The organism is Prauserella oleivorans (genome assembly GCF_042685745.1).
Taxonomy (GTDB): Bacteria; Actinomycetota; Actinomycetes; order Mycobacteriales; family Pseudonocardiaceae; genus Prauserella_A; species Prauserella_A oleivorans.
In genome coordinates, this window is the sequence record NZ_JBHUNT010000001.1 from 1,180,182 (window position 1) to 1,235,834 (window position 55,653).

The window sequence follows — 55,653 nt, forward strand, 5'->3', positions numbered from 1 at the left end:
GACGACGACGCCGGGCTGTGGGAGGTTCGCACCGACAAGGGTGACGTGCTGCGCGCGCCCTACTTCGTCTCGGGCGCGGGCACGTTGTCCGTGCCGAAAAAGCCCGAGTTCCCGGGCGTGGACACCTTCGCCGGCGAGGTGTACATGACGGGCAACTGGCCGCACGAGGAACCGTCGTTCGAAGGCAAGCGCGTCGGCATCATCGGTGTCGGCTCCTCGGGCATCCAGGCCGTCAGCGAGCTGGCCAAGATGTCCGGCCACCTGACCGTGTTCCAGCGGACCCCCAACTACGCCACCCCGATCGGGAACGCGCCCACGGACCCCGAGGAAGAGGCCCGCGACAAGGCGAACTACCGGCAGATCCGGGAGGCGTCCCGCAACCACTTCCTCGGCGTGCCGTACTCCGACGTGCAGCCCTCGGCGCTGGCGGTGAGCGCGGAGGAGCGCCGCCGGGTGTTCGAGGACCGCTGGAACCGGGGCGGATTCCGGCTGTTCATCGACGCCTTCCAGGACATCCTGTTCGACCAGCGCGCCAACGACACGGTCGCCGAGTACATCCGCGAACGCATCCGGGAGCGCGTCAAGGACCCGCGGACGGCGGAGTTGCTCTGCCCCAAGGACTACCCGTACGGCACGAAGCGCCCGCCGCTGGAGACCGACTACTACGAGGCCTACAACCGCGACAACGTCGAGCTCGTCGACGTCAAGTCGAACCCGATCGCCGAGGTCACCCCGCGTGGCGTGCGGCTGGCGGACGGCACCGAGTACGAGCTGGACTGCCTGGTACTGGCCACGGGGTTCGACGCCTGCACCGGACCGCTGCTGGCGATGAACATCACCGGCCGCGGCGGGCGGAAGCTCGCCGAGCACTGGGCGGACGGCCCGCAGACCTATCTCGGCCTGATGTCCTCGGGCTTCCCGAACCTGTTCATGATCACCGGCCCGCAGAGCCCGTCCGTGCTCTACAACATGCCGCTGGCCATCGAGGATCACGTCGACTTCCTCGCCGACGCCATCAGCCACCTGCGGGAGAACGGCCTCGCCGTGATCGAACCGTCCGAGGACGCCGAACGCGAGTGGGTGCGTCACACCAACGAGCTCGCCGACGCCACCCTGCTGCCGAACTCGCCGACGTCCTGGTACATGGGCAACAACGTCCCGGGCAAGCCGAAGCGCGTGCTCGTCTACCTCGGCGGAGCGCCGGCCTACCGCGCCAAGTGCGACGAGGTCGTCCGCAACGGATACGAGGGATTCCACCTGACCGCTCGCGGCGCGCTGGTCGGCGCCTGACCAACGGACACGAGGAGAGAAGACAATGCCACTCGATCCCGCCGTGCAGGAATTGCTGAACGGCCTGGCACAGCAGGGTTTCCAGTCCTTCGAGAAGGTCGGGGTGGAAGCGACCCGGGAAGCCGTCGCGAGCTTCGTCGGGTTGCAGCGGCCCGGCCCCGACGTCGCCCGGGTCGTCGACGTCTCCTACGGCTCCGACCCGGACCAGCGCGCCAGGATCTACGTCCCCGAGGGTGACGGTCCGCTGCCCGTCGTGGTCTACGTGCACGGTGGCGGCTTCGTCGCGGGCAGCCTCGAGGTGGTGGACTCGCCTGCCCGCGCGCTGGCCAACGACACGGGCGCGATGGTGGTCGCGGTGACCTACCGACGTGCCCCGGAGGCGAAGTTCCCAGCCGCCCACGACGACGTCTTCCAAGCGTTGCAGTGGGTCGGCAAGGAGATCGGCGCCTACGGTGGTGATCCGGCGCGGCTGGCGGTCGCGGGCGACAGCGTGGGCGGCAACCTCGCGGTGTCGGCCGCGCTGCGGGCGCACGAGGCCGGTGCACCCGAGGTCCGGGCTCAGGTGATGGTGTACCCGCTCATCGATCCGGCCGCGGACACCGCGTCGCGGCGCGAGTTTGCCGAGGGGTACGTGATCCACCTGGCCGCGCTGGAGTGGTTCGGCGCGCAGTACGTCACCGGGCCCGAGGACCTGGCGGACCCGCGCCTCGACATCGCCGGGTCGCCCGCGCTCGGCTCGCTCGGTCCGACGCTCATCCTCACCAACGAGTACGACACGCTCCGGGACGAGGCCGAGGAGTTCGGCGAGCGGCTGAAGCAGGCGGGCGCCGACGCGACCGTGCGCCGGTTCGACGGGCTCGTGCACGGCGTGTTCTGGATGTCCGGCGCGGTGCCGCGCAGTGCCGAGCAGCATCAGGCGGTCGTGGACTTCTTGCGCCGCCAATTGTCCTGAAGCCGCGGTCGGCCCGGTCGCCGGCACCGACCACGGTGGCCGGGCCGGCCGTCTCCACGTCACGTCGTCAGAAGAAGCCCTCATGTGCGGTGTGGACGGTGGAGGTCGCCTTGCCGGAGGTGGCCTTGTAGCCGTAATCGGAGCTGATCGCCTCGGCCGTGCGTATCACCAGGGGCGCGATCTCGCCGCGCAGGCGGTCGAGGTCTGCCCTGGCGGTGGAGGTCGAGGTGGCGAGCGCCGCGACGACATTGCCCGCCGGGTCGCGGACGGGCGCGGAGAGGGAGACGAGGCCCTCCTCGAGTTCACCCGCGACGAGGGAGTAGCCCTGCCTGCGGACGGTGGCGAGGTTGCGCCGGAACTCGGCGGGGTCGGTGATGGTGCGTTCGGTGAACGCGCGCAGGCCGGTCTCGTCGATCACCTGCTGGACACGTTCGGCGGGTGCCCAGGCCAGCAGCACGCGGCCCAGCGAGGTGGCGTGTGCCGGGATCCGGGTGCCGATGGCGACGTTGATGCTCATGATGCGCCGGACGGGAACGCGTCCGATGTAGACGACCTCGGACCCGTCCAGCGCGGCGAGCGAGGCCGATTCGTTGGTCTGCTCGGCCAGCCGCAACAGGTGTGGCTGGGAAACCTCGACGACCGCGTGGGAGGCGGAGTAGTGGTGGCCGATGCTGAGCACGCGCGGCGTCAACGACCATCGTCCTGCCTCGCCCCGGACATAGCCGAGGTTTTCCAGCGTGATGAGAATCCGGCGCACGACCGGCCTGGCCAGCCCGGTGGCGGCGGCGAGTTCGGCCAGCGTCGGGTTCGTGCGTTGCTCGTCGAACGCCTGCAGGACCGCGAATCCACGTTCGAGGCTCTGGATGTGGTCTCGCGGATTTCTCTCGGTGTCCATGTCCGCTCATCTTTCCGTAGTACCGGGCTTGACTTCGCGTCCCCAGCCCCGGCATGCTATGCGCCATTGAACGCATAGCGGTCATATTGTACGCATAGCGTACGAAGGAGTCGATGATGACGCTCGATCAGCGGGTGCTCCGCGACGGGTTCGGCCGGTTCGCCACCGGTGTCACCGTGGTGAGCTGCACCAACCCCGACGGACAGCCGCACGGGGCCACGGTGAACGCCTTCACGGCGGTCTCGCTGGACCCGGCGCTGTGCCAGGTGACGCTGACCCGGAAGTCCAAGGCAGGCGGATACCTCGACGGCGCGCCGTTCGCCGTGAACGTGCTCGCCGCCGAGCAGCAGCACATCGCCTGGCACTTCGCGGGCCGACCGCAGGAGCCGGGTCCGAAGTGGACGGACGGGCCGACCGCGCCGGTGCTGATCGGCAACGCGGCGACCATCTCCTGCCGCCCGTGGCGTACCTACGACGGCGGCGACCACCTGATCGTGCTCGGCGAGGTCGTCGACATCGAGTTCACCGACGCCGAACCGCTGTTGTTCTTCGCGGGCAGGTTCCGGGAACTGGGCGAGGTGGACACCACGGCGCACTGGGCCGCCTCGGTCGACTGCCCGCACGCGAGCTGGTTCGGCCTGCCCTCGGGCGCGGATCTGTCCCGCGTCCCCGCCTGAGCGTCCCGGGCGCTCAAGACGAAACCGACCGTTCAACGAAGAAGGGAACATTGATGACTGTCGAGCAGCAGACGCCCGGCGCCAGCGCCGCGGACGCGGGACAACGGGCCACCCGCCCGTTCACGGGTGAGGAGTACATCGAGTCCATCCGGGACGGCCGCGAGGTGTTCATCTACGGCGACAAGGTCACCGACGTCACCACGCACCCCGCCTTCCGCAACTCCGTGCGGATGACCGCGCGGCTGTACGACGCGCTGCACGACCCGGACAAGCAGGACGTGCTGACGGTGCCGACGGACACAGGCAGCTCCGGCTTCACCCACCCGTTCTTCCGCACCCCGCGGTCCAGTGCCGACCTCTACGCCGACCGCAACGCCATCGCCGAGTGGGCGCGGATGACCTACGGCTGGATGGGCCGCAGCCCCGACTACAAGGCGTCCTTCCTCGGCACCCTCGGCGCCAACGGCAACTTCTACGAGCCGTTCGCGGACAACGCCCGCCGCTGGTACACCGAGTCGCAGGAGAAGGTCCTGTACTGGAACCACGCGATCATCAACCCGCCGGTGGACCGCGACCGCAACCCCGACGAGGTCAAGGACGTCTTCATCCACGTCGAGGAGGAGCGTGACGACGGCCTGATCGTCTCGGGCGCCAAGGTGGTGGCCACCGGCTCGGCGATCACGCACTACAACTTCATCGCGCACTACGGCCTGCCGATCAAGAAGCGCGAGTTCGCCCTCGTGTGCACGGTGCCGATGGGCGCGCCGGGCATGAAGCTGATCTGCCGGCACTCGTACTCGAACTCCTCCGACGTGATGTCGTCGCCGTTCGACTACCCGCTCTCGTCGCGGTTCGACGAGAACGACACGATCTTCGTGCTCGACCGCGTGAAGATCCCGTGGGAGAACGTGTTCATCTACGGCGACGCCGACAAGGCCTCGACGTTCTTCCCCGGCTCCGGCTTCCTGCACCGCTTCACCTTCCACGGCGTGACCCGCCTGGCCGTGAAGCTGGACTTCCTCGCCGGTCTGCTCATGAAGGGCGTGGAAGCCACCGGCACCAAGGACTTCCGTGGCATCCAGACCCGTGTCGGCGAGGTCATCGGCTGGCGCAACATGTTCTGGGCGCTCTCCGACGCGATGGCCGCCAAACCGGACGAGTGGGTCGACGGTGCCGTGCTGCCGCACCTTGACTACGGGCTCGCCTACCGCTGGTTCATGACGGTCGGCTACCCGCGGATCCGGGAGATCATCATGCAGGACCTCGGCTCCGGGCTGATCTACCTGCCGTCCCACGCCGCCGACTTCAAGTCGCCGGAGATCCGCCCGTACCTGGACAAGTACGTGCGCGGCTCCAACGGCATGGACGCCGTGGAGCGGGTGAAGCTCATGAAGCTGATCTGGGACTCCATCGGCAGCGAGTTCGGCGGCAGGCACGAGCTCTACGAGCGCAACTACTCCGGAAACCACGAGGGCGTGCGCGCCGAGATGCTGTTCAACGCGCAGCAGTCCGGCACCGCCGACGCCATGAAGGGCTTCGCCGAGCAGTGCATGGCCGAGTACGACCTGGACGGCTGGACCACGCCTGACCTCATCAACCCCACCGACGTGAGCCTGCGGAAGTAGAGCCATGACCACGACCGAACAATCACCGACCGCCCACGACTCCGGCACGTCGGCGACCCAGGCGTTCCGCGCGATCAGGCAACAGTCGCGGCCGGGCGAGGTGTCGCCGGAGCGGATCAGCGCGGTGGTGGGCCGCGTCCTGGCCGGAATCCACGACGCGATCCGCGAGGAGAAGGTCACCTACGACGAGTTCCAGGCCGCCAAGGCGTGGCTGATCGAGGTCGGCGAGGGTGGCGAGTGGCCGCTGTTCCTGGACGTGTTCGTCGAGCACGTCGTGGAGGAGGTCGCCGCCGAGAACCAGCAGGGCACCAAGGGCAGCATCCTCGGCCCGTACTACCTGCCGGACCAGCAGCGGCTGCCGTCCGTGGCCGCACTGCCCACGCGGCCCGACGAGCAGGGCACTCGGCTGGTGTTCGCGGGCCAGGTCCGCGACACCGACGGCAACCCCGTCGCCGGGGCCGAGCTCGACATCTGGCACGCCGACGCCGAGGGCTACTACTCGGGATTCGCGCCGCACCTGCCGGATGGTCTGCTGCGCGGCGTGGTCGTCGCCGACGAACAGGGGCGGTTCGAGATCAGCACGGTGCAGCCGGCTCCGTACCAGATCCCGACCGACGGCCCGACCGGCAAGCTCATCGAGTCGGCGGGCTGGCACCCGTGGCGCCCGGCGCACCTGCACCTCATCGTGCGGGCGCCCGGGTACCGCAGCATCACCACCCAGCTGTACTTCGAGGGCGGCGAGTGGCTCGACAGCGACGTCGCGCAGGCGACCAAGCCCGAGCTCGTCCTGTCCCCGCAGCCGCTGGGTGACGGGCGGGTGCGCTCCGAGTACGACTTCGTGCTCGAACGCACCCGGTAACCGAGAAGGGGACCCGACGGTGCACGACACCCTCATCGACCACGTCGAGACCCGCGGGCTCGACCGGCCTGCTCGCGCCGGGACGACGGTGCAGCCGATGCCGTTCATCCGCACGGCGGGTGGCATGACCGGCCTCGATGAGGGTGTCGTGCGGCCGGGCGTCGAGCTCGATGCCCGCGCGGCCTTCACCAGGAGCAGCCCATGACCGCACCGACGACGACGAGAACCCGGCAGCTCTGGCACGGCCTGGCGGACGTGCCCGCCGAGCTCGGGCCGCGCGTGGTGACCCTCGGCGTGTTCGACGGGGTGCACCGCGGGCACGCCCAGCTGATCGGACGTGCCCTGGACACCGGGCGTGAACTCGGGTTGCCTACCGTGCTGGTGACCTTCGATCCGCACCCCGCGCGTGTCGTGGGGCTGCCGCGGGACACCGCCGCGCTCAGCACCATCGAGCGCCGGGCCGAGCTGGCGTGGGACCACGGCGTGGACCAGGTGTGCGTGCTGCCGTTCACGAAGACGTTCGCGCGGCTCGAGCCCGCCGAGTTCGTCACCGAGGTCCTCGTGGAACGACTGCGGGCCGCCGCTGTGGTGGTCGGCGAGAACTTCACCTTCGGCCACCGGGGCGCCGGCACGGTCGACACCTTGCGGTGGCTCGGCGATCGGCACGGCTTCCGCGTCCTCGGGGTGGAGCTCGTGCGGGGAGCCGACGGTGCGTTCTCGTCCACCTACATCCGCGGCTGCCTCCGGCGGGGAGATCTCGAGGGTGCCCGGAGAGCGCTCGGCCGCCCGCATCACCTCGACGGTTACCTCACGGCGGGCGGCGAGCTCGTCGTCCCGGAGCACACAGCGCTGCCCGCACCCGGCCGGTACGCCGGGCGCCTGGCGAGCCGGTGCACCGAGCACACCGTGGACACCGTGGACACCGTGGACACCGTGGACGTCGAGGTCACCCCGGACGGTCGGCTCGTCCTGCACCTGTCCCGGCCCCAGCCGGGCCCGGCAGGGCTGGACCTGCTCGCCACTCGCTGAGCCGGGCGGTCAGCGCGCGGGCCACCCCGGCGCGCGGGGGATGCGCGGACCGATCACCGCACCGGCCACGGACAGCGCGGTGCCCGCCACCAGCAGCCACGGGCCCGCGTCGAGCTCGTCGAGGTGCTCACCGTTGTCGGTGAGGATGAAGAGGCTCACGACGTGATAGAGCAGGCAGAGGCCGGTGAGGACGGAGATCAGGATGCGCGTCGGCCCGGTCCGGCCCTCCTGCAGGCTCTTTCTCGTCACGCCGCCGCGTTTCCGGATGCTCTCGCGCGAGCGGATGGCGCCGAGCGACCATGTCGCCGGGGCGACCGCCGCCACTCCGAGTGCGATGAAGACGCCCTGGGTCACGTAGAGCTCGATCCACCGGTCGTTGCCGTCGAGACCGGTGGCGGAGGCGGCGGCCGCCCGGATCGAGTCGTTGAGCTCGCTGAAGCTCACGTCGGATACCCACGGCAGCGCGAACAGGCCGAGGACGGCCAGCACCACACCCAGCAGAGCGGGAATGGCGCCCCAGCCGGGCAGCGTCAGCGGTGGCTCCTGACCGGGCGGCTGGTGCTGCAGGTAGGGCCGCGACGGGTAGGGCTGCTGCGGATGGGCAGGGTGTGGCGCCGGCTGCTGGTGCGGGTACGCCTGCTGCGGGTGGCCGTGCGGCCATGGTGCCTGTTGCCGCTGGGGCCACTGCTGTCCCTGCTGTCCCTGCTGCCACTGCTTTCCTGGACCGGGCTGCTGCGGATAACCGGGACCGGGACCTCCATAGGTCATGACTGCGGAGCTTAGCCGCGGGCCACGTCGGCCGTGCCCGGTTACGGGCACCGCTGCCCGAACCGAGTGGCCGGCACGCCCCGAGCACCTCGTCTCGGTGGGTGTATCGCCTCAAACTCTCCCCCAAATGGGTGAGACTCACGGTGGCGCGTCACCGCTCGCGCGGCCTGCCCTCCTATCTTGTGCGCGCCCTGCTCCCCCCGGGGCGCCGCGGCGCCGGCCCCTGGACCCCCAGCGGGGGCCGGCGCCATCCCCTCCATCCCGTGGCCGGTTCGTGCCACGACCCGTGTTCGCGTGATCTCCCCACGTAGCGTCGGCCGGGTCAGCACAGGGAAAGGATGGGGTCGCGATGCGCATTCGCCCGGCCGCCATGTTCGCCGTCGGTCTGCTTCTCGTCGCGGGGTGTTCGACCGGGGGCCAGGCCGAACCCGCCCGGCCGGAGGCGCCGCCACCGACCAGGGCGCTCGTCACCTGGTCGGAGACCGTGTGCTCGAACCTGAGTACCGTCGACAGCCTTCGCGAGAAGCACGCATCCACGTACTACGCCATGCAGGTCGCATCCGATGTGGACACCGTCCTGGCGTCCTTGCGCGACCTCGAGCCCTCGCGAGTCAAGCCGGCCGACGACTACGTCACCACGCTGACGCGCCGGCTCGAGCGGCTCCGGGAGCAGCTGCCGCAGGACGGCACGGCACCGCCGCCGGATCCGCGCCGCGTCACCGAGCTGATCGAGGGCCTCGGCAAGCAGCAGCCCGAACTCGCCAGGCTCGCCGCGCGGACGCGCTCGCTGGCGCCGTCGTACCACCTCGCTCCGAGCTGCAACCCGCTGAAGCCGCGGCCCGAGCTGTCGACGGCCGCCACCCGCCCGCTGGTGCGCTGGGCCGACACCATGTGCGAGGTGCTCACCTCGGTCCGCACGGTGCCGGAACCGGGCGACGAGCTGCTGAAGCACCCGAGCTTCGCACGGTTCGAGAGCATGGAGTTGTCGTCCTATCTCACGTCCGTGCCGTCGCAGGTGCGGTCCCTCGGGCAACCGCTGACGGAGCTGCCCCGGACCGGGATCGCCGAGGCGGACGCCTACCGGTCGGCACTGCGCACGGCCATCGACGCGGCAGCGGCTCGGCTGCCCGAGGACTCCGCCACGATGGCCTTCGACCTCTACGACCTGCCGATCGAGCAGCTGCGGGCGCGAGCGCGCGAGATGGCCGGCGTCGTCACGGCGATCAGGCCGCCGGGGCCGGACCTGTCCGCACTTGCCCGGAAGCACCCGGCACTCGCCGCCTCCTACGACCTCGCGCCGACGTGCGAACCGGCCGATGTCACACCGTCCCGGGCCGAAACCCTGCCGCAGGCCCGCAACGGCACCGATGTCGCCGCGTGCCGGGGCGGCACCTGCCAGATCGAGGTGTCGGCGCCGGTGGACGTCACCGTGCGCGGCACCGTCTTCACGATCGCCGTGAGCGACGGGACCGTGTGGATTGCCGGCGGCAGCGGCCTGATCCGGCTCAGCGGTGCGGGTACCGCGCAGTTCGGTACGGGTGGGGTGAGGGTGACCTTCTCGGTGGCGGAGATGACCGACACCGCCGCGGTGCTGGACGTCTCGGCGAAGTGAGCGCACCCGGCAGGCGGGCCCGGCGGTTCACCGCGAGGCGACCGCACGGGCCCGCTTCCGGAACAGCGCCCGGCCCGCCGGAGCGAGCAGCGCCACCGCCACGACGCACCACAGCACGATCGTGATCGGACCGGACAGCAGAATCGACGGGTCTCCTTCGGACAGCGTCAGGGCGCGCCGAAGTTGCTGCTCGGCCAGCGGACCGAGGATCAGCCCGACGATCGCCGGCGCGACGGGTATCGCGGCCTCACGCATGAGCAGGCCGAGCAACCCGAGAGCGCACAGAACAACGAGGTCGACCGTCGTCCCGCCCGCCGCGTAGGTGCCCAGTGTCGCGAAGACCAGCACGCCCGCGTAAATGCCGTACGACGGGATGGTGAGCAGCTTCGCCCACATCCGGACCAGCGGCAGGTTCAGCACGAGCAGCATCACGTTGCCGACATAGAGGCTCGCGATGAGTGTCCACACGAGTGGTCCGGATTCGGTGAACAGCTGGGGCCCCGGTTGCAGGCCGTACGACTGGAACGCGGTCAGGATGACGGCGGCGGTGGCTGAGGTGGGCAGCCCGATGGTGAGCAGCGGTACCAGAACGCCCGCCGCGGCGGCGTTGTTGGCCGATTCCGGTCCGGCGACGCCTTCGATCGCACCCTTGCCGAACTCCTCCGGGTGCTTGGTGAGCTTCTTCTCCACGCTGTAGCTGAGGAAGGTCGGCACCTCGGCGCCGCCCGCGGGCAGACTCCCGATCGGGAAGCCCAGCGCAGTACCGCGCAGCCAGGCGGGCCACGACCGGCGAAAGTCCGATCTGGACAGAATCGCTCGTTCGCGCAGTGGCTGGACGGTGCTGTGCCCGGTACCGGCGAGCAGGTGCTGGAACGCCTCGCTCAGCGCGAAGAGCGCCACGACGACAATGACGACGTCGATGCCGTCGAGCAGTGAGTCGATGCCGAACACCATGCGCGGCTGGCCACTCTGCGAGTCGATGCCGACGAGCCCGAGGGTCAACCCCACCAACAGGCTCGCGGCGCCCTTGAGCAGGCTCCGGCCGAGCAGCGCGCTCACCGTCACGAACGCCAGCGCCATCAGCGCGACGTACTCCGGCGGGCCGAAGCCGGTCGCGAAGTCCGACAACACCGGCGCGAGGAACGTCAGAGCGACCGTGCCGATCGTGCCTGCCACGAAGCTGCCGAGGGCTGCCGTCGCGAGCGCCGCGGCCGCCCGGCCCGCCCGCGCCATCTTGTTGCCCTCCAGCGCGGAGATCATGGACGCGCTCTCGCCGGGGGTATTGAGCAGGATCGACGTCGTGGAGCCGCCGTACATGCCGCCGTAGTAGATGCCCGCGAACAGGATGAGCGCACTCGCGGGGTCGAGCCGGAACGTGATGGGCAACAGCAGCGCGACCGTGAGCGCCGGTCCGATGCCGGGCAGCACGCCGACGGCCGTGCCGATGGTGACGCCCACCAGAGCCCACAGCAGGTGGCCGGGTGTGAGCGCGGCGGCGAATCCGTCGAGCAGGAGTCCGATCTGGTCCATTCAGAACCCCCAGGGCCCGGTCGGCAACGTCAGGCCGATGAGCCGGTCGAAGACGAGGAAGACGATCCCGGCCAATGCCCAGCCGTAGGCGATCGCCTGTGTGACGCGCGGCGCGCCGAGCAGGACAGCCGTGACCGTGAACAAGGCCGCGGAGCAGAGCACGTAGCCGAGCACGGGCAGCAGCAGCGCGAACGCCACGAGCACACCCACCATGGCGCCGAGCCGCAGGGTTCCGTGCGGAGGCCGCTCCGCGCCCGGCCGGGTCTCGCGAAGCTCCGAGCGGGCCCGCACGAGCAGTCCGGCCCCGACGACACCCAGTAGGACACCGACCGGCAGCGGCACGGCGGCCGGCCCCACGACGCCGGACGTGTCGGGCAGCCGGACCGCGTCCACGATCACCAGCACGGCTCCCACCAGCATCAGCCCGCCGAAGAGAGCGGACGCGCGGGCCGTTCTGCGGTCGGTGCCGCTTTCCTCGGTGCCGGTGTCCGCCACCGGCTTGACGTCGGTCATGCTGATCACCCCAGTCCGATCTCGTCGAGCACCTGGGACACCCGTTGCTGTTCGGAGCGCACGAATCGCTCGAACTCCGGGCCGGCGAGTGTCGCGTCACCCCAACCCCGGCGCGCGAGCGCGTCCCGCCACGCCTGGGTCCGCGTCATGTCGAGCAGCAGGCGCTCCAAGGCACGTTCGTGCTCGTCGCTGATGCCGTGGGGGGCGACGACACCGCGCCAGTTCTGCAGTTCGACGTCGAGCCCGCCTTCCCGCAACGTGGGTACGCCGGGCAGAGCCGGCAGCCGTTCCGGGCTGGACACCGCGAGCGCGCGCACGGTGCCCGCCTCGATCTGCGGCTGGATCTCGGACACTCCCGAGATCCCGATCGTCGCGCGTCCGGACAGCAACGTGGTGAGCGCTTCTCCGCCGCCCGAGTGCGCGACGTAGCTGACGTCGGCGGGGTTCGCACCGACGGCCTTGGCGAGCAGCCCGGCGAGGATCTGCTCGACTCCGCCCGCGGACCCGCCCGCGATCGACACCGACGGCAGGTCCTCGCGCATCGCGGCGGCCAGGTCGCCCGTGTCGCGCAGCGGCGAGCTGGTGGGCACGACGATCGCCTGATAGTCGGTGGTGAGCCGCACCAGTGGCGTCGTGTCGGCGAGCGAGTATTCGGCGCCGTTGGCCTTGACGGCACCGACCATGATCAACCCGGTGGTGAGCAGCTGCGTCGGGTCGCCCTCGAACCGCACGAACTGGCTGAGTCCGATCGTGCCGCCGGCTCCCGCGACGTTGTAGACCTCGGTGCGCCCGACCAGTTCGCGGAGCGCGCCCTGCATCTCCCGGGACGTCTGGTCCCAGCCGCCGCCGGGCGCAGCGGGCGCCATGATCCGCAGCTGTTGGCCGCCCAGCACGTCCTGCACGGTCGCCCCGGCGTGGGATTCTCCGGCCGGCGCGGTCGCCACGACGGCTCCGGTGACCAGCATGGCCACCGCCCACGGGATCCAGCGCGTCATCCGCCGGGTGCGTGGTTGCCTGCCCTCGGGCCCTGGTGGAGAGCCTCGTTGCTCCATCGAACGTCCTTCGGTCGTTGACTCGACGCTTCTGGATACGTCTGTATACAGTGGTGTTCAACTGTTGACAAGCCTTGGAGGTTCGATGACGCAGGCCGTATCCGGGTCCGGACTCGGTACCGAGCACGTCGATGTGGTCGTCGTCGGCGGCGGCAACGCCGGCTTCAGCGCGGCGCACGCCGCGGCCGAGCGCGGACGGCGCGTTCTGCTGCTGGAGAAGGGAAGTCGGGGCCAGGAGGGTGGCAACAGCTACTACACCGCCGGCGCGGTGCGCGTGGCTCACGACGGCCTGGCCTCTGTCGCCGATCTGCTCGATCCTGACGAGCGGCACGCCATCAGCGACCTGCCCCCGTACCCGCCCGAGCAGTTCCGCGCCGACATGGCCAAGGTGACCTCGGGCCGCAATGATCCCGAGCTCACCGAGGTCCTCGTCTCCGAGAGTCAGGACACCCTGCGCTGGCTGCACTCCAAGGGCCTGCGTTACCGGCTGATGTACGAGCGCCAGGCCTACCCCGACTCGCGGGGACGCCAGGTGTTCTGGGGCGGACTCGCCATCGGCAGCACCGGCGGTGGCAAGGGCCTGATGGAGCAGCACACCGAGGCCGCGCGGCGGGAGGGCGTCGAGATTCGCTACGGCGTGCGGGCGCGCGATCTGCTGCGGGAGGGCGGTCGCATCGTCGGACTCACCTGGACCGCCGAGAACGGCGAGAGCGGGACCGTGCGTGCCGAGTCGGTGGTGCTCGCGGCCGGTGGCTTCGAGGCGAATCCCGAGCTGCGGGAGCGGCATCTCGGTGCCGGCTGGCAGCGCGCGAAGGTGCGCGGCACACCCCTCAACACCGGGGACATGCTCTCCGCCGCCATCGCCGCGGGCGCGGACACCTACGGCGACTGGTCCACCTGCCACAGTGTCGCCTGGGACGCGTGGGCGGCGGACAACGAGAGCAACCGCGAGCTGACCAACCAGCTCACCCGCGGCGGCTATCCGCTCGGCATCGTGGTGAACAAGCGCGGCGAGCGGTTCGTCGACGAGGGCGCCGACTTCCGCAACTACACCTACGCCCAGTACGGGGCGCGCATCCTGGCTCAGCCGGACGGACTCGCGTTCCAGCTCTTCGACGCGCAGACCCGGCCGATGCTGCGCACGGAGGAGTACGACATGCCCGGCGTGTCCGTCGTGACGGCCGACACGCTCGACGAGCTCGCGGCGGGCATCGGGGTCGATGCCGATGCGCTCGCGCGCACCGTTGCCGAGTTCAACAAGTCGATCGACACCGACGTGCCACTCGACATCGCCGTGAAGGACGGCAGGGCCGCGCATGTCGACCCGCCCAAGTCCAACTGGGCGATTCCGCTCGAGAAGGCGCCCTTCTACGCGTTCCCGGTGACGTGTGGCATCACGTTCACGTTCGGTGGCCTGCGTGCCGACCCGCACGGCCGGGTGCTGGACGGCTCCGGTGAGCCGATCCCGGGGCTCTACGTCTGTGGAGAGATGCTCGGCGGGTTGTTCAGCGGCAACTACCCCGGCGGCACCGGCCTCACCTCTGGCGCGGTGTTCGGACGCCGGGCTGGGACACTGGCGTAGCAGAACACCGACCGAGACCAGGAGCGGAACCCGGCGATGGCAGGCAGCGGCACAGGGCGAACCGACGCGCAAACCGTGTACGCACAGTTGCGCGCGGAGATCCTCTCCGGCGCCGTCTCGCCGGGTGACCCGCTACGGGAGATCGCGCTCGCGAACCGGTTCGGTGTCTCCCGCACACCGGTGCGGGAGGCGCTGCGGCGACTGGAACAGGACCGGCTCCTCGTCGCGGGTACCCGCGGCATGGAGGTGCGCAGCATCGATCCCGAGGAGGTCGTGCAGGTCTACGACATGCGCGTGCTCCTCGAGGCCGAGGCGGCCGGGCAAGCTGCCTCGGCCCGGCGCACCACCGACCTGCTGCGGCTGGAGGGCCTGCTCGCCCGCGACCGCGATTTGACCGACCCCGACGACGCCACGCGCATGCGCACCAACCTCGAGTTCCACGCCGCCCTCTGGCGGGCGACGCACAACCCGGTGCTCATCGACCTGCTCGAACGGCTCACCGGGCACCTTGTTCACGCGCCCCGCTCCACGCTCTCGGTCGGCGACCGGTGGCGGGAGGCGCTCGACGAGCACGAGGCCCTGCTGAGCGCGGTCCGGGACAAGGACGAGGCCCGCGCCAGGGCGATCGCGGCCGACCACATGAACACGGCCCGCGCGATCCGGCTGAAACTGTTGCGCGAGGCGGCAACCCAGTCCTGACGGGCGTGCCGTGCGTGCCGGCGAGGCGTGTTGCGCGTTCCGGTTGCCGTGTCTGCGGTTCGGGTAGCCGTGTCGCCCGTTCCCGTTGCCGTGTCGGCCGTTGCTCAGCTCCCGGCCGGCAACAACTCCGCCAGCAGGGCTCGGACGCGGCGGCCGATCTCGTCGCGGATCGGGCGCACGTCGTCGACGGATTTGCCGGCGGGGTCGTCGAGTTCCCAGTCGAGGTAGCGCTTGCCGGGGAAGACGGGGCAGGCGTCGCCGCAGCCCATGGTGATGACGACGTCGGCGGCCTGGACGGCTTCGGTGGTGAGCGGTTTCGGGAACTCCCGCGACAGGTCCAGCCCGATCTCGCGCATCACCTGCACCACCGCGGGGTTGACGGTGTCGGCGGGCGCCGAGCCTGCCGAGCGGACCATGACCCGACCCTCGGCGTAGTGGTCGAGCAGGGCGGCGGCCATCTGGGACCGCCCCGCGTTGTGCACGCAGACGAAGAGCACTTCCGGCTTTCCGGGCATCGAGACTCCTAACTGGTCGGTGCCGGGGTGAACCGTCGGCGCAGGGCGAGCGAGACGTAGACGAGGCCGACCAGCACGGGCACCTCGATGAGCGGGCCGACGACGCCGGCCAGTGCCTGGCCACTGGCCGCGCCGAAGGTGGCGATCGCGACCGCGATGGCCAGCTCGAAGTTGTTGCCCGCCGCGGTGAACGCCAGCGTGGTTGTTCGTTCGTAGCTCAGTCCGATCGCCTTGCCGAGGGCATACGAGCCCGCCCACATCAGCGCGAAGTAGGCGAGCAGCGGCAACGCGATCCGCACGACATCGAGTGGCCGACTGGTGATCTGGTTTCCCTGCAGCGCGAACAGGATGACGATGGTGAACAGCAGCCCGTAGAGCGCGACCGGGCCGACGCGGGGCAGGAAGCGTGATTCGTACCAGTCGCGGCCTTTCCGGCGTTCGCCGATCCGGCGGGACAAGTAGCCGGCAACCAGCGGGATGCCGAGGAAGATCAGCACGTTCTTGACGATCTGCCACGCGGAGACGTCGAGTGTCGTCGTGTCGAGGCCGAGCCGGCCGGGGAGCACGTCGAGGTAGAACCAGCCGAGCACGCCGAACATGACGACCTGGAACACCGAGTTGAGGGCGACCAGCACGGCGGCGGCGTCGCGGTCGCCGCAGGCGAGGTCGTTCCAGATGACGACCATGGCGATGCAGCGGGCCAGCCCGACGATGATGAGTCCGGTGCGGTACTCCGGGAGGTCGGGCAGCGTCAGCCAGGCGAGGGCGAACATGAGTGCCGGACCGATCAGCCAATTGAGCACCAGGGACGGCAGCAGCAGCCGCCGGTCGCGGGTGACGGTGTCGAGCCGGTCGTAGCGGACCTTCGCCAGCACCGGATACATCATCACCAGCAGGCCGAGCGCGATGGGCAACGAGATCCCGTCGACGGCCACGGCGTTGAGCGCGCCCTCGAGCCCGGGAATCCACCGGCCCGCGAGCAGGCCGATCACCATGGCGGCGCCGATCCACAGTGGCAGAAAACGATCCAGTGTGGACAGCCGGGCGCCCACGGGTGCGGAGGTCGTGGTCACACGCTCACCACCGGCGTCTCGGCGGGTTCGAGGACCGCGGACAGCCGTGCCAACGTGGCGGAGCGGACCCGGTAGTAGATCCAGGTGCCGCGCCGCTCGCCGGTGACCAGGCCGGATTCGCGCAGCACCTTGAGGTGGTGCGAGATCGTCGGCCCGGTCAGGTCGAACGCCCCGGTCAGATCACACACGCACGCCTCGCCGCCCTCGTGTGACGCGATCAGCGACAGCAGCCGCAGCCGCACGGGATCGCCGATGGCCTTGAACGCGCGCGCCAGCTCCGTGGCCTGCTCGGCGGGCAACGGCTCTCGCGCGAGCGGCGAGCAGCACCCCTCGGGCTCCAGAGGCAAGTTCGACATGGCTCTATTTAAACACAGCTCTATCTTGACGAGCATCGAAACAAGGAGCAGGCTCTTCCCCATCGACGAATCTCGATGAAGGGAGCTTCGATGTCCGACTCATCGGCTCGGCTGCGGGAGCAGGTCCGGGACCGCTACGCGAGCGCCGCCCTCGCCGTGACCGGTGGCGCCTCGGCGTCCTGCTGCGGCGACGACCTGACCGGCGGCCTCTACACCGGCACCGACCGCGCCGACCTGCCCGAGGAAGCCGTGCTGGCCAGCCTTGGTTGTGGAAACCCGCTCATGGTCGCCGATCTGCACCCGGGCGAGGTCGTGCTCGACCTCGGCTCGGGCGGCGGCATCGACGTGCTGCTGTCGGCCAAGCGGGTGGGTCCCACCGGCAAGGTGTACGGGCTCGACATGACCGAGGAGATGCTCGCGCTGGCCATCGCGAACGCGCGCCGGGCCGGTGCGGGCAACGTCGAGTTCCTCAAGGGTCACATCGAGGCGATCCCGCTGCCCGCGAACACCATCGACGTCATCATCTCCAACTGCGTGGTCAACCTGTCCACCGACAAACCCGCCGTGTTCGCCGAGGCGCACCGGGTGCTCACGCCGGGCGGCCGGCTCGGCATCAGCGACGTGGTGGCCGAGGACCGGCTCGGCCCGGCCGACCGCGCCGAGCGCGGCGACTACGTCGGCTGCATCGCCGGTGCCCTGTCCTTCACCGAGTACCGCGACCAGCTGACCGCGGCGGGTTTCACCGACGTGGTGATCACTGCCACCCATCAGGTCGCCGACGGTATGCACTCGGCGGTCGTCCGCGCGACGAAACCCCGGTAGCGGTGGGAAAAGACCCCAGCTGAAGGGCGGTTACCGGTGTGTGCCGCGCGGGCCGATGTGCTCGCCCCGCGCGGTGTTCACCGCGTCCCAGTGGCCGGGTTCGGGGCCGCAACCAGTACTCTTGGAGTCTGGTGAGCCGGGAAGTCTGGTCGGCAGGGACAGCAGCACGCCGACTTCCTGGAGTTATCGATGAAACGATCCTCGGCCACCGGCTTCACCTTGTTCGGACGCGGCTCGTGGCCGGAAGCCCGCCGGATCGGCGACATCCTCCGCAAGGAGACCATCGGTGGTGCGCTGCTAATCGTCGCCGCCGTGGTGGCGCTCGTATGGGCGAACTCTCCCTGGTCCGGGGCCTACGAGACGCTGAGCTCGTGGACGTTCGGGCCCGAGGCCCTGCACCTCGACCTCACGGTCGCCGAGTGGGCCGCCGACGGTCTGCTGGCCATCTTCTTCTTCGTCGCCGGGCTGGAGCTCAAACGCGAGTTCGTCGCGGGCGACCTGCGTGAGCCACGCCGGGCGATCGTGCCCGTGCTGGCCGCCGTCGGCGGCGTGGTGCTGCCCGCCCTGATCTACCTGGCCTTCAATATCGGCGGCCAGGCGCACGGCTGGGCCGTGCCGACCGCCACCGACATCGCGTTCGCTCTGGCCGTGCTCGCCGTGGCCGGGCGGTTCCTGCCCACCGCGCTGAGGACGTTCCTGCTGACGCTGGCGGTGGTCGACGACCTGATCGCCATCGTCATCATCGCGCTCTTCTACACCGACCATCTCGAGCTCGTGCCGCTCCTGCTGGCCCTGGTGCCGCTGGCGATCTACACCGTCCTGGTGCAACGCCGGGTGCGGTCGTGGTGGCTGCTGCTGCCCCTGGCGGTGGCGACCTGGGCGCTGGTGCACGCCTCGGGCGTTCACGCCACGATCGCCGGTGTGCTGCTCGGCCTGGCGGTGCCGGTGCTGCGGAGCGAGTCGGCGGGCGGCCCCGACGCCGGTCCCGGTCTGGCGGAGCACTTCGAGCACCGGTTCCGGCCGATCTCCGCGGGCGTGGCGGTGCCGATCTTCGCGCTCATGGCGGCAGGCGTGCCGATCGGCGGCGTGTCCGGCCTGTACACGGCGTGGAGCGAGCCGGTCGCCATCGGGGTCATCCTCGGGCTGGTCGTGGGCAAGCCGCTGGGCATCCTCGGCGCGGTCTGGGTCATGAGCAAGCTGACGGGCGGCCACCTGGCCAAGGGGCTGGCGTGGATCGACGCGTTCGGCGTCGCCCTACTCGGCGGCATCGGCTTCACGGTCAGCCTGCTCATCGGGGAGCTCGCGTTCGGCGGCGGGACCGAGGCCGCCGACCACGTGCGCATCGCGATCCTCTCCGGTTCGGTGCTCGCGGCCCTGCTCGGCACACTCGTGCTGCGCGCCCGCAACCGCGTCTACCGGCGGCTCTACGAGATCGAGCAGCTCGACGAGGACCGCTCCGGCGTGCCGGACGTCTACGAGCGCCCGGACGACGAGTGAGGCGAAACCGCGCGCCCGGTGGCCCTGCCACGAGGTCGATCTACCGCTCGCCTGCCGGCCGCGAGGTGATCGCCGACTGGTGCACCGGCAGGCTGGCCGCGTGGCCGGTGGAACATGAGCGGCGGACGGTCACCGTGCTCGACGCGGCCACGCATGTGGTGACGGCCGGCAGCGGTGACCGCCTCGTGGTGGTGGTACCCGGCACCAACTTCAGCGCGGCGACGTGCTTGCCGTTGGCCGGCGCGCTCGCCGAGCGGTTCCGCGTCGCGGTGGCCGACCTGCCCGGTCAGCCGGGCCTCAGCACCGGGGCGCGCCCCGGCACGCGCGACCACCTCGCCTGGTACGGCCGGTGGCTCACCGCGTTGATCGACACCATCGCGGACGGACCGGTGACGCTCCTCGGCCATTCGCTCGGCGCGGCCGTCGCGATGTCTTCGGACTCGCCGGCGGTCGACCGGCAGGTCCTGCTGTCGCCGGGCGGGCTGACCCGGCTGCGCCTGACGTCCGGGGTCGTGCTCGCGTCGACGGCCTGGGTGCTGGGACGGCGCCCGGCGGCCAGCGCCCGGATGCTCCGGACCATGCACGCCCCGGGCCGCGAGCCGCGCGCCGACCTCGTGGAGTGGATGACGCTGATCGCCCGGCATGTCCGGTCCAGCGCCGACCCGGGCGGTGCCGATGTCGCCGCGTCGCCGGTGGAGCGTGTCGTCGCGGTCGGCGAGCACGACGTGTTCCTGCCCGTGCGGCAGCTCGCCGCGCGGGTGCGGCGGCAACTCGGCACCGAGCTGCGAGTCGTGCCTTCGGCCGGCCACCTGCTGATCGAGGAGCACCCCCACGAGCTCGCCGCTATGGTGGCCGGGACGGGGTGAGCCACCACCGGAGGAGCGGCGATGACCGAGAGCCCGGCGCGGTGGAAGCGGTACTGGGACAAGCATTCCGGCGACTACGACCGGCAGATGGCCTTCTGGGACCGCAAGCTCTTCGGTGACTCGCGCGAGTGGGCGTGCTCGCGCGCGGTCGGTGACGTACTCGAGGTCGCCGTCGGCACCGGCCTCAACCTGCCGCTGTATCCGGAGACTGTGCGCGTCACCGGCATCGACCTGAGCGACGGCATGCTCGACGTCGCCCGCACGCGCGCCACGGAGCTCGGCCGCGACGTGACCCTCCGGCAGGCCGACGCCCACGCCCTGCCCTTCGCCGCCGCGTCGTTCGACACGGTGGTCTGCACCTTCGGGCTCTGCGCCATCCCGGACCTCGACGGCGCGGTCGGCGAGATGGTGCGCGTGCTTCGGCCGGGCGGCCGGGTGATCCTCGTCGACCATGTCGCCAGTTCGTCCCGCGCCGTCCGGCTGTTGCAACGGGTCGCCGAACTCGGCAGTGTCCCGCTCGCCGGGGAGCACTTCCTGCGCAGGCCGTTCGACCAGGTCACCGCACGCGGACTGGACGTGCGGGAGCGGGAGCGGTTCAAGCTCGGGCTCGTGGAGCGCCTCGTCGCGCGCAAACCCGCCTGAGTGCCGCCGGTGCCGGCCACGGGGCGCGGCCGACGGCGACCGGCCACCCGGCTCCCTCTCACATCGCGTCGAGCAGCGGTACGAGGTGTTCCTCCTCGTGGTCGAGGTGGCGTTCGAGCTCGGTGGTGAGCTGATCGACCCGGGCGCGGGTGGCGTCGGTCGTGCCCTCCCCGAGGACCTCCCGCAGCTGCGCCACGAGCTCGGCGATCCGCTCGTGCTCTTCCCGCAGCCGCGCCAGTGTCGGCGCGAGTTCGGGATACCGGTCGCCGAGTGCGACGAACAGGCCGATGTCCTCGCCGGTGTGATGGTTGTGCAGGCCCTGGCAGACGGTCAGGCAGTTGACGCGCAGCTGGGCGCCGAGCGCCGGACCGGTCCCCGCGATTTCCTTGCGGATGAGGGCGAGCTCGCGGCGGAACCCGTCGTGCACGCGCACGAGGATCTCGCCCCAGGTGCCGCCGCTCGGCGGCCCGTCGGTCACCGGGGTGAGCGCGACGACCGGGATCGTGCGCGTGGTCGCGGCCTGGTAGTCACCCCACCCCGGGTCGGCCTCGACGGCGCGGGCGAAGACCTCGTCGCGTTCGGGCCCGTCCAGCACCGTGGCATCGGCGTCGTAGGTGAAAGCGCCGTCCTCCACGGTCACGCGCGGGTTCGCGACGAGGTTGTGGAACCAGTCCGGGTGCTTCGGCGATCCGGCCGCCGAGGCGATGACGAGGATGCGCTGCCCGCCGTCGGGCAGGTAGGCCAGCGGTGTGGTGTGCCGGATGCCGGTGCGGGCACCGGTGGTGGTGAGCAGGATCAGCCGGGCGTCCGCGAACGGGCCGCCGACACGCCCGCCGTTGGCGCGGAATTCGTCGATGATGTGCTGATTGAAGTCGTTTGCCAAGTCACTGCTTTCCGGGTCGATGTGAAGTGGAGAAAGGAGGGAAAGAAAAGGAACGCACGCGCGAAAGGTCCGCGGAGATCGCGGACGCTGTGCGGAAAGCGGCGGGCCTCGCGCCCGCCAGGGGCTCACGCGGAGGCCGGGAACCTCACTCGTGAATGGCCCATGGCCGACCCGGCAGTCACGGTGGAGACGGTAGCCGGACATGGTGCCGGGGCGCAACGCCGAATCGGCGTCGCCGGTTTCGCGGGCGGGGGAAGTGGGTAGGCGAACCGCCGTGATCGGTCGAACCAGTCTGCGGGCACAGCTGTTCATCGCGCAGCTCACGCTGACGCGAGCGAAGAAGACCTACGCCGACGTCGACGAACTGCACAAGACCATCGAGCAGCGCGAAGGCCCCGAGTCGGCCGGGCCGCCGGCGAAACTGTGGCGCACGCTGTCGGTGACGTGCCGGGAGATCAGCGGACGCCCGTGCTACACGCTGCGGCCGAAGGCGCCCACGAGCAGCAAGCACGTGCTGTATCTCCACGGCGGCGCCTACGTGCACCAGATCCAGCGCGACCACTGGAGGTTCTTCGAGCGGCTCATCGAGCGCACCGGCTGCACGGTCAGCGTGCCGATCTACCCTCTGGCGCCCGACCACAAGTCCGACCAGACCGTGCGCATGGTCAAGGACGCCTACAACGAGCTGCTCGGCGAGGCCGACCCGGGCGACCGGATTCTCATGGGCGACTCGGCGGGCGGCGCGCTGGCGCTCGTGGTGTCGGAGGCGCTGGAGGAGGCGAGGGCGCCGCAGCCCAAGGAGCTGGTGCTGATCTGCCCGTGGCTGGACCTCACCATGACCCATCCGGATCAGCCCGCGCTCGACCGTGTGGACCCGTATCTCGCGGTGGCGGGGCTGCGCGAGGCCGGCCGGCTGTACTCGGGCGACCTCGACAGCCGTGACCCGCTGGTGAGCCCGCTGTTCGGGCCGCTGTCGAACCTGCACCGCGTGAGTGTGTTCGTCGGCACGCGGGACGTGCTGCTCGTCGACGCCCGCAGGCTGCGTGACCGGGCGGCCGACGAGGGCGTCGAGCTGGAGTACTACGAGTATCCCGGCATGTTCCACGCGTGGCTGCTCGCGGACCTGCCCGAGGCGCGCGACGCGCTCGAACGCATCGCCACCATCGTCAGCCGCGTGCGGTCCGGCCCGGCCCGCACGTGATCGGTGGGTGCTGGCGCGAGGCCGCGGGCCGAGATTAGGCTCGGTGGCGTGCTGACGGTGCTGCGGAACGACAAGTCCACTGTGGAATCCGGGTGGCCGGCATGACCGGACCCCGCGTGGCCCTCTTCGCCACCTGCCTCACCGACACGCTCCACCCGGACACCGGCAAAGCCATGGTGCGGCTGCTCGAGCGGCTCGGGTGTTCCGTCGACTTCCCCCTCGGCCAGACGTGCTGCGGCCAGATGCACTACAACACCGGCTACTACGAGCACGCGCGCCCGCTCGCGCGTTCCTATGCTTCGGTGTTCGACGGGTACGACTACGTGGTGGTGCCGTCCGGGTCGTGTGCCGGCATGGTGCGCGAGATCCATCCCGGGCTGTGCGGTGCGAGCCCGGCCGTCGAGCGCACGTACGAGCTGAGCGAGTTCATCGTCGACGTTCTCGGGGTCACCGACGTCGGTGCGTACTTCCCGCACCGCGTCACCTACCACCCGACATGCCACTCGCTGCGGATGCTGAAGGTCGGCGACAAGCCGCTGCGCCTGCTGCGGGCGGTGAAAGGGATCGAGCTCGTGGAGCTGCCGCAGGCCGAGCAGTGTTGCGGATTCGGCGGCACGTTCGCGTTGAAGAACGCCGAGACGTCCACGGCGATGCTGGCGGACAAGATGCGGTGCGTGCTGGATACCGGCGCGCAGGTGGTGACCGCCGGCGACAACTCGTGCCTGATGCACATCGGCGGCGGGCTGTCCCGGCTGCGCACCGGCGTGCGACCGGTACACCTGGCGGAGATCCTGGCGAGCACGGAAAAGGAGCCGGCATGACGGACAATGCTGTTCTCGCCTCGTCGTGTCGGCGACCGGGTGCGGGTGTCCCGCAAGACACTGAGGAGCCGGCATGACGGACAATGCTGTTCTCGCCTCGTCGTGCCGGCGACCGGGTGCGGGTGTCCCGCAAGACGCTGGGGAGCCGGCATGAGCGGCCGCAACCCGGTGACGTGGCTGGGCAGCCCCACCTTCCCCGACGCCGCGCACGACGCGCTGGCCGACACGCAGCTGCGGCGCAACCTGCGCAAGGCCACCACCACCATCCGCACCAAACGGGCCGGGGCGGTCGGCGAACTCGACGACTGGGAGCGACTGCGCCGCGCCGGGGAGGCCGTCAAGGACGACGTGCTGGCCAACCTCGACACCTACCTGCTGCGCCTCGAGGAGGCCGTGACCGCACGCGGTGGCGTGGTGCACTGGGCGCGGGATGCCGAGGAGGCCAACCGGATCGTGCTCGACCTGGTCCGCGCCGAGGGCGCCGACGAGGTGGTCAAGGTCAAGTCCATGGCCACGGCGGAGATCGGGCTCAACGAGGCGCTCGCGGCCGGCCGGGTGCGTGCCACGGAGACCGACCTCGCCGAAGTCATCATCCAATTGGGACACGACCGGCCCTCGCACATCCTGGTGCCCGCGATCCACCGCAACCGCGCGGAGATCAAGGACATCTTCCGGCGCGGGATGCCCGAACCGCCCGCGTCCGACGAGCCACGCGATCTGGCCGAGGCGGCGCGGAGGTACCTGCGGCGCAAGTTCCTCTCCGCCAGGGTCGCGATCTCCGGCGCCAACTTCGCCGTCGCCGAGACGGGATCGGTCGTGGTGGTCGAGTCCGAGGGCAACGGTCGCATGTGCCTGACGTTGCCGGACACGCTGATCACGGTGATGGGCATCGAGAAGGTGCTGCCGCGCTGGCAGGATCTGGAGGTGTTCCTGCAGCTGCTGCCGCGATCGTCCACGGCGGAACGGATGAACCCCTACACCTCGGTCTGGACCGGTGTCACGCCGGGGGACGGCCCGCGGAAGTTCCACCTCGTGCTGCTGGACAACGGCCGCACGGCAACCCTCGCCGACTCGGTGGGGCGGCAGGCACTGCGCTGCATCCGGTGTTCGGCGTGCCTCAACGTCTGCCCGGTGTACGAGCGCACGGGCGGCCAGGCGTACGGGTCGGTGTACCCGGGGCCGATCGGCGCGATCCTCGCCCCGCAACTGGTCGGTGACATGCACGACGAGCAGGCGGCGTCGCTGCCGTACGCGTCATCGCTGTGCGGCGCGTGCTACGAGGTGTGTCCGGTCCGGATCAACATTCCCGAGGTGCTCACTCACCTGCGGTCGAAAGCCGTGGAGGCCAAGGGAAAGCGGACACCCGAGGCCATCGCCATGGCCGCGGCCGCGTGGGTGTTCGCCGACCCGAAACGGTACGAGGCGGCGCAGAAAGCCGGCTCGCTGTCGCGGCTGTTCGCCCGCGACGGACGGCTCACCCGCCTGCCGTGGCCCGGTTCGAAGTGGACGGACTCCCGCGACGCGCCAGCCGTGCCGAAGGAGTCGTTCCGCGCCTGGTGGAGGCGAACCCGTGGCTAGCGCACGAGACGAGATCCTGGCGCGCATCCGTGGTGCGGGACGCCCGGCCGCGGTGGCCGTGCCCCGGGACTACGAACGCAGCCGCTCGGTCGCGGATCCTGCCGCGTTGTTCGCCGAGCGGGTCGCCGACTACCGGGCCGTGGTGCACCGGGTCGGGCCCGGCGAGCTGCCCGAGCGGATCGCCACCTGCCTGACCGCGCGAGGGCTGTCCACCATCGCGCTGCCGTCGGACGTGCCCGCGTCGTGGCGGGTGCCGGGTATCACGTGGCTGCCCGACGATCCGCCGCTGCCCCTGGCTGAGCTCGACGTGGCCGACGGCGTGCTCAGCGGGTGTGCGGTGGCGATCGCGGAGACGGGCACGATCGTGCTGGACGCCGGCGAGGCTCAGGGCCGGCGCATGCTGACGCTCGTGCCCGACTACCACCTGTGCGTCGTCCGGGCGGACCAGGTCGTGGTGAGCGTGCCGGAGGCCGTGGCCAGGCTGGAGCCGACGCGGCCGCTGACGTTCATCAGCGGGCCCTCCGCGACCAGCGACATCGAGCTCGACCGGGTCGAGGGTGTGCACGGGCCGCGGACGCTGGAGGTGCTGCTGGTCGGCCCGGCCTGACGCGGGCCATCAGGGCAGGTTGTCGAAAACCTCGGCCGCGCGCTGCGGCTTGCCGAAGTGGTAGCCCTGCGCCTCGTCGCAGCCCAGGTCGCGCAGGATCTCCACCTGGCGCGCGGTTTCGGTGCCCTCGGCGATCACGGTCAGCCCCATGCTGTGCCCCATGGTGACGATGCCGCGGATGATCGCCTCCGCGTCCGACTCGCCGGGCTCGCCCAGCGCGGCGACGAACGACTGGTCGATCTTCAACGTGTCCAGCGGCAGCTTCCACAGCTGGGCCAGCGACGAGTAGCCGGTGCCGAAGTCGTCGATGGCCAGCCGCACGCCGAGGCCACGCAACTCCCTGAGCACGCAGCCCGCCGTCTCCGGTTCCCGCATGAGCGCGCTCTCGGTGATCTCCAGGCACAGCGCGCGCGGCGGCAGGCCGGTGCGCCGCAACGCCTCCTCGACGGCGGGCACCAGCGAGGCGTCGTCGAGCTGGCGGGCCGAGAGGTTCACCGTGAGCCCGATGTCCCGGCGTCTCCGCTGCCTGGCCAGCTCCTCGGTGGTGGTGGTCAGCATGAAGTCGCCGAGCACGCCGATGAGGTCGCTTTCCTCCGCCAGCGGGATGAACTCGCCGGGTGAGATGTTGCCGTGCGCATGGTGCGTCCAGCGCATGAGGCCCTCGACGGCGACCGTCCGCATCGACCGCAGGTCGACCACGGGCTGGTAGGCCATCCACAGCTGTCGGCGCGGCACCGCGTCGCGCAGGTCCTGTTCGAGCCGCAGTTGCCGCTGCACGCGCTCACGCAGTTCGACGTCGAAGAACTCGTACCGCCCGCGGCCACGGGTCTTCGCCTCGTACATCGCGACATCGGCGTCCCGGATCAGGTCCTCCGCCGAGCGGGCGTCCCCCGGGGCGGCCGTGACGACGCCGACGCTGGCGTCCACGCGCAGTTGCCTGCCGTCGAGGTGGATCGGTTCGGTCAGCGCCGTGCGTAGGTGCGTGATGAGCGGGCGGATGCCGTCGGCGTCGGGCACGTCGAACGTGACGACGGCGAACTCGTCGCCGCCGAGCCTGCCCACGAGGTCCGAGGAACGCACACAGTGGCGCAGGCGCTGGCCCACGATCCGCAGCACCCGGTCGCCGCAGCTGTGCCCGAGCGAGTCGTTGATGACCTTGAACTTGTCGAGGTCGACGAACAGCACGCAGGCCAGCCCGGTCCGATCCGGCGAGCGCAACGCCTTGTCCAGGCGGGCCAGCACGAGCGTGCGGTTGGCGAGGCCGGTCAGCGGGTCGTGGGTGGCGTCGTGGGCGAGGCGGGCGCTGATCGCCCTTCGCTCGGTGATGTCGGTGAACGACGTCACCACCGCGGTGGGCGGCGGGGCGTCCGGGTCGAGCGGGCGGCAGCTCATCGACAGCCAGACGCGCGTGCCGTCCGGCCGCTGCGCCTGCACCACGCGGGCGTTGAGCGGCCTGCCGGTGGCCGCCACCTGCGCCGACGGGTACTCGGCCGCGGCCATGCGCTCGCCCGACTCGGTGTAGAGCCGGAACCGCGTCACGGGCGAACTCAGCATCACCCCGACGGGCAGCCCGAGGATGCGGCCGGCCGCGGGGTTGGCGGACTCGACCAGCCCGGTCGGGCCGACCACGACCACGCCCTCGTCGAGCGCGGCCACCACCGTGCTGTATCGGCGCTCGGCCTGGCGGCGTGGCGTCTCGTCGGCGCACACGAGCACGTAGCCGTCGTGCATCTCGGCGGCGGAGACGCGCACCGCCAGCCGGGATCCGTCGGCGCTGCGGTGGGTCGTCTCGGTGACCCCGCCCTCGGCGACGATCTCCTGCGGCACCAGCGGCGCGCCGACGAGCTTGCCGACGTCCTGGCCGATCGCGGTCCGCGCCGGGTGCCCGTACACCGCCTCGGCCGCGGGGTTCCAGGTGACGACCGTGCCGTCGGCGGTGGTGGCGATGATCGCGTCACTGACGTGGGAGACGAGGGCGGCCTGGTACTGCAGCGCCTCCTCGGCGGCCTTCTGCGCGGTGATGTCGCGCATGATGACCTGGCACGCCGGCCGGCCCTCCCACGTGGTGCGCACGGCCACCGACTCCACCAGCATCGTGTCGCCGTCGAACCGCTTGAGCACCACCTCGGCCGGCTCCGACGTCGTGCCGGGCTCGGTCAGGCTTCCGATGCGGTCGAGCATGTCCGGCACGGAACCCGGGTCGACGAAGTCGGTGATCGGCCGGTCCAACAGCTCGTCCGGCGAGTCCACGCCGGCGAACCGCAGGGCCGCCGGGTTGACGTACACGAGCCGGCCACTCTCGTGGACGCAGATGGCGTCGGGGCTCAGCTCGACCAGCAACCGGTATCGGTCGGCGAGGTCGGCGAGCTGCTGTTCGCTGCCGTGGCGTTCCGTCACGTCCGTGGCTATCCCCAGTAGACCGGTGCCGTCGGGCCGAGGGCGGGCGTGGAAGCTCACCCGCCTGCGGGCACCGTTGGGTGTGTGATGGTCCTGTTCGAGTCGGAAATTGTCCCACACAGGCTGCTGACGCGCGGCCACAGTCATCGGCTCGATCAGCGCACGAAGACGCGCTCGGATCTCGTCGTCCGTGCAACCGGGCAGACCGAGGATCGCGGGCAGCTCCGGCGACCAGGTCACGGCGCCGGAGTCGAGATCGACCGACCACATCGCGGCCGAGCTCGCGGTGAGAGCGAGATCGGCGACGATCCGGTGTGACTCCTCGTCACCGGTGGTCGGGTCGGTGTAGGCACGCGCCTCCATGTTCCGCCAATCCGCAGGGGCTCACCGGTTCCTGATTACAGCATGAACGTCGTTAGGCGAATAGGAGTAATCGGCCCGGAACTTCATCACTCGGGCATCCCGGGCACGTCGTCCCACCATCACATGAATAGGCGGCCCCACAGGGGAGGACCACGGGTGGCCGCCGAAGGGGAGTCGACGTGAGGAGAAGATCGTGGCGAGAGGAATCGGAATCTGCGGAATCGGGGCGGTCACCGGGTACGGCTGGGGCAAGGAGCGCCTGTGGGAGGGCCTGCTCTCGGCCAAGCCCGCGGCCACGCTGCACGGCGGCTATGGCAAGGACCGCGACCAGGCGCAATGGATCGCCACCGTGCCGGACGGCGGGGATCCCGCCGACGGCCGCGGCCGGTTCGCCAGGGCCATGCGGGCGTCGGCCCGCGAGGCCGTGCAGGACGCGCGGGCGCGCGGCTGGGTGCCCGGCGAGCGGGTCGGGCTGGTGCACGCCATCGTCGTCGCCGAGGTGTACCTGTGGAAGGACTTCTATCTCGTCGACAACGGGCGGCTGAAGCTGCGGGACTACCTCTCGCTCATGCCGTCGACCTCGATGTCCACGTTCATGCAGGAGTTCGGCTTCCACGGGCCGGCGATGAACGTGTCGGCGATGTGCGCGTCCGGCAACGCCGGGCTGCTCACCGCGAAGGCGTGGCTCGACGCCGGCATCGTGGACGACGTGGTGCTGGTGGCCACCGACGTGTCGCTGACGCCGGAGAACGTGCTGCACTTCACGCGCCTCGGGGTGGCCGTCGCCGACCGGGAGCCGCTCGACGCCTGCCGGCCGTTCCAGGAGGGCAGCCGCGGCTTCGTCATGGGCGAGGCGTCGGTGGGCATGGTGCTGTCCAACCGGTCGGACCAGCCGTACGCGTCGGTGCTGGGCGGGGCCATGTCGCACGACGCCCACCACGTGACGTCTATCGACCCGGCGTTTCCGCAGGTCCGCCGGTGTTTCACCGACGCGCTGGACAACGCGGGCGTGTCACCCGCGGACATCGGTTACGTCAACGCGCACGGTCCAGGCACCCGACAGTGCGACCGCACCGAGGCGGCGCTGCTCGACGAGCTGTTCCCGGCGGACACGGGCGCCTACTCGGTGAAGCCGCTGGCCGGGCACTGCCAGGGAGCGGCGGCGGCCGTGGAGATCGCGGTGGCCGCGCTGGGCTACGAGCGCGGGATGGTGCCGGCACCGCCGAAGGTGGCCGAGGCCCACCCGCGTCTGCTGCATGGCGAGTTCCCGGTCGGCGACGCCCTGACCCTCAAGTCGTCACTGGGCATGGGCGGCCACAACACCGCGGTGGTCCTGGGCCCGAACTGACCAGGTAGCCGTGTGCGCCGCCCAGGTAGCCGTGTGCGCGTTTCCGGTAGCCGTGTCGGCCGCCCGGGTAGCCGTCGTGGCAATCCCTTGGCCAGCGCCGGCCGGTGACCGGTCTCGCGCCGGTCACCGGCCCGGGGGTCAGCTGCCGAGCGAAGCGTCGAGGTTGATCGTCGTGCCCGCGAGCGCTTTGCTCACCGGGCAGGTGTCCTTGGCGGTCTTGGCGAGCTGGGCGAACCGGTCGGCGTCCACTCCGTCGACCTCGGCGCGCAGGGTGATGTCGATGGCGCTGATGTTCAGCCCACCGCCCGCGGGATCGACGGTGACCTCGGCGCTCACGTCGATCGTCGACGGCGAGAGGCCTTCCTTCTCCAGCACGCCGGCGAGGTTCATCGCCAGGCAGGACGACTGGGCGGCCGCGATGAGCTCCTCGGGGCTGATCGTGCCCTCGGGTTCCCCGATCCGCCGTGGGAACGTGACGTCGAACTGACCCGCGTTGGACGAGTCGAGCGTGACGGATCCCTTGCCGCTGTTGAGGCCGCCGGTCCAGCGGGTGGTGGAGTCGCGCTTGGCCATGGTCGGGCTCCCTTCGTTGGGTTACCGGGCTCGTCCTCGACCATAAGCCCGAACCGCTGCACCGAACCCGATGAAGAGCATCATCTGCTCGACCGCGTGACCGAAGAACTCGTCGGCCGGGTCGAGGGTGTTGGCGAACTGCCCGGTGAGCTCCAAGCCGACCATCCCGAACAGCTGCGTCCACGCGATCGCGGCCCGGGCGAGCACGTCGTCCGGTACGTCGATGCCGAGCGCGGCGTCGACCTTGCAGAGCTGCTCGCCCAGGTCGCCACGCAGCGCCGGGCCCGGACGGTCCTCGATGGCGCCCGCGTGCCACGCGTCGTGGACAGTCCGCAGGAACGCGCCGGGCACCCGGCTCGCCGGGCCGATCGTCGCCTCGGGCGCGCGGTAACCGGGCACGGGCGTGCCGTAGAGCAGCGAGTACTCGTGCGGGTGCGCGCGCGCCCAGGTGCGCAGGGCGTGCGCGGCGGCGCGCCAGCGCTCGGCCGGGGAATCGGCGGTGGAGCTCGCGGTCTCGAGCGCCTCGCCGAGGGAGTCGTACGCGTCGATGATGAGCGCGGTGAGCAGGTCGTCGCGGCTGGGGAAGTAGCGGTACAGCGCCGAGGACACCATGCCGAGCTCCCTGGCCACGGCGCGCAGGGAGAGGCCGTCGGCGCCGTGCTCGGCGAGCTGCCTGCGGGCCTCGTCCTTGATGGCGGCCGTGAGCTCGGCGCGGGCGCGCTCCCGCGCGGTCCGATGGGCTGGCATGAGGCCGAGTCTGCCATTTTCGAGATCAGTGCACAAATTCGAGAGCGCTGCTCTTGACCCGAGGTCTCCGACCGTGTTCACTGATCTAAACCGAGAGCACCGATCTCGCAACCTGAGGAGCCACCGCCATGACCGCCACCTTCGACGAAACCCGCTACCTCGTCCCGGCGAAGTCGACCGACGTCTTCAACCGCATCGTCCAGCGCCTGACCAAGCTCGGCATCAGCCTCTTCGGCAGCCGGGTGCTCTCCGTGCGCGGCCGTAAGACCGGGGAGTGGCGGTCGGTGCCCGTGAACCTGCTGACCGTCGACGGCGAGCGCTACCTGGTCGCGCCGCGTGGGCACACGCAGTGGGTCCGCAACCTCCGCGTCGCCGGCGAGGGGCGACTGCGCGTCGGCCGTCGCGTCGAGACGTTCCGGCCGGTCGAGCTCACCGACGACGAGAAGCCGCCGATCATTCACGCCTACCTGACGAAGTGGGCGTGGGAGACCGGCGCGTTCTTCGAGGGCATCGACGCCAAGACACCGCTGGATGAACTGCGTCGCGTCGCGCCCGGCTTCCCGGTGTTCCGGCTCTGACTCAGCCCAGCAGGCGCGTGGCGGCCAGCGCCACCGGGTCGAGGTCGTCCGGATGTTCGGATGCGAGCCGCAGGAGCCCGGCCCGCATCCGCGGATCCCAGAACATCCGGATGTGCTTGGCGACGGCCTCCGCGGCGGCGTCCGGCTTCAGGTGGTGAAACTGGACGGCGATGTCGTTGGCCAGCCTGATCTCGGGGGCGATCGTGGTGTCCATCAGTCCGCCAGCGCCGGCTCGGTGTCCATGGTGGCCTGTTCGTCGCGAGTCCCGGTCGAGACCGTCTTGAGTCCCACCTGCACCGCCGTCACCTTGTACTCCGGGCAGTTCGTCGCCCAGTCCGAGTTCTCCGTGGTGACCACGTTCGCGCCCGTCACCGGGTGGTGGAACGTCGTGTAGACGACGCCGACCGGCATCCGGTCGGCCACCTTGGCCCGCAGCGTCGTGGAGCCGACCCGGCTGGACAAGGTCACCAGATCGCCGTCGGAGATGCCGCGCTCCTCCGCGTCGTGCGGATGGATCTCCAGCACATCCTCGGGGTGCCAGGCCACGTTCGCCGTGCGCCGGGTCTGCGCGCCGACGTTGTACTGGGTGAGGATGCGCCCCGTCGTGAGGATCAGCGGGTACTTGCGCGTACTGCGCTCCCGCGTCGCGACGAACGGCGTCTGCACGAACTTGCCCTTGCCGCGCACGAACTTCTCGACGTGCATCACCGGCGTGCCCTCGGGCGCGTTCTCGTTGCACGGCCATTGCACGCTGCCGAGCTTGTCGAGCTTCTCGAACGAGACACCGGCGAACGTGGGCGTCACCGACGCGATCTCGGCCATGATGTCGCGGGGGTGGTCGTAGTGCATGTCGTAGCCCATCGCCTGCGCGATCTCGCACGCCACCCGCCACTCGTCCTTGCCGGTCTTGGGAGCCATCACCGGCCGGACGCGGTTGATCCGCCGCTCGGCGTTGGTGAACGTGCCGTCCTTTTCGAGGAACGACGTCCCGGGAAGGAACGCGTGTGCGAACTTGGCCGTCTCGTTGAGGAACAGGTCCTGCACCACCACGAGCTCCATCGCCGACAGCGCGGCCGTCACGTGCTGGGTGTTCGGATCGGACTGTGCGATGTCCTCGCCCTGCACGAAGAGCCCGTGGAAGCTGCCCTCGATGGCCGCGTCGAACATGTTCGGGATGCGCAGGCCCGGCTCGGGCAGGATCTGCCGCTGCCACAACTGCTCGAACACCTCACGCACTGCGTCGTCCGACACGTGCCGGTATCCGGACAGCTCGTGCGGGAACGAACCCATATCGCACGAGCCCTGCACGTTGTTCTGCCCGCGCAACGGGTTCACGCCCACGCCCTCGCGGCCGATGTTGCCCGTCGCCATCGCCAGGTTCGCCATACCCATCACCATCGTCGAGCCCTGGCTGTGCTCGGTGACGCCGAGTCCGTAGTAGATCGCGCCGTTGCCGGCTGTGGCGTAGAGCCTTGCCGCGGCGCGGACCTCCTCGGCCGGGACGCCGGTGATCGACTCGGTGGCCTCGGGGCTGTTCTCCGGCCGCGCGATGAACTCGGCCCACTCCGCGTAGTCCTCACACCGGGCGTCCACAAAGGCCTCGTCGGTGAGCCCCTCGGTGACCACGACGTGGGCCATGGCGTTGATGATCGCCACATTGGTGCCCGGTGCCAGCTGCAGGTGGTGGGTCGCCTCGACGTGCGGCGAGCGCACCAGGTCGATCCGGCGTGGGTCCACCACGATCAGCTTGGCGCCCTCGCGCAGCCTCCGCTTCATGCGCGAGGCGAACACGGGGTGGCCGTCGGTGGGGTTGGCGCCGATCACGACGATGACGTCGGCCTTGGCCACCGAGCGGAAGTCCTGGGTGCCGGCCGAGGTGCCGAAGGTCTGTTTCAGCCCGTACCCGGTCGGCGAGTGGCACACCCGCGCGCAGGTGTCCACGTTGTTGTTGCCGAACGCCGCGCGCACCATCTTCTGCACGACGTATACCTCTTCGTTGGTGCACCGCGACGACGTGATGCCGCCGATGGCGCCGACGCCGTGCCGGGCCTGGATGTCGCGGAACTTCTCGGCCACGTAGCCGATCGCGGTGTCCCAGTCGACCTCGCGCCACTCGTCGGTGATCTTCTCCCGGATCATCGGGCTCAGCCGGCGATCCGGATGGGTGGCATAGCCGAACGCGAACCGACCCTTGACACACGAGTGGCCCTCGTTGGCGCCGCCGTCCTTGTGCGGAACCATGCGCACCAGTTCGTCACCGCGCAGCTCCGCCTTGAACGAGCAGCCGACACCGCAGTACGCACACGTGGTGAGCACGGTACGGGTCGGCATGCCGAGATCCACAACGGACTTCTCCTGTAGCGTCGCCGTCGGGCACGCCTGCACACACGCTCCACACGAGACGCATTCGGAGTCCATGAACAGATCGCCCGCGCTCGGCGACACCTTGGAGTCGAAGCCTCGGCCCTCGATCGTCAGCGCGAACGTGCCCTGCACCTCACTGCACGCGCGCACACATCGCGAGCACACGATGCACTTGGACGCGTCGAAGTCGAAGTACGGATTGGACGTGTCCTTGGGCGCGTCGAGGTGGTTCTCGCCGTCGTAGCCGTAACGCACCTGCCGTAGTCCGACCACGCCGGACATGTCCTGCAACTCGCAGTCACCGTTGGCCGCGCAGGTGAGGCAGTCGAGCGGATGGTCGGAGATGTAGAGCTCCATCACGCCCTGGCGCAGTTTCTCCAGCCTCGGCGTCTGCGTGCGGACCTTCATGCCGTCGGCCACCGGCGTCGTGCACGAGGCGGGTGTGCCCTTGCGGCCGTCGATTTCCACCAGGCACAGCCGGCAGGAGCCGAACGCCTCCAGGCTGTCGGTGGCGCACAGTTTCGGGATGTCCGTGCCGCTCAACGCAGCCGCCCGCATCACCGACGTGCCTTCCGGAACGGTCACCGGGACGTCGTCGATCTCGACGGTCACCGTCGCGGGCCCGGGCACCGGCGGGGTGCCGAGGTCGTGCTCCTTCAGCAGGGCCATCGTCTACTTCGCCTCCTCATGGTCGGCATGGTTGGCGGCCTTGCGCGTGAAGTCCTCGGGAAAGTGGGCCAATGCGCTGCGGACCGGGTTCGGCGTGAGCCCGCCCATCGCGCACAACGACCCGTCGGTCATCAGCTCGCACAGGTCGTTCAGCAGCGCGAGATTGCCGTCCGGGTCCTGGCCGCCGGTGATCTTGTCGATCACCTCGACCCCGCGCACCGCACCGACCCGGCACGGCGTGCACTTGCCGCACGACTCCTCGGCGCAGAACTCCATGGCGAACCGAGCCATGTGCGCCATGTCCACGGTGTCGTCGAACACCACCACGCCGCCGTGGCCGAGCATCGCGTCCGCCGCGGCGAACGCCTCGTAGTCCATCGGCAGGTCGAACTGCTCGGGTGGCACGTACGAGCCGAGCGGGCCGCCGACCTGCACCGCGCGTACCGGCCTTCCCGTGCGCGTTCCGCCGCCGTAGCCGTTCACCAGCTCACCGAGGGTGATGCCGAAGGCGGTCTCGAACACGCCGCCGCGCGCAACGTTGCCGGCGAGTTGGAAGACCTGGGTGCCACGCGAGCGTTCGACGCCCAGGTCCGCGTAGACCTGCGCACCTCGCGCGAGGATGGTCGGCACGCTGGCCAGCGTCAGGACGTTGTTGACGATCGTCGGCTTGCCGAACAGGCCGGTGATCGCGGGAATGGGCGGCTTGGCCCGCACCATGCCGCGTTTGCCCTCCAGGCTTTCGAGCATGGACGTCTCCTCGCCGCAGATGTAGGCACCCGCGCCCACCCGCACGAAGAGGTCGAACCGCAAGCCCGAGCCCAGCACGTTCTCGCCCAGCCAGCCGTGGGCGTAGGCGATGTCGATCGCGCGACGCAGCGTGCGCACCGCGTCCGGGTACTCGGAGCGGATGTAGACATAGCCCTCGCTCGCGCCGACGGCGTGCGCGGCGATGGTCATGCCCTCGATGAGGCAGAACGGGTCGCCCTCCATGAGCATCCGGTCGGCGAACGTGCCGCTGTCGCCCTCGTCGGCGTTGCAGCACACGAATTTCGGCGAACCCGCCGCCTTGAGCACCGTGTTCCACTTGATGCCGGCCGGGAAGCCCGCACCACCACGTCCGCGCAGTCCGGACTCGGTCACCTCGGCGACGACGTCGGCCGGCTCCATCCGCAATGCCCGGCGCAGGCCCGCGAGCCCGCCGTTCGCCTCGTACTCCGTTGTGGACAGCGGGTCGGTGAGCCCGACGCGGGCGAAGCACAGGCGCTGCTGGTCGCGCATCCACGGCAGTTCGTCCACCGGGCCTTGGCAGAGCTCGTGATCGGCCCCGTCGAGGAGTCCGGCAGCCAGGAGGCCAGGCACCGCCGCGGCCGTGACCGGACCGTAGCCGACGCGGCCACGGTCGGTCTCCACCTCCACGAACGGCTCCAGCCAGAGCATGCCGCGGGAGCCGTTGCGGACCAGGCGGATGCGGTCGCCTGCCTCGCGCTGCAGTGCGGCGGCGACCTCGTCGGCGCCCACGGAGGTGGCCGCCGAGTCGCGCGGGACGTAGACGGTGATCACGCGCCCTCCCCGGTTCCGGCGGTGTCCGGCGTCTCGGCGCGGACCAGGATCTCGATGAGTCTGCTGCGGTCCACGCGGCCGTACAGCTTCCCGTCGATCTGTGCGGCCGGGCCGAGGGCGCAGTTGCCGAGGCAGAACACCTGGCCCAGCGTCAGCGAGCGGTCCGGCGTCGTCTGCCCCACCTTCACGCCGAAGATCTGTTCGGCGTCCGCGACCAGGCGTTCGGCTCCGACCGACTGGCACGCCTCGGCCCGGCACAGCCGCACGGTCGTCGTGCCCGCGGGCTCGGAGCGGAAGTCGGAGTAGAACGTGACGACGCCGTGCACGTCCGCGCGCGAGATGTTCAGTTCGGCGGCCAGGATCGGCACGACGTCCGGATCGATGTAGCCGAACTCGTCCTGGATGCCGTGCAGGATGGGTAGCAGCGCGCCTCGCTCGCCCTTGTGCGCCTCGATCACGGCACGCACGCGTTCCGCGACCGGAGGTCCGGCGCCGTCGACCGCCATCGCAAGCCTCCTCGCTGCATACGGTATACAGTCACGATCGTACCCACGCCGTGACGTAGACAACAAGGGTACGTTCGACGGCCGCCGAGTACGACCCATTGACCTGGTGCGGGACGGCGGCCGGGCCTGCGTGGACGGCGCACACGGCTACCTGGGCGGCAGACACGGTGACCTGGGCGGCAGACACGGTGACGTGGGCGGCAGACACGGCTGCCACGAAAACAGCCGGCCGGGTCGCCCCGGGCCGGCTGTTTCCGTGGCCGAACCGCCGCGGGGCGGCTAGGCCTTGGCCTGCATGCTGCTGCGTGCGGGGTTGGCCTGCTGCGCGGCCTTCGGGTCCTTCTCGTCCTGCTTGGCCCGCACTCCCTGCTCGATGCGGTCACCGACGTTCTTGTCGATGTTCTTCCAGTACTCGAACGCGCGCTGGAGTACCGGCTCGGTGACGCCGTTGAGCAGGTGACCCACGACGTTGTCGACGAGCCGCTCGCGGGCCGCATCGTCCATCACCTCGCGCACCAGCGTGCCGGGCTGCGTCCAGTCGTCATCCTCGGCGTGCGAGACGTAGGCGGCCCGCGTGATCTCGCCGTCGGTCTGCCACGTGGGTGGGCTGCCGTAGTTCATCGTGTCGGCGGCCGGGCCGCCCTTCGAGTTCGGCGCGTACACCGGATCGGTCACCTTGCGGTACGCCATCGCGCCGTCCTTGGAGTACGAGTGCACCGGCACGATCGGCGCGTTCACCGGCAACTGCTGGTAGTTGGCGCCGATCCGAGCGCGGTGAGCGTCGGCGTAGGAGAACAGCCGGGCCAGCAGCATCCGGTCCGGGCTCGGCCCGATGCCGGGTACCAGGTTGTTCGGCTGGAACGCCGCCTGTTCGATCTCGGCGTGGTTGTCGGTGGGGTTGCGGTCCAGCGTCATCCGGCCGACCTCGATGAGCGGGTAGTCGCCGTGCGGCCACACCTTCGTCAGGTCGAACGGGTTGAACCGGTAGTTGGCGGCATCGGAGTACGGCATGATCTGCACATACAGTGTCCAACTCGGATAGTCGCCCGCCGCGATGTGCTCGAACAGGTCACGCATGTGGTAGTCGGTGTCGGCCGCGGCCATCTGGTCGCCTTCGTGCTGGGTGAAGAACTCGATGCCCTGGTCGGTCTTGAAGTGGTACTTGACCCAGAATTCCTGGCCCTTGGCATTCACCCACATGTACGTGTGCGACGAGTACCCGTTCATGTGCCGCCACGTCCGCGGAATGCCGCGGTCGCCCATCAGCCACGTCACCTGGTGTGCCGACTCGGGGGAGAGCGTCCAGAAGTCCCACTGCATGTCGTGGTCGCGCAGGTTGTTGTCGGCGCGGCGTTTCTGCGAGCGGATGAAGTGCTGGAACTTCATCGGGTCCTTGACGAAGAAGATCGGCGTGTTGTTGCCGACCATGTCGTAGTTGCCCTCGGAGGTGTAGAACTTCAGGGCGAAACCCCGCGGATCGCGCCACGTGTCCGGGCTACCGCGCTCTCCGGCGACCGTGGAGAAGCGGGCCATCATGTCCGTCTTCGTTCCGGGCTGGAACACCGCGGCCTTCGTGTACTCACTGACGTCGTTCGTCACCTCGAAGCGGCCGAAAGCGCCGCTGCCCTTCGCGTGCGGCTGCCGCTCCGGAATGCGTTCCCGGTTGAACTGGGCCATCTGCTCGATCAGGTACGCGTCCTGCAGCAGAATCGGCCCGGCCGGGCCGACGGTGAGTGAGTGTTCGTCGCTTTCGACCGGGATACCGGCGTCGGTGGTGGTGGCGGGACGGGTCGGTTCGGCCATGGCTGCTTCTCCTACTCCTCGAGTGTCTACTCGCCCGCGACGGCAGAGGCCCCCTTGGCGGTACTGCAGGAAGGGCACAGTCCCCAGAACACGATTTCGGCTTCCTCCACCTCGAAGCCGCCGTCCTCGTTCGGTGTGAGGCAGGGCGCGTCGCCGACGACGCAGTCGATGTCCCTGGTGCGGCCGCAGTTGCGGCAGACCAGGTGATGGTGGTTGTCGTGCACACGTCGCTCGAACCTGGCCGGGTGGCCGGCCGGCTGGATCGAGCGCACGAGCCCGGCAGCCTCGCAGGCCCGCAGCACGTCGTAGATCGCCTGCCGGGACACGGTTCCCGTGTCGCCGCCGACGCCGTTCCAGACGGCGTCCGCGGTCGAGTGAGGGTGCTGTTCCAGCCAGCTGAGTACGCGACGGCGCGGGCCGGTGACCCGGAGCCCGGCCGAGCGCAACAGTTCCGCGGCGTCCTTCGACGAACCTGCATCCATCGCGGGACGACTACCCGATCTGGATTCGGTCAAACAACGACCGCTCAGTCGCGTTCGAGCAGGTGTGGAGCCTCGGCGCGGACGAGCTCGGTCAGCTCGGCCATGGTCGGGTTGACGAGGGCGCGGCTGCCGACGAACACCGTCGGCACGGTTTCGTTGCCGTCGGCGACCGAGCGCACGCGAGCGGCGGCGTCCGGGTCCTCCCAGATGTTGAAGGCGCGGACGGGCAGCGAGCTGGCGTCCAGCTCCGCCTGCAACATCAGGCAGAACGGGCAGCCCGGCCGCCAGTAGAACTCGATCTCGGTGGTACCCACGCCTTTCGAGAATAGTTGTCACGCACGGCAGCTCGATCCGGCGGTGTTTCGGCGCGCCACGGTGGGCCAGGACGGGGCAGGCTGTGGGCATGGAGTTCGAGTCGGTCGTCGACGAGCTGTACGCGCTCGACCGCGACGAGTTCACCAAGGTCCGCGACCAGCGAGCCGCCGAAGCCCGCAAGGCCGGCGAGAAGGAGCTCGCCGCGAAGATCCGCAAGCTGCGGAAACCGACGAGCGCGGCGTGGCTGGTGAACCGGCTCGTGCGGGAGTGGCCCACGCAGGTGGCCAAGCTGACCGAGCTCGGCGATGCCCTGCGTTCCGCACACCAGGAGCTCGCGGGCGACCGGCTGCGCACGCTGTCGCGGCAACGCCACGAACTGGTGCAGCAACTCACCGACCAGGCCGAGTCGCTCGCGGGTGGTTCGGTGGGCGAGTCCGTGGTGCGGGAGGTCTACGACACCCTGGACGCCGCACTGACGGACCCGGACGCCGGCAGGGCCGTCGCGCAGGGGCGACTGACGACGGCGCTGCGCCCCGGCGACCCCTTCGCGGGTGACTGGTTGGCACTCGGTCCCGCGCCGGCGCGCGCCGAGCCGGGACGTAAGGCGGGTGCCACCGAGGGGACCACGGCGTCCGCCGACGAGAGGGTGCCCGCCGAGGCGCCGGAGGCCGAGGAGAGGGAAAGCCAGGACGGCACCACGAAGGCACGCAAGAAAACCGGCACGGCCAGGGCGAAACCGGTGAAGGCGACCGGTGATGCGTCCCCGGCGAAGCAGGAGGCGACGACACAGCGAGTGGCGGAGGAGGACGAGGCTGCCAAGCGCACGGCACGCGAGGAGGCTGCCGAGCGCAAGGCACGCGAGGACTCCGCTCGGCGCAGGCGGGAGGACCGCAAGCGGCTGCGCGCGGTGTTGGCGCAGGCCCGGACCGAGCGCAACGAAGCCGTGCGGGAACTCCGGACCGCCGAACGGGCCGAAGCCGAGGCTCGCCGGCGGACGGCCTCGGCCCGCAAGACGTTCGAGGCTGCCGACCGCCGCGTCGCCGAGGCCGAGGCCGAACTCGACCAGCTCGACGGCAGCCACGACCGGCACTAGCGGCCGGCAGGCAAACCGGCAACCCGCCCGCTCGACCGGCACCGGCAGCCGAGGTCGCACACCGGCGCGGGCCCGGAACCGGCAGCCCGTCCCTGAGCCGAACGGTCCACCGGCACTGTCCGCGTGGTCAGCCGATGTTCAGCGCCATGTACTTGGTCTCCAGGTACTCGTCGATGCCCTCGTTGCCGCCCTCGCGGCCGAAGCCGGACGCCTTGATCCCGCCGAACGGCGCCGCCGGGTTCGAGACCAGTCCGGTGTTGATGCCCACCATGCCGGTCTCGAACGCCTCGCCGACCCGGACGGCGCGGTCCAGATCGCGGGTGAAGACGTAGCCGACCAGCCCGTACTCGGTGTCGTTGGCCTGGGCGACGGCCTCGTCCTCGGTGCGGAACGTGGTGATCGGCGCGACCGGCCCGAACACCTCCTCGCGCAGGATCCGGGCGTCGGCGGGCACGTCGGCCAGCACGGTCGGGCGGTAGAAGAACCCCTTGCCCTCCAGCGGCTCGCCACCGGTCCGCACGTTCGCGCCGCGGCCACGGGCGTCCTCGACGAGCTCGCTCACGGTCTCCCGCTGGCCCGCGTTGACGAGCGGTCCGACGCTGACCCCGTCCTCCGTGCCGTGCCCGATGCGCAGCGCGGCCATCTCCTCGGAGAGCCGCCGCGTGAACTCCTCGGCGATCGGCTCCGCGACGTGGAACCGGTTCGCCGCGACGCAGGATTCGCCGTTGTTGCGCATCTTCGCCGTCACCGCGCCGCGCACGGCCGTGTCCAGGTCGGCGTCCTCGAACACCACGAACGCCGCGTTGCCACCGAGTTCCATCGACATGCGCTGCAGGTTCGGTGCGCACTGCTCGACGAGCTTGCGGCCCACCTCGGTGGAACCGGTGAACGACATCTTGCGCACGCGCGCGTCGGCGAGGACGGGGCCGACGATCCGGCTCGCGGACGTGCTCGGCACGACGTTGAGCACACCATTGGGCAGCCCGGCCTCGCGGAGCAGCTCGGCGAGGTTCAGCATCGACAGCGGAGTCAGCTGCGGCGGCTTGACGATCATGGTGCAGCCTGCCGCGACGGCGGGACCGATCTTGCGTGTGCCCATCGCGAGCGGGAAATTCCATGGCGTGATGAGCAGGCACGGCCCCACCGGTTGCCGGGTGACGAGCGCCCGCCCGCCGCCGCCCGCGGGGTTGCGCGTGTAGCGGCCGTCGATGCGGACCGCCTCCTCGGAGAACCAGCGGAAGAACTCCGCCGCGTAGCTGACCTCGGCCCGCGATTCGGTGAGGCTCTTGCCCATCTCGAGCGTCATCAGCCGCGCGAGGTCGTCGGCACGTTCGGTCATCAGCTCCCACGCCCTGCGCAGGATCTCGCCTCGCTCGCGTGGCGCGGTGGCCGCCCAGCTGTCTTGTGCGGCGGCGGCCGCCTCGACGGCGGCTTCGGCGTCGGCGGCCTGACCGTCGGCCACCTCGCACAGCCGCTCCTCGTTACCCGGATCGTCCACCCCGAACGTGCTCGACCCGGTGGCGTCCTGCCACTTGCCGTCGATCAACAGCTGCTTGGGTATGCGCGCGATGATGTCACCCATTTCCGGGGGCTACCCCGCGGATCCGGGCATGACACGAGATCAACCCCGTGCAACCCGGGCGGCGTTCCGGCACGTCTTGCCGGGCATGCGCCGTCTTTCCCTACTCCTGTTGCTGCTGATCGCCGGCTGCGGCAGCTCGCTCGGCCCCGGGGTTGCCGGCCAGTCGTGTTCCGCGATCGGTGCGCCACGGGGCATCGGTGTCGACATCGCCCGCCAGGCCTCCGGGCGCGTGGCGCAGTCGGCGACGATCGAGGCGTGCTGGGACGGCCGGTGCCGCACGTACGCGGTCCGGCTCGTCCCGGCCACCACGGCCGGCGACCCGACGTGCGCCGGCGACATCTGCTCCGCCCGCGTGCGGGAGACCGGCGGGCGGCACGGGTTCGCCGCCATCCCCGACCTGCCACGGCAGCCGGTGCGGGTGACGCTCGTCGTCGCTGGTGCGACCGGGCCGGACCTGGTGCGCAGGACGGTGGTCGTCACGCCCACGCCGGCGTACCCGAACGGCCCGGACTGCGGCGCCGGTGGCCCGGTCGCCTCCCTCGCCGTCGATGCGACCGGAGCCGTCGGTTTCCGCACGTGACGCGCATCCTCCGGACACCGGCGCCGACGGAAACGACCGCAGGCCCGCACCGAGGAGGGCGAGCGCCGCCACCGCGCCGGACTCGACGTGGTGTCGGCCGCGCCACGGCAGCTACACTCTGTTCACGAAGTTGTGAAACGATCAAAGGTTTGTGGGCTGGAGAGGGTACCGGCACCGGCTCGGAGAGGATGTCCGGTATGGCGCAGCGTGAACCGGCTACCGAACGCGACGAGAACGCCGTGGCCAAGTACGTGGAGAACCTCGGCCTCGCCCTCAACCAGATCGGCCTACCGCGCATGCCCGCGCGGGTGTTCGCCGCGCTGAGCACGTCCGACAGCGGCCGGATGACGGCCGCCGAGCTGGGACAGACGCTGTCGGTGAGCCCCGCGGCCGTGTCCGGTGCGGTCCGCTACCTCGAGCAGATGGGCCTCATCGCCAAGGAGCGCGAACCCGGGGCGCGCCGCGATCACTACCGCCTCTACGACGACTTCTGGTTCGCCTCGATGCTCAAGCGCGAGCGCATGATCACGCTCTGGCGGGACGCCACGCTGGAGGGAGTCGACGCGCTGGGCGCCGACACCCCGGCGGGCAGGCGCGTCGCGCACATGGCCGACTTCCTCGACTTCCTGACGCGCGAGATCCCCATCCTGTTCGACCGCTGGCAGAAGGAGCGGGGGCCGGGCCGGTCCACCCGAACCGGCGACGGGTAGAGCGGTCTGCCGAAAAAGTTGGACGGAGCGTGTATCTGAGGCCGGACCCGCTGCCTCCTATGGGCGACGAGGATCGCTCACTACCGGGAGGCCGTCATGAGTGCCGGCAGCGGCGACCCCGCCTGTGCGGCGGAGCTCGCGGGTCTGCGCGACTCGCTGTCCGCGCTCGGGAACCCGTGGCACTGCGGGGAGACCAGGCTGAGCAGGCTGTCCCGGGACGCGCGCCGCTCGCGGCTGGGCGTGCCGCCGCCGTCGGCCGACGAGCTCAGCGCACGCCGCGACGTGCCGGGGCGCATGGCGGAGGCCGCGCTCGCCGTCGCGGGGCAGTCGTGCACGGCCCGGCACGCTCCGACACCGCACCTGCCGAAGACCTTCGACCTGCGTGATGTCGGCGGCCGGTGTTACGTCACCGACGTCAAGGACCAGGGTGAGATCGGGTCGTGCAGCGCGTTCGGCACCATCGCCGCCCTGGAGACCACCGCCGCCTACACGCGCGGGTGTCCGGGGCTGCGGCTGAACCTCTCCGAGGCGCACCTGTACTTCGGCCATGCCGCGGCGCGGGAGGCCATCACGCCGGACGGCACGTGGCCGGACGAGCTGTTCGCCGACTGCGCGGGTATCGGCGTGACGTTCGAGGACTACTACCCCTACGACGACGGAGGCGCCGGCGCGCTGAACCCCGGCTGGCGGCACCGGTTCGCGAAGGCCGACGATGTGGTGGACCTCAGCCGCGACCCGGCCGCCATCAAGCAGCACATCTACGGCTACGGCGCCGTCACGGCGTGCCTGGTGGTCTACGACGACCTGTTCCACTACACCGGCGGCGTCTACCGGCACACCACCGAGGAGACCAGCGGCGGGCACTGCGTCGCCCTCATCGGCTGGGACGACGACGCCGGCTGCTGGATCGCCAAGAACTCGTGGGGCACCGAGTGGGGTGAAGGCGGCTACCTGCGCATCGCGTACGGCGAGGCCTACATCGAGGACTACCCCACCACGCGGCCGACCACCCTCGGCTGCACCGGCGTGAGCCTGCGCGCGTGGTTGCACCCGCAGCGCACGCTCGGGCTCTACGCCAGCGCACACGACGCCACCGGCTGGGCCTACCTGGAGCACCTCGGGTGGACGAGGCTCTCGGCGGGTCCGGACGACCTCGCCGGCGCGCTGACCTCGCTCGGCAGCGCGCGGATCAGCGGGCGTCCGATCGCGCCGTTCATCGACAACGACGAGCTCGGTGCGTTCCAGTTCGCGCACTGAGTCTTTCCGATCGCAGGGAGAGAGCATGACCGACGACACGGCCGCCCCTCAGGTGGAGGAGGAGCCGGCGGACAAGCCGGTCGAGCCGGGCCAGGAGGCGCCACCGGTGGTGCCGCCGACGGGCTGGGACCCGTACTCGCCGCCACGTGGCTGGGACCCGTACAGCCCGCCGCCGCGGGGTTGGGATCCGTATTCGCCGCCGCCCGGGGTGCGCACTCCGACCGGCTGGGACCCGTACTCCCCGCCCACCGGCTGGGATCCGTATTCGCCGCCGCCGCGTGGCTGGGATCCCTACTCCCCGCCGCCCGCGGGTTGGGATCCGTATTCGCCGCCGCCGCGAGGTTGGGATCCCTACTCGCCGCCGCCGGCCGGCTGGGATCCGTACAGCCCGCCGCCCGTCGCGCAGCCCGCGCGGCTGACCGGCAACGGGGCGCCGGGCGGAGGCTGGGTGACGGGCCGGCTGATCACCCAGCTGTGGTCGTCGAGTGGGTCGCCGGGTGTGTGGGCGGCCGTCGCCGGAATCGGCTGGAAGCGCCTCGCGCCCGGCTCGGAATCCGGGGAGAGCCACCTGACGCCGCTCGCGCTGCTGGCGAGGAACTACCGCCTGCCGGTGTCGTACCACGAGGACGCACGCGGGCAGATCGACCAGCTGGTGGTCTGACCCGCGTGATCAGGCAGGTGGTGGCCGACAGTCGAGGGGGCCGTCGGCCACCACCGCCGCAGGAAAAGGGACCGCTCCGGCGGAACCGATGGGGGCGAAAAGGAATCGGAGGAGTAGTGGCACTGGTCCGGCTCGCGCAGTCCGATGCGGGGACGACGGCGGAGTTGCGCGTGGGCGACACCGTGGAGCTGCGGCTCCCGGAGGTTCGCACGTCGGGTTACCAGTGGTCACTGCGCCTGCCGAGGGGAGTCCGGCTGGTCGGCGACGAGTACGTCCTTGGGGGTGTCGACCAACCGGCGCGGGGGCCCGAGGGGGAGTGGCCGCCCGGGAAAGGTGGGGTCCGCCGGCTGGCGCTGGACGTGCTCAGCGCCGGCCGGCACCTCATCGAGGCCGAGCTGGCGCGGCCGTGGGAGAGCCGGCCGCGCCGCTCGGTCACCTTTGTCCTATCCGCTAGTCCGAACGAGTGAGCAATGTCTGCCGGATGCGTACCGCCCCTCATGAATGCCCGCGAGACCGAGATACTGCTTGCGCCGACTTGAAGAGTTCGAGACCAGAGGGCGGACGCGGTGACCGACGCCAAGACCGCAGAGGCGAACCCTCCCTGGGAAGGGTTGCAAGGACACGAGCTGTACGCGGCCTGCATGCACGAGGCACGTGCGGGCAACCGCGAGGCGATGAACCGGCTCGTCGCGGAACTGACCCCACTGGTGTGGCAGGTCGCCCGCGGCAACGGACTCGACCGGCACGTCGCCGAGGACGTGGTCCAGACCGTGTGGCTGGCGCTCTTCCGCAGCCTGGACACGCTCGCCGACCCCAAGGCGCTCGCCGCCTGGCTCATCACGACCACTCGGCGGGAGTCACGCAAGGTGGGCAGCCGCAAGCCGCAACCGGTGCCGCTCACCGACGAGCTCGCCGACACGATGCCCAGTACCCAGCCCGCGCCCGAAGCCGAGGTCCTGCGCGCCGAACGCGACCGCAGGCTGTGGGCCGCCTTCGAGATGCTTCCGCAGCGGTGTCAGGAGTTGCTGCGGCTGACCGTGCTCGGTGGCCGTGCCGAGTACCGCCTCGTCGCGGATGCATTGCGCATGCCTCACGGCAGCATCGGACCCACCCGCGGCCGGTGCCTCGACCGGATGCGGGGACTGCTGGACGCTCAAGGGGGCAGCGTATGAACGAGGGAAGCACCTACCCGGACGACCGGACGCTGCTCGCGGAGCTCGACCGGCTCGTCGACGAGCTGGACCCGCCGCCGGACGGCCTCGTCGAGCGCGTCCAGTTCGCGCTGGAGCTGGAGAACCTCGACGTCGAGGTCGCGCGGTGGGAACGCGCCGACGAGCTCGCCGGCGTCCGCAGTGTCGCCCAGGGAACGATCACGTTCACGGTCAGCGACCTCACCGTCATGATCAACCTCACCAAGGTGGGCTTCGGGCACCGGATCGACGGCTGGCTGGTGCCGGAGGGTGAGTACACAGTGGAGGTCCGGGTGGCCGGTCATGACTCGGTCACCACGGTCGCGGATGACGGTGGCCGCTTCGTGCTTCACGACGTCCCCCGCGGAACCACCCAAATAGTGGTGTACATCGACCGAAATTCGTGTCGCAGAACCGTTGTCACGCCAGCTGTTGTGCTGTAAAAGAGCCGGTTGCGTCCGGGGGTGGTCGATGTGCTCCCATAGACGCCGTGCGTGCCGATCCACAATCGAATCGAGCCCTGTCCGCGGCTCTCGACCTGCACCGGCGGGCCAACGACGCGGCAGGCAGCGCGCACAACGTCGAGGCGATCCGGTTGCTCCGCCGCGCATTGCGCATCCTCGACCGCGGCCCCGGCGCCGCTCCGGAGTGGACAGCGGCACGCATTCGGGTGCTCATCAGCCTCGCGCTCGCCACGGCTGAGGTCGGCTCGACCGCCGAGGGGTTCCGAGGTCTCACCCGCGCCCGCACGCAACTCGACCAGCTGCCGGACGACGCGCGGCGGCAGGAACTCGACGCCGTCGTGTCCGGTCAGCGGGCGCTGCTGCTGTATCGCGTCGGCAGGCCGGCGGAGGCGCTGGCGCTGTTCGACGCGATCATCCCGACTCTCGAACGGCTCACCCGGCAGCAGCCGGGCGACGGCCTGCTGCTCACGCGCACCGTCCTCAACCGCGCCCAGCTGCATGCCGAGACCGGCGACATCGACGCGGCGTCCCGCGACTTCGACCGGGCCATCCGGCTCGCCGCCGAGCACGGGTACACACGCCTGGAAGGCAAGGCGCGGCACGGCCTCGGCGACCTCGCCCAGCTTGCCGGCGACATTCCCGGCGCGCTGCGGCACTACGACGAGGCCGCGCGCATCCTGGAGTCCGCCGCGCCGGGGTGGGTGGCGAGGGTGCGGCTCGACCAGGGCCGTGCGCTGCTCGTGGCCGGGCTCGCGGACGAAGCGGCTCGCCACCTCGACGAGGCCCTGCCCGACCTCCGCCGCAACCGGGTCATCCAGGACGTCGCCGAGGCCGAGGTCGCTCGGGCCGCGGCCGCGCTGCTGCAGGGCGACTTCGCGGGCGCGCGCAAACTGGCCACCGCCGCGCGCAGGCGCTTTCTCCGGCGCGGCAACACACGTTGGGCCGAGGTGGCCGCACTCACCCGGCGACGCGCCGAGGTCATGGCGGTCCTCGACAGCGGCGTGACTCCACCCGCCCGGCTGCCTGCCGACCTGGTGCGCCTCGCCGAGCGGCTCGCCGGCCTCGCCCTGTGGGACGAGGCCGCGGTCGCGCGACTGCTCGCCGTCCGGTTGCTGCTGCGCCGAGGTGACGCCGACGCCGCGCGGGAGCAGCTCGCCGCCGTGCCCAAACCCCGGCACACCACGCCCGTGGACCACCGCATGCTGCGCCGCCTGTGCCGCGCGGAGCTCGCCGTCGCCACCGGGCGCATCCGGTCGGCCCTGGCGCAGGCGCAGTCCGGCCTGGCCGAGCTCGGCTGGGCACGCGACCGGATGGGCGGGCTTGACCTGCTGTGCGGAACCGCCGTGCACGGGCAGGAACTGGGTGCGCTCGCCGTCGGGCTCGTCCTCGCCCGCGCGGGCGGCGAGCGTGGCGCGCGCAGGCTCTTCGCCTGGCAGGAGCGCACCCGTGCGCAGGTGTACCGGTACGAGCCGCTGCCGGAGATCGACGACCCGGTGCTGGCGCGGCACCTCACCGAGATGCGGCATGTGCGACGCACCGTGCAGCAGAACCGGCTGGCGGGCAAGCCCGTCGCCGCACTCGAACAGCGGTACGCGCGCCTGCAGCGGGAGGCCAGCAGGCTCGGCTGGTACACGAGCCGGTGGGGCAGTCCGCGACCGGTGAGCTCGCCCGAGGAGGTCGCCGAGCGGCTCGGCGACCGAGTGCTCGTCAGCCTTGCCGGGCATGATGCCGACCTGGCGGCCGTCGTGGTGCGCGACGGCCGGTTCCGTCTCGTGCGGCTCGGTTCGCTGCCGGACGCCGTCGAGCTGGCCAGGCAGCTGCACGCCGACCTCAACGCCCTCGCCCCCGACCACCTGCCCGCGCCGCTTGCCCAGGCGGTCACCGCGTCGGCGCAGCGGCGAGCGGACGCCCTCGACCGGCAGCTCGTGCAGCCACTGGCCGAGCTGCTCGGCGACCGTGAGCTGGTGGTGATCCCCACGGGCTCGCTGCACGCGTTGCCGTGGGCGGCGTTGCCGTCGTTGCGAGGCCGGGCGCTGTCTGTCGCCCCGTCCGCGACGGCGTGGGCGGCGGCCGTGAGCACGTCGCGACCGGAGCCTGTCGTGCTCGTCGGTGGCCCCGGTGTGCCCGGCGCGGTCGGCGAGGTCAGTCAACTGCGCACCGTGTACCCGGGCGCGCGGCTTCTCGACGGCGAGCAGGCCACCACGGAGGCGGTGCTGTCCGCGCTGGACGGGTCCGGGGTGGCGCACCTGGTCGCCCACGGCGCGCACGAGCCGGCGAACGCGCTGTTCTCCCGGCTGGATTTGGTCGACGGCCCGCTGTTCGCCCACGAGGCCGCCCGCCTGCCCAACCCGCCGGAGCGCGTCGTGCTGGCCTCGTGCGAACTCGCGATGAGCCACATCCGGCCCGGGGAGGAGGCGCTCGGCTTCGCGGGCGCGTTGCTGGCAGGCGGGTCGCGGACGGTGGTCGGCGCGGTGGCGCGGGTCGGCGACCGGGCGGCGGCCGAGGCCATGACCTGCCTGCACCGCAGTCTCGCCTCGGGTACGTCGCCGGCCGTGGCCCTGGCCGAGGCGACCGCCGCCGACCCGCTGCGCAGGCCGTTCCTGTGTCTGGGTGCGGGGTAGAGGTCTGCCGTTCGTGTCGCCGTGTCTGCCGTTCGTGTCGCCGTGTCTGCCGTCTGTGTCGCCGTGTCTGCCGTTCGTGTTGTCGTTTCGGCCCAGAATTGGTGTGAGTGGGCCGTTCACGTTATTGGTTGTCGTTGGTGTGGTTGCCTTGGTTGCTTGGGTGGTTGGGTTTCAGGCACGCCTTCGGCGCGCCGTGGGAAACTGCCACTCCACACATGACCATGCATTGTCTGGTGGTTAGCGGCAGTTCCCCACGGAACGGATTTCGTGGTCACGTTCCGTTGTTTTTCGGTTCACTCATATGATTCGGTATTTCGCGGTAGAATTGTGGGCATGGGGGAAAGTTTTATCGAGCGCCTGGTCGAGCTGGAGCGGGAGATTGCTCGGCTGCAGGCGTTGCAGGTGCGGGCTTTGGCGGAGTATTCGGCGTCGCGGGATGATGCTGCGGATGTGGCGTCGGAAGTGGCGCTGGGGTTGGCGATTTCGGAGAATGCGGCGCGGGTCAAAATCGGGTTGGCGCGGGATTTGGTGTCGCGGCTTCCGGAAACGTTGGGTGCGTTGTCCCGGGGCGAGATCGATCTGTACAAAGCCTCGAAAATCTCGGAACCGACAGCGGTCTTGTCTGATTCGCGGGCGCGGGAGGTGGATGCGCTGGTCTCCGGGCGGTTGGTGGGGCGGGATGCCTCGTCGATTCGGCGAATGGTGAACCGTGCGGTGCAGAAGGTGGATCCGGAGGGTGCTGCGGCGCGGGCGGAGGCGCGGCGGCGGGAACGGCGGGTCGAGCTGCGGCACGCCGACGACGCGATGGCCACGTTGACCGCCGATTTGCCCGCCGAGGTGGCCTCGGCGGCGTATGCGCGGATCGACCGGTGTGCCCGCGCGCTGCGCAACGCCGGCGACGGCCGGACCATGGATCAGCTGCGGGCCGACGTGTTCGCCGACCTGCTTCTCAGCGACCACCCAGGTGGGGGCTCACCGGAGGCCGAGATCTTCATCCACATCGACCTCGCCTCGCTGGTCGGCCTGTCGACCAACCCTGCCGAGCTCGCTGGACACGGACCACTCCCGGCGCCGATCGCGCGGGCGATCGCGTTCGACCCGAACTCGACCTGGCGGCGGATCATCACCGACCCGCACACCGGCGCCCCGCTCGACGTGGGCCGCACCCGCTACCGGCCACCGGCCGTCACCGCCGACCATGTGAAGGTCCGCGACCGCGAATGCCGCTTCCCCACCTGCCACCGACCCGCCCACGACAGCGACCTCGACCACGTCGTCCCGTACCAGCGTGGCGGCGACACCAACACCGCCAACCTGATCGGCCTCTGCCGCCGCCACCACCGCACCAAACACACCCCCGGCTGGCGATTCCACCTCACCGACACCGGGGACGCTGAACATCACCACACCCACCGGCCACACCTACCGGTCGCCATGACGTGCGACCCCTGTGGGTGGAGCCCCCGGTCCCAGGCGCCGGAGTCGCCGCGAAGGCCCCGCACGATGGACAACGGAAACTGTCAGCCGCGTCCCCGCTCCTCGCGCTCGGCGGCGTGCACGAGCCGCGCCGAGAGAAACGTGATCGCCGTCAGCAGCAGCCGCCGCACGACAGGCCCGCTTCCCCGCACCGCTTCGGTGAACGAGCCACGCCAGCACAGGTCCGTGCCGCCCGCGTCGTTCGGGGTGAACAGGACCTCGCCGCGGTAGTCGTTGGCGGGCGCGCCCGGCCCGGTGAACGTGTAGACGTGCCGGTGCGGCGGCTCGTAGACGATCGTCTGCTCGCTGAGCAGCAGCGGCCACGCGCCGACCTGGCGGATGGCGCCCACGCCCCCGGGTGCGGGATCGCCCTCGTCCCGCCAGCTCGACTGCAACACGAGCGGCTTCGCCCAGTCGGACCACCGCGCGCCGTCGGTCTCCAGCCGGAACAGGGTCTCCGGCTTGGCGGTGCTGGTCCGGGTCACCTCGAAGGAGTACGTCTTGCTCGGCATCGGAGGAACATAACCGAATAGGCCAAGATGTGGGTGTGAGCTCGCCCCGTGCCGATCTGCCCGCGCCGCGCTGGCTCGCCCACCTGCTACGGACTAACCCGGCGCCCGTCCCGTGGAGCCGGACCGTGCGCGCCGCGATCGCTCTGTCCGTGCCGGTCGCCGTGGGGGCGGGGGTCGGCGAGCTCGCCGTCGGCGCGCTCGTGTCGGCAGGAGCATTGCCCACCGTCACGGCCGACGTCGCGGGCCCCTATCGGTATCGCGCGCTCCGGCTCGCCGGAGCCGTGGCGGCGGCGCTCATCGGGTTCGCGACCGGCCTGACCACGGGCGCCGAACCCCTGCTGTCGCATCCGACGGTTGTGCTGATCGCGGCGGTGTCGGCGTTGATCAGCGCCGGAGGCAACAACGCCTCCATCGCCGCGCTCCAGCTGTTCGTCTTCACCACCTTGGGTGTCGGACAGGCTGAGGCGGGCACCGCGCCCGGGCCCGCGCTGGCGTGCGTCGTCTCGGGCGGCGCGTGGGGCCTGCTCGTCGCGCTGGCCGGATGGACGGTGCACGCGACGTCGCCGGAACGGCAGGCCGTGGCGCAGGTCTACATCGAGCTGGCCGCCATGCACTCCGCGCAGGACGCGCCGACGTCGCTCGCCGCGCGCCAGCAGCTGACCGCTGCCATGAGCACCGCCTACGACCGGCTGCTGGGCGCCCGCTCGTGGCTGTCCGGCCGGGACGCCACCTACCGCAAGCTGCTCGGTCTCCTGTCGGCCAGCACACCGGCCGTGGAGGCTTCGGTCGCCATGGTCAACGCGGGTGCACGCGCACCACGCGACGTCATCGAGCACTTCACGGCACTGGCCACTGCCGTGCTCGCCGACGCGCCGCTACCCGATCCGCCCCGGCGCGACCACCCCGACCCCGCGATCGCCGCGCTGTACCACGCGCTCACCAAGATCAGCACCGAACACGAACGCAGCCGCGGCGACCGCGTGCCGCCCCACCGGCGCGTGCTCGACTGGCTCCGCTCGCTCACCTCCGGGCCGCTCACATGGATCGCCGCGGGCCGCCTGACGCTGTGCGTCGCGCTCGCGGAAGCGGTACGGCTCATCGTGCCGCTGGACAACTCGTACTGGATCACCCTCACCGTCGGCCTGGTCCTGAAACCGGACTTCGGCTCGGTGTTCGGCCGGGCCGTGTTGCGCGGGCTCGGCACTGTCGTGGGGGTCGGCATCGGAGCCGTCGCGCTGGGCCTGGGCCTCGACGCGAACCCCTTGGCGCTCGTGGTGTTCGTCGCGCTGCTGGCGGCGGGAGTGGCGATCGGGAAGGTCCGCAACTACGGCATCCTCAGCGCGTTCACCACCCCGCTGATCATCCTGCAGATGGACCTCACCACCGGCGGCGACTGGGACGTCGTGTTCGCGCGGCTCGTGGACACCGTCGCGGGCTGCGTGATCGTGCTGGTGTTCGGCTACCTGCTCTGGCCGGGCAGCTTGCGCCCGCGCGTCGGCGGGCGGCTGGCCGACGTCTCCGACACGGTCGCGCGCTACGTCGACTACGGCCTGCGCGCCGCGGACACCGCCGCCGACCGGGCCGAGCGTTCCCGCCGCCGGCGCAAGGCGTATCGAGGCCTGGCCGACCTGCGCACGGCGTTCCAGCAGATCGTCGTGGAACCCTCGCCCGCCGGCCGGCAGGCGGCAGCGTGGTGGCCCGCGATCGTGGCGCTGGAACAGGTCACCGACGCGGTGACCGCCGTCGTCGTCACCATCGAGCACGGCGCCGAGCCGCCCGCCGAGTCCGACGTCCGGCTCATCACGGGCGCGCTCGGCGAGCTGGCCGACGCGGTGCGCAGCCAGCGCGAGCCTGCCGACGTGGAGCTACCCGACACCGAGCAGCTCGCCGGCGTCACCGATCAGCTCGAGAACGCGTTCGGCGCCGTTTGCGGACCGGATCCGACCAGGTCACGATTCCTTTTCCGGCGCAGAGGCTGAACCACAAAAGAGTCCCCCACGTTGCGCCCGGGCGCCGATGCTGGTGGATTGGTCATATGGGCATCAACTTCAACGAACTCAAGAAGAAGGCGCAGGACGCGCTGACCAAGAACAGCGACAAGGTCGAACAGGGCATCGACAAGGCCAGCGGCTTCGCGAAGTCCCGCTTCGGCAACAAGGCCGACAAGATCGACGACGTCACCAAGAAGGCCAAGGACTACCTGCACAAGCAGTCGGGGGGCCAGGGCGGCCGGCCAGGTTCGGGCGGTCCGCAGGCGGGACCCGGACAGCAGCCGGGCGCTGGTCCGGAGCAGCCTCCACAGCCGCCGGTGAACCCGCCGAACCCGCCCAACCCGCAGTGACGCGGGCCGCCTAGGCGACCTCTCCGGTGAGCGTCTCGCCGTCCAGTGCGGTGAGCCGCCCGCCGCGTTCGCCCAGTGCGAGCAGGCCCTCGCGGGCGTCGGGCGCGCCCAGGTCGAGCGTCACGCTCGCGCGGGGGGCCGCCCGGTGCTCGGTGAGGGACCGCAACGCGTCGTGGCCGGCGTTGACGGTCGCTGCGAGGCCACCGGTCGAGGCCAGCGAGCCGCGGGCGGCGCCGAGCAGGCCGAGCGCCTCGTCGAGCACCGGCAGCAGTGCCGCTCGGTTGCCCTCGGTCATCGCGCGCACCAGCTCCGGGCGGCTGCCGGCGACGCGGGTGCCGTCGGAGAACGACCCGGCGGCGAGCGCGGCCGCGAGCGGTCCGCCTTGGGCGCCGACCGTCGCCAGCACCGCGGCCAGCAGATGCGGCAGGTGCGAGATGCGGGCGACCGTCTCGTCGTGCGCGTCCGCGCGCAACGGCACCACGTGCGCGCCGGAATCCAGGGCCAGCATCGCCGCCTCCCGCCACGCCGAGAGGTCGGTGTCGTCCTCGACGCAGACCACCCACGCCGCACCGGAGAACAGCTCCGGCGTGCCCGCCTTCCAGCCGGACTCGGCGGTTCCCGCCATCGGATGCCCACCCGCGAACCGCGCGTCCGGCGCCGACCGGCGCACCGCGTCCCGGACCGGCCCCTTCACGCTGGTGACGTCGGTGAGCAGACACCCGGGGGCATGCTCGGCGACCAGGCGCAGAACGGCGTCCACGGCGGTGAGCGGGACGGCGAGCACGACGAGCGCGTCGTTCGCGGCCGCCCTGCGCAGGGCCGCCGCGACGTCGGAGCCCGCGTCGTAGCCGTCGGCCGCGGCGGCCTCGGCATCCACAGTGGACTCCGAAGCGCCCCACGCCGTCCGCCCCGCGGCCACGGCCGCGCGCAGCACGGAGCCACCGATGAGGCCGAGCCCGATCACACACACGTCTCGCACGGGCCCCATCCTGCCTCTCCTCTCCCGGCACCGCCCAAGGGGACACGCTGCCTCCCGGCGGGTTCGCGCCCGCGCCTGCTAGCGCAGCGTGTCGAGGGCGTACGCCGCGTACATCGCGACACCGTTCGCCATCGCGTCCTCGTGGTGCCGGGCCCGGTTGGAGTGGTTGGACGCCGCGTCGTCCGGGTCCGTGCCGGGCGGGCACGCCCCGAGGAAGGCGAACGCGCCGGGAACCCGCTGCAGGACGTACGAGAAGTCCTCGGCGCCCATGATCGGCGCGGCCATCTCGGCGGCGTTCGGCGCGCCCAGCACCTCGGCGGCAAGGCCCAGCACGCGGGCGGCCTCGTCGGCGTCGTTGATCGTGGGCGGGTAGCCGGGCTCGATGTCGATCAGCGCGCGGCAGCCGTGCGCGGCGGCGATGCCATCGCACACCGTGGGCAGCTCGGCGTGCACGCGGGCGCGGGTGGCCTCGGACAGCGCGCGGATGGTGCCCTCCAGCACCGCGGTCTCCGGGATGACGTTGGTGGTGGTGCCCGCC

Annotated in this window: 54 protein-coding genes and 1 pseudogene (2 of these 55 running past the window's edge); 32 read left to right on the plus strand and 23 right to left on the minus strand. The window is 70.9% G+C overall.

What is annotated here, in order from left to right:
- Nucleotides 1–1,290 carry the 3' portion of a flavin-containing monooxygenase gene (locus tag ACFSZT_RS05875; protein ID WP_377389673.1) on the plus strand. It extends 360 nt beyond the left edge of the window, so 1,290 of the gene's 1,650 nt are visible here — the last part of the coding sequence; its start codon lies off the left edge, out of view; it ends in the stop codon at nt 1,288–1,290.
- Between the two features lie 25 nt (nt 1,291–1,315).
- On the plus strand, nt 1,316–2,242 hold the full coding sequence (locus ACFSZT_RS05880; RefSeq protein ID WP_377389671.1) for an alpha/beta hydrolase: 927 nt from the start codon (nt 1,316–1,318) through the stop codon (nt 2,240–2,242).
- Nucleotides 2,243–2,309: 67 nt separating this feature from the next.
- Here ACFSZT_RS05880 and ACFSZT_RS05885 read toward each other — a convergent pair whose 3' ends face one another.
- Nucleotides 2,310–3,137 (minus strand): IclR family transcriptional regulator domain-containing protein, encoded by an 828-nt coding sequence (locus tag ACFSZT_RS05885; protein WP_377389669.1) that lies wholly within the window; start codon nt 3,135–3,137, stop codon nt 2,310–2,312.
- Between the two features lie 116 nt (nt 3,138–3,253).
- Here ACFSZT_RS05885 and ACFSZT_RS05890 point away from each other — a divergent pair, with 116 nt between their 5' ends.
- From ACFSZT_RS05890 to ACFSZT_RS05910, 5 genes are read left to right on the plus strand one after another with little or no spacing between them, the layout of a single operon-like run.
- On the plus strand, nt 3,254–3,814 hold the full coding sequence (locus ACFSZT_RS05890) for a flavin reductase family protein (protein ID WP_377389667.1): 561 nt from the start codon (nt 3,254–3,256) through the stop codon (nt 3,812–3,814).
- A 53-nt stretch (nt 3,815–3,867) separates the two neighbouring features.
- Complete coding sequence (locus tag ACFSZT_RS05895; RefSeq protein ID WP_377389665.1) at nt 3,868–5,439, plus strand: 4-hydroxyphenylacetate 3-hydroxylase family protein; 1,572 nt, start codon at nt 3,868–3,870, stop codon at nt 5,437–5,439.
- Nucleotides 5,440–5,443: 4 nt separating this feature from the next.
- The gene (catA, locus tag ACFSZT_RS05900; RefSeq protein ID WP_377389663.1) at nt 5,444–6,298 is read left to right on the plus strand and encodes a catechol 1,2-dioxygenase; all 855 of its coding nucleotides are present in this window, start codon (nt 5,444–5,446) and stop codon (nt 6,296–6,298) included.
- 19 nt (nt 6,299–6,317) lie between these two features.
- Nucleotides 6,318–6,503 carry a hypothetical protein gene (locus tag ACFSZT_RS05905; RefSeq protein ID WP_377389661.1) on the plus strand — a complete coding sequence of 62 codons (186 nt, stop codon included), beginning with the start codon at nt 6,318–6,320 and terminating at the stop codon, nt 6,501–6,503.
- Nucleotides 6,500–7,327 (plus strand): cytidyltransferase, encoded by an 828-nt coding sequence (locus ACFSZT_RS05910; protein WP_377389659.1) that lies wholly within the window; start codon nt 6,500–6,502, stop codon nt 7,325–7,327. Before ACFSZT_RS05905 ends, ACFSZT_RS05910 begins: the two co-directional genes overlap by 4 nt.
- A 9-nt stretch (nt 7,328–7,336) precedes the next feature.
- On the opposite strand, the gene ACFSZT_RS05915 is transcribed toward ACFSZT_RS05910, so the two are convergent.
- Nucleotides 7,337–8,095, minus strand: a complete 759-nt coding sequence (locus tag ACFSZT_RS05915) for a hypothetical protein (RefSeq protein WP_377389657.1) — start codon at nt 8,093–8,095, stop codon at nt 7,337–7,339.
- A 349-nt stretch (nt 8,096–8,444) separates the two neighbouring features.
- Between ACFSZT_RS05915 and ACFSZT_RS05920 the strand changes: the two genes are divergently transcribed.
- Nucleotides 8,445–9,707, plus strand: a complete 1,263-nt coding sequence (locus ACFSZT_RS05920) for a hypothetical protein (RefSeq protein ID WP_377389655.1) — start codon at nt 8,445–8,447, stop codon at nt 9,705–9,707.
- A 27-nt stretch (nt 9,708–9,734) separates the two neighbouring features.
- On the opposite strand, the gene ACFSZT_RS05925 is transcribed toward ACFSZT_RS05920, so the two are convergent.
- From ACFSZT_RS05925 to ACFSZT_RS05935, 3 genes are read right to left on the minus strand one after another with little or no spacing between them, the layout of a single operon-like run.
- The gene (locus tag ACFSZT_RS05925) at nt 9,735–11,237 is read right to left on the minus strand and encodes a tripartite tricarboxylate transporter permease (protein ID WP_377389653.1); all 1,503 of its coding nucleotides are present in this window, start codon (nt 11,235–11,237) and stop codon (nt 9,735–9,737) included.
- Nucleotides 11,238–11,750 carry a tripartite tricarboxylate transporter TctB family protein gene (locus tag ACFSZT_RS05930; RefSeq protein WP_377389651.1) on the minus strand — a complete coding sequence of 171 codons (513 nt, stop codon included), beginning with the start codon at nt 11,748–11,750 and terminating at the stop codon, nt 11,238–11,240.
- A 5-nt stretch (nt 11,751–11,755) separates the two neighbouring features.
- A complete protein-coding gene (locus ACFSZT_RS05935) occupies nt 11,756–12,802 on the minus strand; it encodes a Bug family tripartite tricarboxylate transporter substrate binding protein (protein WP_377389649.1) in 1,047 nt (348 codons plus the stop codon).
- Nucleotides 12,803–12,887: 85 nt separating this feature from the next.
- On the opposite strand from ACFSZT_RS05935, the gene tcuA reads away from it, so the two are divergent.
- Together tcuA and ACFSZT_RS05945 are read left to right on the plus strand one after the other, a co-directional pair.
- Complete coding sequence (tcuA, locus tag ACFSZT_RS05940; RefSeq protein ID WP_377389647.1) at nt 12,888–14,384, plus strand: FAD-dependent tricarballylate dehydrogenase TcuA; 1,497 nt, start codon at nt 12,888–12,890, stop codon at nt 14,382–14,384.
- Nucleotides 14,385–14,459: 75 nt separating this feature from the next.
- Nucleotides 14,460–15,083 (plus strand): GntR family transcriptional regulator, encoded by a 624-nt coding sequence (locus ACFSZT_RS05945; protein ID WP_377389645.1) that lies wholly within the window; start codon nt 14,460–14,462, stop codon nt 15,081–15,083.
- A 104-nt stretch (nt 15,084–15,187) separates the two neighbouring features.
- Here ACFSZT_RS05945 and ACFSZT_RS05950 read toward each other — a convergent pair whose 3' ends face one another.
- Genes ACFSZT_RS05950 through ACFSZT_RS05960 form a run of 3 tightly spaced genes read right to left on the minus strand, consistent with a single transcriptional unit; the run spans nt 15,188 to nt 17,027 of the window.
- Nucleotides 15,188–15,598 carry an arsenate reductase ArsC gene (locus tag ACFSZT_RS05950; protein ID WP_377389643.1) on the minus strand — a complete coding sequence of 137 codons (411 nt, stop codon included), beginning with the start codon at nt 15,596–15,598 and terminating at the stop codon, nt 15,188–15,190.
- Nucleotides 15,599–15,606: 8 nt separating this feature from the next.
- Nucleotides 15,607–16,671 carry an ACR3 family arsenite efflux transporter gene (gene arsB / locus ACFSZT_RS05955; RefSeq protein WP_377389641.1) on the minus strand — a complete coding sequence of 355 codons (1,065 nt, stop codon included), beginning with the start codon at nt 16,669–16,671 and terminating at the stop codon, nt 15,607–15,609.
- The gene (locus ACFSZT_RS05960; RefSeq protein ID WP_377389639.1) at nt 16,668–17,027 is read right to left on the minus strand and encodes an ArsR/SmtB family transcription factor; all 360 of its coding nucleotides are present in this window, start codon (nt 17,025–17,027) and stop codon (nt 16,668–16,670) included. The genes arsB and ACFSZT_RS05960 overlap by 4 nt, the downstream gene beginning before the upstream one ends.
- Nucleotides 17,028–17,117: 90 nt before the next feature.
- Here ACFSZT_RS05960 and arsM point away from each other — a divergent pair, with 90 nt between their 5' ends.
- From arsM to ACFSZT_RS05980, 4 genes are all read left to right on the plus strand, one after another.
- Nucleotides 17,118–17,849 carry an arsenite methyltransferase gene (gene arsM / locus ACFSZT_RS05965; protein ID WP_377389637.1) on the plus strand — a complete coding sequence of 244 codons (732 nt, stop codon included), beginning with the start codon at nt 17,118–17,120 and terminating at the stop codon, nt 17,847–17,849.
- A gap of 189 nt (nt 17,850–18,038) precedes the next feature.
- Nucleotides 18,039–19,346, plus strand: a complete 1,308-nt coding sequence (gene nhaA, locus ACFSZT_RS05970; RefSeq protein ID WP_377389636.1) for a Na+/H+ antiporter NhaA — start codon at nt 18,039–18,041, stop codon at nt 19,344–19,346.
- Entirely contained in the window at nt 19,343–20,212 is an 870-nt protein-coding gene (locus ACFSZT_RS05975; protein WP_377389634.1) for an alpha/beta fold hydrolase, read from the plus strand. Before nhaA ends, ACFSZT_RS05975 begins: the two co-directional genes overlap by 4 nt.
- 21 nt (nt 20,213–20,233) lie before the next feature.
- Complete coding sequence (locus ACFSZT_RS05980) at nt 20,234–20,854, plus strand: class I SAM-dependent methyltransferase (protein ID WP_377389632.1); 621 nt, start codon at nt 20,234–20,236, stop codon at nt 20,852–20,854.
- 58 nt (nt 20,855–20,912) lie between these two features.
- Here the strand turns inward: ACFSZT_RS05980 and ACFSZT_RS05985 are convergent, their stop codons facing one another.
- The gene (locus ACFSZT_RS05985; RefSeq protein WP_377389630.1) at nt 20,913–21,737 is read right to left on the minus strand and encodes a nitroreductase/quinone reductase family protein; all 825 of its coding nucleotides are present in this window, start codon (nt 21,735–21,737) and stop codon (nt 20,913–20,915) included.
- A gap of 274 nt (nt 21,738–22,011) precedes the next feature.
- On the opposite strand from ACFSZT_RS05985, the gene ACFSZT_RS05990 reads away from it, so the two are divergent.
- From ACFSZT_RS05990 to ACFSZT_RS06005, 4 genes are all read left to right on the plus strand, one after another.
- The gene (locus ACFSZT_RS05990) at nt 22,012–22,938 is read left to right on the plus strand and encodes an alpha/beta hydrolase (RefSeq protein WP_377389628.1); all 927 of its coding nucleotides are present in this window, start codon (nt 22,012–22,014) and stop codon (nt 22,936–22,938) included.
- Between the two features lie 101 nt (nt 22,939–23,039).
- Complete coding sequence (locus ACFSZT_RS05995; RefSeq protein ID WP_377389626.1) at nt 23,040–23,759, plus strand: (Fe-S)-binding protein; 720 nt, start codon at nt 23,040–23,042, stop codon at nt 23,757–23,759.
- A gap of 150 nt (nt 23,760–23,909) precedes the next feature.
- Nucleotides 23,910–25,337, plus strand: a complete 1,428-nt coding sequence (locus ACFSZT_RS06000) for a LutB/LldF family L-lactate oxidation iron-sulfur protein (protein ID WP_377389624.1) — start codon at nt 23,910–23,912, stop codon at nt 25,335–25,337.
- Nucleotides 25,330–25,944: a LutC/YkgG family protein gene (locus ACFSZT_RS06005; protein ID WP_377389622.1), complete on the plus strand. Its 615-nt coding sequence runs from the start codon at nt 25,330–25,332 to the stop codon at nt 25,942–25,944. The genes ACFSZT_RS06000 and ACFSZT_RS06005 overlap by 8 nt, the downstream gene beginning before the upstream one ends.
- A gap of 9 nt (nt 25,945–25,953) precedes the next feature.
- Here the strand turns inward: ACFSZT_RS06005 and ACFSZT_RS06010 are convergent, their stop codons facing one another.
- On the minus strand, nt 25,954–28,704 hold the full coding sequence (locus tag ACFSZT_RS06010) for a sensor domain-containing protein (RefSeq protein WP_377389620.1): 2,751 nt from the start codon (nt 28,702–28,704) through the stop codon (nt 25,954–25,956).
- Nucleotides 28,705–28,897: 193 nt separating this feature from the next.
- On the opposite strand from ACFSZT_RS06010, the gene ACFSZT_RS06015 reads away from it, so the two are divergent.
- Nucleotides 28,898–30,052, plus strand: a complete 1,155-nt coding sequence (locus ACFSZT_RS06015) for a beta-ketoacyl synthase N-terminal-like domain-containing protein (RefSeq protein ID WP_377389618.1) — start codon at nt 28,898–28,900, stop codon at nt 30,050–30,052.
- Nucleotides 30,053–30,190: 138 nt separating this feature from the next.
- Here ACFSZT_RS06015 and ACFSZT_RS06020 read toward each other — a convergent pair whose 3' ends face one another.
- Both ACFSZT_RS06020 and ACFSZT_RS06025 read right to left on the minus strand, forming a co-directional pair.
- Complete coding sequence (locus tag ACFSZT_RS06020; protein WP_377389616.1) at nt 30,191–30,625, minus strand: OsmC family peroxiredoxin; 435 nt, start codon at nt 30,623–30,625, stop codon at nt 30,191–30,193.
- Between the two features lie 21 nt (nt 30,626–30,646).
- A complete protein-coding gene (locus ACFSZT_RS06025; RefSeq protein WP_377389614.1) occupies nt 30,647–31,372 on the minus strand; it encodes a TetR/AcrR family transcriptional regulator in 726 nt (241 codons plus the stop codon).
- A gap of 128 nt (nt 31,373–31,500) precedes the next feature.
- Here ACFSZT_RS06025 and ACFSZT_RS06030 point away from each other — a divergent pair, with 128 nt between their 5' ends.
- The gene (locus ACFSZT_RS06030; protein WP_377389612.1) at nt 31,501–31,950 is read left to right on the plus strand and encodes a nitroreductase family deazaflavin-dependent oxidoreductase; all 450 of its coding nucleotides are present in this window, start codon (nt 31,501–31,503) and stop codon (nt 31,948–31,950) included.
- A gap of 1 nt (nt 31,951) precedes the next feature.
- Here the strand turns inward: ACFSZT_RS06030 and ACFSZT_RS06035 are convergent, their stop codons facing one another.
- The 7 genes from ACFSZT_RS06035 to ACFSZT_RS06065 all read right to left on the minus strand — a co-directional run bounded on the left by ACFSZT_RS06035 (nt 31,952) and on the right by ACFSZT_RS06065 (nt 39,648).
- A complete protein-coding gene (locus ACFSZT_RS06035; protein WP_377389610.1) occupies nt 31,952–32,164 on the minus strand; it encodes a formate dehydrogenase subunit delta in 213 nt (70 codons plus the stop codon).
- Nucleotides 32,164–34,983 carry a formate dehydrogenase subunit alpha gene (gene fdhF / locus ACFSZT_RS06040; RefSeq protein ID WP_377389608.1) on the minus strand — a complete coding sequence of 940 codons (2,820 nt, stop codon included), beginning with the start codon at nt 34,981–34,983 and terminating at the stop codon, nt 32,164–32,166. The genes ACFSZT_RS06035 and fdhF overlap by 1 nt, the downstream gene beginning before the upstream one ends.
- 3 nt (nt 34,984–34,986) lie before the next feature.
- Complete coding sequence (locus ACFSZT_RS06045) at nt 34,987–36,543, minus strand: formate dehydrogenase beta subunit (RefSeq protein WP_377389606.1); 1,557 nt, start codon at nt 36,541–36,543, stop codon at nt 34,987–34,989.
- A complete protein-coding gene (locus ACFSZT_RS06050) occupies nt 36,540–37,049 on the minus strand; it encodes an NAD(P)H-dependent oxidoreductase subunit E (RefSeq protein ID WP_377389604.1) in 510 nt (169 codons plus the stop codon). The genes ACFSZT_RS06045 and ACFSZT_RS06050 overlap by 4 nt, the downstream gene beginning before the upstream one ends.
- Before the next feature lie 279 nt (nt 37,050–37,328).
- A complete protein-coding gene (locus tag ACFSZT_RS06055; protein ID WP_377389602.1) occupies nt 37,329–38,852 on the minus strand; it encodes a catalase in 1,524 nt (507 codons plus the stop codon).
- A 26-nt stretch (nt 38,853–38,878) separates the two neighbouring features.
- On the minus strand, nt 38,879–39,334 hold the full coding sequence (locus ACFSZT_RS06060; RefSeq protein WP_377389600.1) for a Fur family transcriptional regulator: 456 nt from the start codon (nt 39,332–39,334) through the stop codon (nt 38,879–38,881).
- A gap of 44 nt (nt 39,335–39,378) precedes the next feature.
- Nucleotides 39,379–39,648 (minus strand): glutaredoxin domain-containing protein, encoded by a 270-nt coding sequence (locus ACFSZT_RS06065; RefSeq protein ID WP_377389598.1) that lies wholly within the window; start codon nt 39,646–39,648, stop codon nt 39,379–39,381.
- 89 nt (nt 39,649–39,737) lie between these two features.
- Here ACFSZT_RS06065 and ACFSZT_RS06070 point away from each other — a divergent pair, with 89 nt between their 5' ends.
- On the plus strand, nt 39,738–40,742 hold the full coding sequence (locus ACFSZT_RS06070) for a hypothetical protein (RefSeq protein WP_377389596.1): 1,005 nt from the start codon (nt 39,738–39,740) through the stop codon (nt 40,740–40,742).
- A gap of 127 nt (nt 40,743–40,869) precedes the next feature.
- On the opposite strand, the gene ACFSZT_RS06075 is transcribed toward ACFSZT_RS06070, so the two are convergent.
- Nucleotides 40,870–42,324 (minus strand): NAD-dependent succinate-semialdehyde dehydrogenase, encoded by a 1,455-nt coding sequence (locus ACFSZT_RS06075; protein WP_377389594.1) that lies wholly within the window; start codon nt 42,322–42,324, stop codon nt 40,870–40,872.
- 85 nt (nt 42,325–42,409) lie between these two features.
- Between ACFSZT_RS06075 and ACFSZT_RS06080 the strand changes: the two genes are divergently transcribed.
- The 9 genes and pseudogenes from ACFSZT_RS06080 to ACFSZT_RS06120 form a co-directional block, all read left to right on the plus strand.
- A complete protein-coding gene (locus ACFSZT_RS06080; protein ID WP_377389592.1) occupies nt 42,410–42,904 on the plus strand; it encodes a hypothetical protein in 495 nt (164 codons plus the stop codon).
- A 188-nt stretch (nt 42,905–43,092) separates the two neighbouring features.
- On the plus strand, nt 43,093–43,614 hold the full coding sequence (locus ACFSZT_RS06085) for a GbsR/MarR family transcriptional regulator (protein ID WP_377389590.1): 522 nt from the start codon (nt 43,093–43,095) through the stop codon (nt 43,612–43,614).
- Nucleotides 43,615–43,710: 96 nt separating this feature from the next.
- Nucleotides 43,711–44,871, plus strand: a complete 1,161-nt coding sequence (locus ACFSZT_RS06090; RefSeq protein ID WP_377389588.1) for a C1 family peptidase — start codon at nt 43,711–43,713, stop codon at nt 44,869–44,871.
- Nucleotides 44,872–44,896: 25 nt separating this feature from the next.
- Complete coding sequence (locus ACFSZT_RS06095; protein WP_377389586.1) at nt 44,897–45,532, plus strand: hypothetical protein; 636 nt, start codon at nt 44,897–44,899, stop codon at nt 45,530–45,532.
- 116 nt (nt 45,533–45,648) lie between these two features.
- Nucleotides 45,649–45,999, plus strand: coding sequence for a protease inhibitor I42 family protein (locus tag ACFSZT_RS06100; protein ID WP_377389584.1), 351 nt, complete (start codon nt 45,649–45,651; stop codon nt 45,997–45,999).
- A 99-nt stretch (nt 46,000–46,098) separates the two neighbouring features.
- Nucleotides 46,099–46,704, plus strand: a complete 606-nt coding sequence (locus tag ACFSZT_RS06105; RefSeq protein WP_377389582.1) for an RNA polymerase sigma factor — start codon at nt 46,099–46,101, stop codon at nt 46,702–46,704.
- Nucleotides 46,701–47,165 carry a carboxypeptidase regulatory-like domain-containing protein gene (locus ACFSZT_RS06110; protein WP_377389580.1) on the plus strand — a complete coding sequence of 155 codons (465 nt, stop codon included), beginning with the start codon at nt 46,701–46,703 and terminating at the stop codon, nt 47,163–47,165. Before ACFSZT_RS06105 ends, ACFSZT_RS06110 begins: the two co-directional genes overlap by 4 nt.
- A 47-nt stretch (nt 47,166–47,212) precedes the next feature.
- A complete protein-coding gene (locus tag ACFSZT_RS06115; RefSeq protein WP_377389578.1) occupies nt 47,213–49,807 on the plus strand; it encodes a CHAT domain-containing protein in 2,595 nt (864 codons plus the stop codon).
- Nucleotides 49,808–50,140: 333 nt separating this feature from the next.
- Nucleotides 50,141–51,103, plus strand: a pseudogene (locus tag ACFSZT_RS06120) (DUF222 domain-containing protein); the annotation flags it as partial.
- 224 nt (nt 51,104–51,327) lie between these two features.
- Here ACFSZT_RS06120 and ACFSZT_RS06125 read toward each other — a convergent pair.
- A complete protein-coding gene (locus ACFSZT_RS06125; protein WP_377386931.1) occupies nt 51,328–51,795 on the minus strand; it encodes an SRPBCC family protein in 468 nt (155 codons plus the stop codon).
- Between the two features lie 35 nt (nt 51,796–51,830).
- Between ACFSZT_RS06125 and ACFSZT_RS06130 the strand changes: the two genes are divergently transcribed.
- On the plus strand, nt 51,831–53,774 hold the full coding sequence (locus ACFSZT_RS06130; protein WP_377386928.1) for an FUSC family protein: 1,944 nt from the start codon (nt 51,831–51,833) through the stop codon (nt 53,772–53,774).
- A gap of 56 nt (nt 53,775–53,830) precedes the next feature.
- Complete coding sequence (locus ACFSZT_RS06135; protein ID WP_377386925.1) at nt 53,831–54,136, plus strand: antitoxin; 306 nt, start codon at nt 53,831–53,833, stop codon at nt 54,134–54,136.
- Between the two features lie 10 nt (nt 54,137–54,146).
- Here ACFSZT_RS06135 and ACFSZT_RS06140 read toward each other — a convergent pair whose 3' ends face one another.
- Together ACFSZT_RS06140 and ACFSZT_RS06145 are read right to left on the minus strand one after the other, a co-directional pair.
- Nucleotides 54,147–55,124, minus strand: a complete 978-nt coding sequence (locus ACFSZT_RS06140) for a prephenate dehydrogenase (RefSeq protein WP_377386922.1) — start codon at nt 55,122–55,124, stop codon at nt 54,147–54,149.
- A gap of 69 nt (nt 55,125–55,193) precedes the next feature.
- A protein-coding gene (locus ACFSZT_RS06145) for a M20 metallopeptidase family protein (RefSeq protein WP_377386919.1) crosses the window boundary here: on the minus strand, nt 55,194–55,653 show its 3' end. It continues 770 nt past the right edge of the window; 460 of the gene's 1,230 nt are visible here — the last part of the coding sequence; the start codon falls outside the window, past its right edge — the gene reads right to left on this strand; its stop codon occupies nt 55,194–55,196.

Excerpts from the sequence above, each read along its gene's own strand:
- ACFSZT_RS05895 (WP_377389665.1), top strand. The coding sequence starts at position 3,868 with ATGACTGTCGAGCAGCAGACGCCCGGCGCCAGCGCCGCGGACGCGGGA.
- arsM (WP_377389637.1), top strand. The coding sequence starts at position 17,118 with ATGTCCGACTCATCGGCTCGGCTGCGGGAGCAGGTCCGGGACCGCTAC.
- ACFSZT_RS05880 (WP_377389671.1), top strand. The coding sequence starts at position 1,316 with ATGCCACTCGATCCCGCCGTGCAGGAATTGCTGAACGGCCTGGCACAG.
- ACFSZT_RS06140 (WP_377386922.1), bottom strand. The coding sequence starts at position 55,124 with ATGGGGCCCGTGCGAGACGTGTGTGTGATCGGGCTCGGCCTCATCGGT.
- ACFSZT_RS06020 (WP_377389616.1), bottom strand. The coding sequence starts at position 30,625 with ATGGCCAAGCGCGACTCCACCACCCGCTGGACCGGCGGCCTCAACAGC.
- ACFSZT_RS06000 (WP_377389624.1), top strand. The coding sequence starts at position 23,910 with ATGAGCGGCCGCAACCCGGTGACGTGGCTGGGCAGCCCCACCTTCCCC.
- nhaA (WP_377389636.1), top strand. The coding sequence starts at position 18,039 with ATGAAACGATCCTCGGCCACCGGCTTCACCTTGTTCGGACGCGGCTCG.
- ACFSZT_RS06085 (WP_377389590.1), top strand. The coding sequence starts at position 43,093 with ATGTCCGGTATGGCGCAGCGTGAACCGGCTACCGAACGCGACGAGAAC.
- ACFSZT_RS05935 (WP_377389649.1), bottom strand. The coding sequence starts at position 12,802 with ATGGAGCAACGAGGCTCTCCACCAGGGCCCGAGGGCAGGCAACCACGC.
- catA (WP_377389663.1), top strand. The coding sequence starts at position 5,444 with ATGACCACGACCGAACAATCACCGACCGCCCACGACTCCGGCACGTCG.
- fdhF (WP_377389608.1), bottom strand. The coding sequence starts at position 34,983 with ATGGCCCTGCTGAAGGAGCACGACCTCGGCACCCCGCCGGTGCCCGGG.
- ACFSZT_RS05995 (WP_377389626.1), top strand. The coding sequence starts at position 23,040 with ATGACCGGACCCCGCGTGGCCCTCTTCGCCACCTGCCTCACCGACACG.
- ACFSZT_RS05920 (WP_377389655.1), top strand. The coding sequence starts at position 8,445 with ATGCGCATTCGCCCGGCCGCCATGTTCGCCGTCGGTCTGCTTCTCGTC.
- ACFSZT_RS05960 (WP_377389639.1), bottom strand. The coding sequence starts at position 17,027 with ATGTCGAACTTGCCTCTGGAGCCCGAGGGGTGCTGCTCGCCGCTCGCG.
- ACFSZT_RS06090 (WP_377389588.1), top strand. The coding sequence starts at position 43,711 with ATGAGTGCCGGCAGCGGCGACCCCGCCTGTGCGGCGGAGCTCGCGGGT.
- ACFSZT_RS06080 (WP_377389592.1), top strand. The coding sequence starts at position 42,410 with ATGCGCCGTCTTTCCCTACTCCTGTTGCTGCTGATCGCCGGCTGCGGC.
- ACFSZT_RS05910 (WP_377389659.1), top strand. The coding sequence starts at position 6,500 with ATGACCGCACCGACGACGACGAGAACCCGGCAGCTCTGGCACGGCCTG.
- ACFSZT_RS05925 (WP_377389653.1), bottom strand. The coding sequence starts at position 11,237 with ATGGACCAGATCGGACTCCTGCTCGACGGATTCGCCGCCGCGCTCACA.
- ACFSZT_RS05930 (WP_377389651.1), bottom strand. The coding sequence starts at position 11,750 with ATGACCGACGTCAAGCCGGTGGCGGACACCGGCACCGAGGAAAGCGGC.
- ACFSZT_RS05950 (WP_377389643.1), bottom strand. The coding sequence starts at position 15,598 with ATGCCCGGAAAGCCGGAAGTGCTCTTCGTCTGCGTGCACAACGCGGGG.
- ACFSZT_RS06035 (WP_377389610.1), bottom strand. The coding sequence starts at position 32,164 with ATGGACACCACGATCGCCCCCGAGATCAGGCTGGCCAACGACATCGCC.
- ACFSZT_RS06075 (WP_377389594.1), bottom strand. The coding sequence starts at position 42,324 with ATGGGTGACATCATCGCGCGCATACCCAAGCAGCTGTTGATCGACGGC.
- ACFSZT_RS06060 (WP_377389600.1), bottom strand. The coding sequence starts at position 39,334 with ATGGATGCAGGTTCGTCGAAGGACGCCGCGGAACTGTTGCGCTCGGCC.
- ACFSZT_RS06125 (WP_377386931.1), bottom strand. The coding sequence starts at position 51,795 with ATGCCGAGCAAGACGTACTCCTTCGAGGTGACCCGGACCAGCACCGCC.
- ACFSZT_RS06010 (WP_377389620.1), bottom strand. The coding sequence starts at position 28,704 with ATGGAGGCGCGTGCCTACACCGACCCGACCACCGGTGACGAGGAGTCA.
- ACFSZT_RS05980 (WP_377389632.1), top strand. The coding sequence starts at position 20,234 with ATGACCGAGAGCCCGGCGCGGTGGAAGCGGTACTGGGACAAGCATTCC.
- ACFSZT_RS05915 (WP_377389657.1), bottom strand. The coding sequence starts at position 8,095 with ATGACCTATGGAGGTCCCGGTCCCGGTTATCCGCAGCAGCCCGGTCCA.
- ACFSZT_RS06055 (WP_377389602.1), bottom strand. The coding sequence starts at position 38,852 with ATGGCCGAACCGACCCGTCCCGCCACCACCACCGACGCCGGTATCCCG.
- ACFSZT_RS06070 (WP_377389596.1), top strand. The coding sequence starts at position 39,738 with ATGGAGTTCGAGTCGGTCGTCGACGAGCTGTACGCGCTCGACCGCGAC.
- ACFSZT_RS05890 (WP_377389667.1), top strand. The coding sequence starts at position 3,254 with ATGACGCTCGATCAGCGGGTGCTCCGCGACGGGTTCGGCCGGTTCGCC.
- ACFSZT_RS06095 (WP_377389586.1), top strand. The coding sequence starts at position 44,897 with ATGACCGACGACACGGCCGCCCCTCAGGTGGAGGAGGAGCCGGCGGAC.
- ACFSZT_RS06110 (WP_377389580.1), top strand. The coding sequence starts at position 46,701 with ATGAACGAGGGAAGCACCTACCCGGACGACCGGACGCTGCTCGCGGAG.
- ACFSZT_RS06025 (WP_377389614.1), bottom strand. The coding sequence starts at position 31,372 with ATGCCAGCCCATCGGACCGCGCGGGAGCGCGCCCGCGCCGAGCTCACG.
- ACFSZT_RS06050 (WP_377389604.1), bottom strand. The coding sequence starts at position 37,049 with ATGGCGGTCGACGGCGCCGGACCTCCGGTCGCGGAACGCGTGCGTGCC.
- tcuA (WP_377389647.1), top strand. The coding sequence starts at position 12,888 with ATGACGCAGGCCGTATCCGGGTCCGGACTCGGTACCGAGCACGTCGAT.
- ACFSZT_RS05885 (WP_377389669.1), bottom strand. The coding sequence starts at position 3,137 with ATGGACACCGAGAGAAATCCGCGAGACCACATCCAGAGCCTCGAACGT.
- ACFSZT_RS06030 (WP_377389612.1), top strand. The coding sequence starts at position 31,501 with ATGACCGCCACCTTCGACGAAACCCGCTACCTCGTCCCGGCGAAGTCG.
- ACFSZT_RS06135 (WP_377386925.1), top strand. The coding sequence starts at position 53,831 with ATGGGCATCAACTTCAACGAACTCAAGAAGAAGGCGCAGGACGCGCTG.